This window comes from Pseudomonas sp. AC247, assembly GCF_979258015.1.
This window is the reverse complement of record NZ_OZ409829.1, coordinates 4,387,368-4,443,117: the sequence shown is the minus strand read 5'-3', so window position 1 is coordinate 4,443,117 and position 55,750 is coordinate 4,387,368. Positions and strand designations below refer to the sequence as shown.

The 55,750-nt window shown below is 59.1% G+C and carries 62 protein-coding genes (1 of these 62 running past the window's edge); 58 read left to right on the top strand and 4 right to left on the bottom strand.

Features of this window, described 5'->3' with window-relative positions; translation table 11 throughout:
- From dnaE to ispD, 8 genes are all read left to right on the top strand, one after another.
- Positions 1-1,837: the 3' portion of a DNA polymerase III subunit alpha gene (dnaE, locus tag ACZZ0B_RS20270; protein ID WP_463546095.1), read on the top strand. It extends 1,685 nt beyond the left edge of the window; the window shows 1,837 of its 3,522 coding nt (coding positions 1,686-3,522); the start codon falls outside the window, past its left edge; it ends in the stop codon at positions 1,835-1,837.
- 139 nt (positions 1,838-1,976) lie between these two features.
- Positions 1,977-2,924, top strand: a complete 948-nt coding sequence (locus ACZZ0B_RS20265; protein ID WP_008081717.1) for an acetyl-CoA carboxylase carboxyltransferase subunit alpha — start codon at positions 1,977-1,979, stop codon at positions 2,922-2,924.
- 108 nt (positions 2,925-3,032) lie between these two features.
- On the top strand, positions 3,033-4,361 hold the full coding sequence (gene tilS, locus ACZZ0B_RS20260; protein ID WP_463546094.1) for a tRNA lysidine(34) synthetase TilS: 1,329 nt from the start codon (positions 3,033-3,035) through the stop codon (positions 4,359-4,361).
- 274 nt (positions 4,362-4,635) lie between these two features.
- The gene (locus ACZZ0B_RS20255) at positions 4,636-6,267 is read left to right on the top strand and encodes a CTP synthase (RefSeq protein ID WP_008081719.1); all 1,632 of its coding nucleotides are present in this window, start codon (positions 4,636-4,638) and stop codon (positions 6,265-6,267) included.
- 4 nt (positions 6,268-6,271) lie between these two features.
- On the top strand, positions 6,272-7,117 hold the full coding sequence (kdsA, locus tag ACZZ0B_RS20250; protein WP_463546093.1) for a 3-deoxy-8-phosphooctulonate synthase: 846 nt from the start codon (positions 6,272-6,274) through the stop codon (positions 7,115-7,117).
- 156 nt (positions 7,118-7,273) lie between these two features.
- On the top strand, positions 7,274-8,563 hold the full coding sequence (gene eno / locus ACZZ0B_RS20245; protein ID WP_007908839.1) for a phosphopyruvate hydratase: 1,290 nt from the start codon (positions 7,274-7,276) through the stop codon (positions 8,561-8,563).
- Between the two features lie 172 nt (positions 8,564-8,735).
- On the top strand, positions 8,736-9,014 hold the full coding sequence (gene ftsB, locus ACZZ0B_RS20240; RefSeq protein ID WP_007908838.1) for a cell division protein FtsB: 279 nt from the start codon (positions 8,736-8,738) through the stop codon (positions 9,012-9,014).
- Positions 9,011-9,718, top strand: coding sequence for a 2-C-methyl-D-erythritol 4-phosphate cytidylyltransferase (ispD, locus tag ACZZ0B_RS20235; RefSeq protein WP_463546092.1), 708 nt, complete (start codon positions 9,011-9,013; stop codon positions 9,716-9,718). The genes ftsB and ispD overlap by 4 nt, the downstream gene beginning before the upstream one ends.
- A gap of 87 nt (positions 9,719-9,805) precedes the next feature.
- Here ispD and ACZZ0B_RS20230 read toward each other — a convergent pair whose 3' ends face one another.
- Entirely contained in the window at positions 9,806-10,702 is an 897-nt protein-coding gene (locus tag ACZZ0B_RS20230) for a LysR family transcriptional regulator (protein ID WP_440093481.1), read from the bottom strand.
- A gap of 118 nt (positions 10,703-10,820) precedes the next feature.
- Here ACZZ0B_RS20230 and ACZZ0B_RS20225 point away from each other — a divergent pair, with 118 nt between their 5' ends.
- From ACZZ0B_RS20225 to rpoS, 8 genes are all read left to right on the top strand, one after another.
- Complete coding sequence (locus ACZZ0B_RS20225) at positions 10,821-11,933, top strand: S-(hydroxymethyl)glutathione dehydrogenase/class III alcohol dehydrogenase (protein ID WP_008081726.1); 1,113 nt, start codon at positions 10,821-10,823, stop codon at positions 11,931-11,933.
- A gap of 96 nt (positions 11,934-12,029) precedes the next feature.
- Positions 12,030-12,875 carry an S-formylglutathione hydrolase gene (gene fghA, locus ACZZ0B_RS20220; RefSeq protein WP_463546091.1) on the top strand — a complete coding sequence of 282 codons (846 nt, stop codon included), beginning with the start codon at positions 12,030-12,032 and terminating at the stop codon, positions 12,873-12,875.
- Positions 12,876-12,919: 44 nt separating this feature from the next.
- On the top strand, positions 12,920-13,393 hold the full coding sequence (gene ispF / locus ACZZ0B_RS20215; RefSeq protein WP_034149878.1) for a 2-C-methyl-D-erythritol 2,4-cyclodiphosphate synthase: 474 nt from the start codon (positions 12,920-12,922) through the stop codon (positions 13,391-13,393).
- Positions 13,390-14,448, top strand: a complete 1,059-nt coding sequence (gene truD / locus ACZZ0B_RS20210) for a tRNA pseudouridine(13) synthase TruD (RefSeq protein ID WP_440093485.1) — start codon at positions 13,390-13,392, stop codon at positions 14,446-14,448. Before ispF ends, truD begins: the two co-directional genes overlap by 4 nt.
- Entirely contained in the window at positions 14,436-15,185 is a 750-nt protein-coding gene (gene surE / locus ACZZ0B_RS20205; protein ID WP_008081730.1) for a 5'/3'-nucleotidase SurE, read from the top strand. Before truD ends, surE begins: the two co-directional genes overlap by 13 nt.
- 41 nt (positions 15,186-15,226) lie before the next feature.
- On the top strand, positions 15,227-15,862 hold the full coding sequence (locus tag ACZZ0B_RS20200; RefSeq protein ID WP_177323314.1) for a protein-L-isoaspartate(D-aspartate) O-methyltransferase: 636 nt from the start codon (positions 15,227-15,229) through the stop codon (positions 15,860-15,862).
- 211 nt (positions 15,863-16,073) lie between these two features.
- Positions 16,074-16,943, top strand: coding sequence for a peptidoglycan DD-metalloendopeptidase family protein (locus ACZZ0B_RS20195; RefSeq protein ID WP_008081734.1), 870 nt, complete (start codon positions 16,074-16,076; stop codon positions 16,941-16,943).
- Between the two features lie 106 nt (positions 16,944-17,049).
- Positions 17,050-18,060 carry an RNA polymerase sigma factor RpoS gene (rpoS, locus tag ACZZ0B_RS20190; protein WP_008081736.1) on the top strand — a complete coding sequence of 337 codons (1,011 nt, stop codon included), beginning with the start codon at positions 17,050-17,052 and terminating at the stop codon, positions 18,058-18,060.
- 620 nt (positions 18,061-18,680) lie between these two features.
- Here rpoS and fdxA read toward each other — a convergent pair.
- Complete coding sequence (fdxA, locus tag ACZZ0B_RS20185; RefSeq protein ID WP_008077096.1) at positions 18,681-19,004, bottom strand: ferredoxin FdxA; 324 nt, start codon at positions 19,002-19,004, stop codon at positions 18,681-18,683.
- Between the two features lie 163 nt (positions 19,005-19,167).
- Positions 19,168-21,738: a DNA mismatch repair protein MutS gene (gene mutS / locus ACZZ0B_RS20180; protein ID WP_177323291.1), complete on the bottom strand. Its 2,571-nt coding sequence runs from the start codon at positions 21,736-21,738 to the stop codon at positions 19,168-19,170.
- Between the two features lie 251 nt (positions 21,739-21,989).
- On the opposite strand from mutS, the gene ACZZ0B_RS20175 reads away from it, so the two are divergent.
- From ACZZ0B_RS20175 to ACZZ0B_RS20155, 5 genes are all read left to right on the top strand, one after another.
- A complete protein-coding gene (locus tag ACZZ0B_RS20175) occupies positions 21,990-22,739 on the top strand; it encodes a winged helix-turn-helix domain-containing protein (protein WP_463546090.1) in 750 nt (249 codons plus the stop codon).
- Complete coding sequence (locus ACZZ0B_RS20170) at positions 22,706-23,197, top strand: hypothetical protein (protein WP_463546089.1); 492 nt, start codon at positions 22,706-22,708, stop codon at positions 23,195-23,197. The genes ACZZ0B_RS20175 and ACZZ0B_RS20170 overlap by 34 nt, the downstream gene beginning before the upstream one ends.
- 203 nt (positions 23,198-23,400) lie before the next feature.
- On the top strand, positions 23,401-23,760 hold the full coding sequence (locus ACZZ0B_RS20165) for a hypothetical protein (RefSeq protein ID WP_463546088.1): 360 nt from the start codon (positions 23,401-23,403) through the stop codon (positions 23,758-23,760).
- Positions 23,757-24,137, top strand: coding sequence for a DUF1090 domain-containing protein (locus ACZZ0B_RS20160; RefSeq protein ID WP_463546087.1), 381 nt, complete (start codon positions 23,757-23,759; stop codon positions 24,135-24,137). Before ACZZ0B_RS20165 ends, ACZZ0B_RS20160 begins: the two co-directional genes overlap by 4 nt.
- Positions 24,138-24,179: 42 nt before the next feature.
- The gene (locus tag ACZZ0B_RS20155) at positions 24,180-24,362 is read left to right on the top strand and encodes a hypothetical protein (protein ID WP_463546086.1); all 183 of its coding nucleotides are present in this window, start codon (positions 24,180-24,182) and stop codon (positions 24,360-24,362) included.
- A 105-nt stretch (positions 24,363-24,467) separates the two neighbouring features.
- Here the strand turns inward: ACZZ0B_RS20155 and ACZZ0B_RS20150 are convergent, their stop codons facing one another.
- Positions 24,468-25,628: an acyltransferase family protein gene (locus tag ACZZ0B_RS20150; RefSeq protein WP_463546085.1), complete on the bottom strand. Its 1,161-nt coding sequence runs from the start codon at positions 25,626-25,628 to the stop codon at positions 24,468-24,470.
- A 289-nt stretch (positions 25,629-25,917) separates the two neighbouring features.
- On the opposite strand from ACZZ0B_RS20150, the gene ACZZ0B_RS20145 reads away from it, so the two are divergent.
- The 37 genes from ACZZ0B_RS20145 (at position 25,918) to ACZZ0B_RS19965 (ending at position 55,741) form a co-directional block, all read left to right on the top strand.
- Complete coding sequence (locus ACZZ0B_RS20145; RefSeq protein WP_008077103.1) at positions 25,918-26,652, top strand: LexA family transcriptional regulator; 735 nt, start codon at positions 25,918-25,920, stop codon at positions 26,650-26,652.
- A 551-nt stretch (positions 26,653-27,203) separates the two neighbouring features.
- Positions 27,204-27,626, top strand: a complete 423-nt coding sequence (locus ACZZ0B_RS20140) for a tail fiber assembly protein (protein ID WP_463546084.1) — start codon at positions 27,204-27,206, stop codon at positions 27,624-27,626.
- A 161-nt stretch (positions 27,627-27,787) separates the two neighbouring features.
- Positions 27,788-28,108, top strand: coding sequence for a tail fiber assembly protein (locus ACZZ0B_RS20135; protein ID WP_463546083.1), 321 nt, complete (start codon positions 27,788-27,790; stop codon positions 28,106-28,108).
- A gap of 134 nt (positions 28,109-28,242) precedes the next feature.
- The gene (locus ACZZ0B_RS20130; RefSeq protein ID WP_077571337.1) at positions 28,243-28,581 is read left to right on the top strand and encodes a phage holin family protein; all 339 of its coding nucleotides are present in this window, start codon (positions 28,243-28,245) and stop codon (positions 28,579-28,581) included.
- Between the two features lie 70 nt (positions 28,582-28,651).
- A complete protein-coding gene (locus ACZZ0B_RS20125) occupies positions 28,652-29,173 on the top strand; it encodes a hypothetical protein (protein ID WP_401168291.1) in 522 nt (173 codons plus the stop codon).
- Positions 29,174-29,176: 3 nt separating this feature from the next.
- Positions 29,177-29,785 carry a phage baseplate assembly protein V gene (locus ACZZ0B_RS20120; protein WP_463546082.1) on the top strand — a complete coding sequence of 203 codons (609 nt, stop codon included), beginning with the start codon at positions 29,177-29,179 and terminating at the stop codon, positions 29,783-29,785.
- Between the two features lie 14 nt (positions 29,786-29,799).
- Complete coding sequence (locus tag ACZZ0B_RS20115; RefSeq protein WP_008077111.1) at positions 29,800-30,132, top strand: hypothetical protein; 333 nt, start codon at positions 29,800-29,802, stop codon at positions 30,130-30,132.
- Positions 30,129-31,124, top strand: a complete 996-nt coding sequence (locus tag ACZZ0B_RS20110; protein WP_463546081.1) for a baseplate J/gp47 family protein — start codon at positions 30,129-30,131, stop codon at positions 31,122-31,124. Before ACZZ0B_RS20115 ends, ACZZ0B_RS20110 begins: the two co-directional genes overlap by 4 nt.
- Positions 31,121-31,756 carry a phage tail protein I gene (locus tag ACZZ0B_RS20105; RefSeq protein WP_463546080.1) on the top strand — a complete coding sequence of 212 codons (636 nt, stop codon included), beginning with the start codon at positions 31,121-31,123 and terminating at the stop codon, positions 31,754-31,756. Before ACZZ0B_RS20110 ends, ACZZ0B_RS20105 begins: the two co-directional genes overlap by 4 nt.
- The gene (locus ACZZ0B_RS20100) at positions 31,757-33,664 is read left to right on the top strand and encodes a phage tail-collar fiber domain-containing protein (RefSeq protein ID WP_463546079.1); all 1,908 of its coding nucleotides are present in this window, start codon (positions 31,757-31,759) and stop codon (positions 33,662-33,664) included. It begins immediately after the preceding gene.
- A 9-nt stretch (positions 33,665-33,673) separates the two neighbouring features.
- Positions 33,674-34,219: a DUF4376 domain-containing protein gene (locus tag ACZZ0B_RS20095; RefSeq protein WP_463546078.1), complete on the top strand. Its 546-nt coding sequence runs from the start codon at positions 33,674-33,676 to the stop codon at positions 34,217-34,219.
- Positions 34,220-34,320: 101 nt separating this feature from the next.
- A complete protein-coding gene (locus ACZZ0B_RS20090; protein WP_008077116.1) occupies positions 34,321-34,506 on the top strand; it encodes a hypothetical protein in 186 nt (61 codons plus the stop codon).
- Positions 34,507-34,508: 2 nt separating this feature from the next.
- The gene (locus ACZZ0B_RS20085; RefSeq protein ID WP_463546077.1) at positions 34,509-35,675 is read left to right on the top strand and encodes a phage tail sheath protein; all 1,167 of its coding nucleotides are present in this window, start codon (positions 34,509-34,511) and stop codon (positions 35,673-35,675) included.
- The gene (locus ACZZ0B_RS20080; RefSeq protein WP_008077119.1) at positions 35,675-36,181 is read left to right on the top strand and encodes a phage major tail tube protein; all 507 of its coding nucleotides are present in this window, start codon (positions 35,675-35,677) and stop codon (positions 36,179-36,181) included. The genes ACZZ0B_RS20085 and ACZZ0B_RS20080 overlap by 1 nt, the downstream gene beginning before the upstream one ends.
- Positions 36,182-36,337: 156 nt before the next feature.
- On the top strand, positions 36,338-36,919 hold the full coding sequence (locus ACZZ0B_RS20075) for a phage tail assembly protein (protein ID WP_463546076.1): 582 nt from the start codon (positions 36,338-36,340) through the stop codon (positions 36,917-36,919).
- A 128-nt stretch (positions 36,920-37,047) separates the two neighbouring features.
- Positions 37,048-39,228, top strand: a complete 2,181-nt coding sequence (locus tag ACZZ0B_RS20070) for a phage tail tape measure protein (RefSeq protein WP_463546075.1) — start codon at positions 37,048-37,050, stop codon at positions 39,226-39,228.
- The gene (locus ACZZ0B_RS20065; protein ID WP_440093516.1) at positions 39,228-39,611 is read left to right on the top strand and encodes a phage tail protein; all 384 of its coding nucleotides are present in this window, start codon (positions 39,228-39,230) and stop codon (positions 39,609-39,611) included. Before ACZZ0B_RS20070 ends, ACZZ0B_RS20065 begins: the two co-directional genes overlap by 1 nt.
- Entirely contained in the window at positions 39,604-39,816 is a 213-nt protein-coding gene (locus tag ACZZ0B_RS20060) for a tail protein X (protein ID WP_440093518.1), read from the top strand. The genes ACZZ0B_RS20065 and ACZZ0B_RS20060 overlap by 8 nt, the downstream gene beginning before the upstream one ends.
- Before the next feature lie 9 nt (positions 39,817-39,825).
- Positions 39,826-40,851, top strand: coding sequence for a phage late control D family protein (locus ACZZ0B_RS20055; RefSeq protein ID WP_463546074.1), 1,026 nt, complete (start codon positions 39,826-39,828; stop codon positions 40,849-40,851).
- A gap of 150 nt (positions 40,852-41,001) precedes the next feature.
- A complete protein-coding gene (locus tag ACZZ0B_RS20050) occupies positions 41,002-41,586 on the top strand; it encodes a phage tail terminator protein (RefSeq protein WP_463546073.1) in 585 nt (194 codons plus the stop codon).
- Positions 41,583-41,765 (top strand): DUF2635 domain-containing protein, encoded by a 183-nt coding sequence (locus tag ACZZ0B_RS20045; protein WP_008077130.1) that lies wholly within the window; start codon positions 41,583-41,585, stop codon positions 41,763-41,765. The genes ACZZ0B_RS20050 and ACZZ0B_RS20045 overlap by 4 nt, the downstream gene beginning before the upstream one ends.
- Positions 41,765-43,261, top strand: a complete 1,497-nt coding sequence (locus tag ACZZ0B_RS20040; protein ID WP_158830763.1) for a phage tail sheath subtilisin-like domain-containing protein — start codon at positions 41,765-41,767, stop codon at positions 43,259-43,261. The genes ACZZ0B_RS20045 and ACZZ0B_RS20040 overlap by 1 nt, the downstream gene beginning before the upstream one ends.
- A gap of 67 nt (positions 43,262-43,328) precedes the next feature.
- A complete protein-coding gene (locus ACZZ0B_RS20035) occupies positions 43,329-43,676 on the top strand; it encodes a phage tail tube protein (protein WP_007908779.1) in 348 nt (115 codons plus the stop codon).
- Positions 43,673-43,969 (top strand): phage tail assembly protein, encoded by a 297-nt coding sequence (locus tag ACZZ0B_RS20030; RefSeq protein ID WP_007908778.1) that lies wholly within the window; start codon positions 43,673-43,675, stop codon positions 43,967-43,969. The genes ACZZ0B_RS20035 and ACZZ0B_RS20030 overlap by 4 nt, the downstream gene beginning before the upstream one ends.
- 130 nt (positions 43,970-44,099) lie before the next feature.
- Complete coding sequence (locus tag ACZZ0B_RS20025; protein WP_463546072.1) at positions 44,100-45,875, top strand: phage tail tape measure protein; 1,776 nt, start codon at positions 44,100-44,102, stop codon at positions 45,873-45,875.
- Entirely contained in the window at positions 45,862-47,097 is a 1,236-nt protein-coding gene (locus ACZZ0B_RS20020; protein WP_008077137.1) for a DNA circularization protein, read from the top strand. The genes ACZZ0B_RS20025 and ACZZ0B_RS20020 overlap by 14 nt, the downstream gene beginning before the upstream one ends.
- Before the next feature lie 3 nt (positions 47,098-47,100).
- Positions 47,101-48,147: a phage baseplate assembly protein gene (locus tag ACZZ0B_RS20015; protein WP_008077140.1), complete on the top strand. Its 1,047-nt coding sequence runs from the start codon at positions 47,101-47,103 to the stop codon at positions 48,145-48,147.
- Positions 48,148-48,261: 114 nt separating this feature from the next.
- On the top strand, positions 48,262-48,771 hold the full coding sequence (locus ACZZ0B_RS20010) for a phage baseplate assembly protein V (RefSeq protein WP_008077143.1): 510 nt from the start codon (positions 48,262-48,264) through the stop codon (positions 48,769-48,771).
- Positions 48,771-49,169, top strand: a complete 399-nt coding sequence (locus ACZZ0B_RS20005; RefSeq protein WP_008077144.1) for a phage GP46 family protein — start codon at positions 48,771-48,773, stop codon at positions 49,167-49,169. Before ACZZ0B_RS20010 ends, ACZZ0B_RS20005 begins: the two co-directional genes overlap by 1 nt.
- Positions 49,159-50,202, top strand: coding sequence for a baseplate J/gp47 family protein (locus tag ACZZ0B_RS20000; RefSeq protein ID WP_463546071.1), 1,044 nt, complete (start codon positions 49,159-49,161; stop codon positions 50,200-50,202). The genes ACZZ0B_RS20005 and ACZZ0B_RS20000 overlap by 11 nt, the downstream gene beginning before the upstream one ends.
- Entirely contained in the window at positions 50,190-50,789 is a 600-nt protein-coding gene (locus ACZZ0B_RS19995) for a YmfQ family protein (protein WP_440093531.1), read from the top strand. The genes ACZZ0B_RS20000 and ACZZ0B_RS19995 overlap by 13 nt, the downstream gene beginning before the upstream one ends.
- Positions 50,790-50,803: 14 nt before the next feature.
- Positions 50,804-51,955 carry a phage tail protein gene (locus ACZZ0B_RS19990; protein WP_158830770.1) on the top strand — a complete coding sequence of 384 codons (1,152 nt, stop codon included), beginning with the start codon at positions 50,804-50,806 and terminating at the stop codon, positions 51,953-51,955.
- Positions 51,952-52,467 (top strand): phage tail protein, encoded by a 516-nt coding sequence (locus ACZZ0B_RS19985; RefSeq protein WP_463546070.1) that lies wholly within the window; start codon positions 51,952-51,954, stop codon positions 52,465-52,467. The genes ACZZ0B_RS19990 and ACZZ0B_RS19985 overlap by 4 nt, the downstream gene beginning before the upstream one ends.
- A 136-nt stretch (positions 52,468-52,603) precedes the next feature.
- Positions 52,604-53,641, top strand: a complete 1,038-nt coding sequence (locus tag ACZZ0B_RS19980) for a phage tail protein (protein WP_463546069.1) — start codon at positions 52,604-52,606, stop codon at positions 53,639-53,641.
- A gap of 42 nt (positions 53,642-53,683) precedes the next feature.
- The gene (locus ACZZ0B_RS19975) at positions 53,684-54,268 is read left to right on the top strand and encodes a tail fiber assembly protein (RefSeq protein ID WP_008077152.1); all 585 of its coding nucleotides are present in this window, start codon (positions 53,684-53,686) and stop codon (positions 54,266-54,268) included.
- Positions 54,269-54,350: 82 nt separating this feature from the next.
- A complete protein-coding gene (locus ACZZ0B_RS19970) occupies positions 54,351-55,274 on the top strand; it encodes a glycine-rich domain-containing protein (protein WP_008077154.1) in 924 nt (307 codons plus the stop codon).
- Entirely contained in the window at positions 55,274-55,741 is a 468-nt protein-coding gene (locus ACZZ0B_RS19965; protein WP_008077155.1) for a phage tail assembly chaperone, read from the top strand. The genes ACZZ0B_RS19970 and ACZZ0B_RS19965 overlap by 1 nt, the downstream gene beginning before the upstream one ends.
- Positions 55,742-55,750 lie beyond the last annotated feature (9 nt).

The window sequence follows — 55,750 nt, the reverse complement described above, 5'->3', positions numbered from 1 at the left end:
GACGTTGACGGTGATCGACTGGGCGCTGAAGACCATCAACCGCGACCGCGCCAAGGTCGACGAGCCGCCGCTGGACATCGCGTTCATCCCGCTCGACGACAAACCGACGTACACGCTGCTGCAAAAAGCTGAAACCACCGCGGTATTCCAGCTTGAGTCGCGCGGCATGAAAGAGCTGATCAAAAAGCTCAAGCCCGACTGCCTGGAAGACTTGATCGCACTGGTGGCCCTGTTCCGTCCGGGCCCACTGCAATCGGGCATGGTTGATGACTTTATCAACCGTAAGCACGGTCGCGCCGAGCTGGCGTATCCGCACTCCGACTATCAATACGAAGGCCTCAAGCCAGTATTGGCGCCGACCTACGGCATCATCCTGTATCAGGAACAGGTGATGCAGATTGCTCAGGTCATGGCCGGTTACACCCTCGGCGGTGCGGACATGCTGCGTCGGGCTATGGGTAAGAAAAAACCCGAAGAAATGGCCAAGCAGCGCGGCGGTTTTATTGAGGGTTGCAAGACCAACAATATCGAAGCCGACCTTGCCGGTAACATTTTCGACCTGGTGGAAAAATTCGCCGGTTACGGCTTCAACAAGTCTCACTCGGCTGCTTACGGTCTGGTTTCATACCAGACCGCTTGGCTGAAGACCCACTACCCGGCGCCGTTCATGGCCGCGGTACTGTCGGCGGACATGCACAACACCGACAAGGTCGTGACCTTGATCGAAGAAATTCGCACCATGAAGCTGCGTCTCGACGCGCCGGATGTGAATACCTCGGAGTTCAAGTTCACGGTGAACGACGAAGGCCGCATCATTTATGGCCTCGGCGCGATCAAGGGTGTAGGCGAGGGGCCTGTCGAGGCGATCACTGAGGCGCGCGCGGACGGGCCGTTCAAGGATCTGTTCGATTTCTGCGCCCGCGTCGACCTCAAACGCATCAACAAACGCACCCTCGACGGTTTGATCCGCAGCGGTGCGCTGGATCGTCTCGGCCCGTACTTCCATGAAGAGCAAAAGGCTTATCAGTCCAACATCGACCGCAACCGTGCGGTGCTGCTGGCCGCGATGGAAGAAGCGATCAAATCCGCCGAGCAGACTGCGCGCACTCACGACAGCGGCCACGCCGACCTGTTTGGCGGCTTGTTCGTCGAGGAAGATGCCGACGTTTACGCGGTGCATCGCAAGGCCAAAGAGCTGACCCTCAAGGAACGCCTCAAGGGTGAAAAAGACACCCTGGGCCTGTACCTGACCGGTCACCCGATCGACGAATACGAAGGTGAGATCCGTCGTTTCGCCCGCCAGCGCATCATCGACCTGAAACCGGCCCGCGATACGCAGACTGTCGCCGGGATGATCATTGCGCTGCGGGTGATGAAGAACAAAAAGGGCGACAAGATGGGCTTCATCACCCTCGACGACCGCTCCGGGCGGATCGAGGCGTCGTTGTTTGCCGATGCGTTCCACTCCGCGCAGTCGTTGTTGCAGACCGACGCGATGGTGGTGGTTGAAGGCGAAGTCAGCAACGACGACTTCTCCGGCGGCCTGCGCCTGCGGGTCAAGCGCGTGATGAGCATGGAAGATGCGCGCACCAACCTTGCCGAGAGCCTGCGCCTGAAGCTGCAAACCCAGGACCTGAAGGGCGATCAGCTACGCTGGTTGGGTGATTTGCTCAAGCGTCATCGCGGCGCCTGCCCGGTGACCATGGAGTACACCAGCCCGGATGCGAAGACCTTGCTGCAGTTTGGCGAGACCTGGCGGATCGACCCGGCAGATGCGTTGATTCAAGCACTGCGTGACCAGTTCGGGCGAGACAACGTCTTCCTCCAATACCGTTGACCGGCGAGTGCCATCATTGCGCTCGCCCGCCACCTGAATTTTTAATCTCGACCTCAGCGCGCCTCTCCCTTAAGGTAGGGCGCGAATAGACAACCGGCCGACCCAAGCTCATTTGGGACACGACCCAAGACGGACGCCTATGAACCCGAATTTTCTAGATTTCGAACAGCCGATCGCCGACCTGCAAGCCAAGATCGAAGAGTTGCGCTTGGTCGGTAATGACAATTCGCTGAATATCGGCGATGAGATCTCCCGCCTGCAGGACAAGAGCAAAACGCTGACCGAAGACATCTTCGGCAAGCTGACCAGCTGGCAGATCGCACGCCTGGCGCGTCACCCGAAACGCCCGTACACCCTGGACTACATCCAGCACATCTTCACCGAGTTCGACGAACTGCACGGCGACCGTCACTTCTCTGACGACGCTGCGATCGTTGGCGGTATCGCCCGTCTGGACGACCAGCCGGTGATGATCATCGGTCACCAGAAGGGCCGTGAAGTGCGTGAGAAGGTGCGCCGCAACTTCGGCATGCCGCGTCCGGAAGGCTACCGCAAGGCTTGCCGTCTGATGGAGATGGCCGAGCGTTTCAAAATGCCGATCCTGACCTTCATCGACACCCCGGGTGCTTACCCTGGTATTGACGCTGAAGAGCGCAACCAGAGCGAAGCGATCGCCTGGAACCTGCGTGTGATGTCGCGCCTGAAAACCCCGATCATCGCCACCGTTATCGGTGAAGGTGGTTCCGGCGGTGCGTTGGCGATCGGTGTTTGCGATCAGTTGAACATGCTGCAGTACTCGACCTACGCGGTGATCTCGCCGGAAGGTTGCGCATCTATTCTGTGGAAAACCGCAGAAAAAGCGCCGGATGCTGCTGAAGCGATGGGCATCACCGCTGAACGTCTGAAAGGCCTAGGCATTGTCGACAAGGTGATTGGCGAGCCTCTGGGCGGCGCACACCGTGATCCGGCCACCGCGGCTGCCTCGATTCGTGCCGAGCTGAGCTCGCAACTGGCGATGCTGAAGACGTTCGATAACGAAGCGCTGCTCAAGCGCCGTTATGATCGACTGATGAGCTACGGCCTCTAAGTCGAACGCAGTACCCCTGTAGGAGCTGCCGAAGGCTGCGATCTTTCAAGATCAAAAGATCGCAGCCTTCGGCAGCTCCTACAGGATCTTTGAGAAGCGACCCTCTCTATGAATTCTTCGAAGAGTGATTTGCCGTCGCGGCTTCTGCTGAACCTTGAGCCTTGGCGCAATGCCGCTCATTGGCGTATCGCCTTCTCTGGTGGACTCGATTCCACTGTTCTTCTGCATCTGCTTGCCCATCTCGCAAAAACCGAATCCCTGCCCCCGCTAAGCGCTATTCATATCCATCACGGCCTCCAGGCTGCGGCTGATGCGTGGCCGCAACATTGTCAGTCCGTTTGCGATGCGTTGGGTGTGCCGTTGTTGATCGAGCGCGTGAAGGTGCAACCGGGCGCGAGTCTGGAGCGAGCAGCACGGGATGCGCGTTATGCGGTGTTCAGTTCGCTGACGCAGACCAATAATGTGTTGCTGACCGGTCAGCATCGCGATGATCAGGCGGAAACGCTGTTGTTCCGGTTATTGCGCGGTGCGGGTGTGCGCGGATTGTCCGGGATGCCCGCGCAGCGGCCGGTGGGAAAGGGCACTCTGATTCGTCCGTTGCTGGATATTTCTCGGGCCGAGCTGGAAGAGTATGCGCAGGCTCATCAATTGCGCTGGATCGAAGACCCGTCCAATCAGGATCGGCAATTCTCGCGCAACTATCTGCGCCATCAGGTCATGCCGCTGCTGACCGCTCGCTGGCCGCAAGCGCAGGCAAGCATGGCCCGCAGCGCCGTCCATCTGCGGGAGGCGCAGGGGCTGCTCGATGAATTGGCGCAGATCGATCTGTCGCAAGCGAGCACCTCCCATGTTTTCGAGTGGCTGGGCTTACCGTCGCTGGAACTGGCGCCGCTCGCGGCACTGTCTGCCGCCCGGCAACGAAACGCGATCAGCCATTGGCTCGAACCCTTCACGCAACTGCCCGACAGCGACCATTGGTCGGGTTGGACGGATCTGTGCAAAGCCGCTCCCGATGCATCACCCGTCTGGCGGCTGGCTGAGGGCGAGTTGCACCGTAGCGCCGGTCGTGTGTGGTGGCTGAGCGGTAACTGGTTGCGCGCGCCGGTGATCGGCGCCGACTGGCAAGTGCCATCGTCAGCGCTACGCTTGGCCGATAACGGCCGTGTCATGTTCAGCGGGCAGACGCCTTGCGGGCCATTGCGCATCGCCTATCGTCAGGGTGGCGAAGTGATGCATCTGGCGGATCGCGGTCATCGTGATCTCAAGCGCCTGCTCAACGAGCGCGCGGTACCGGGCTTCGTGCGTGGCAGATTGCCGCTGCTGTTTCGCGGCGACAAACTGCTCGCGGTGGCGAACCTGCCGGGGCTTGATGGCAATGGGCAAGACGGCTGGCAATTGCATTGGCAGCCAACAGACGAAGATCAAGGTTTGAGCTGAAAGGAGCATTCCGGTAGACTACGCTCCCTTCTTGATACAACTTCTGTGGATTCGCCTGAATTGCAGGAGTTGCCGATTACCAAGCAGTCTTTGCTGGGCGATTCCAAAAAATGTGTAGCGAGCAACGTACCGGTGTTTCATCTGCCGGTCTGTCCCAACGCGGCGGTTTTTTTGAAAGGTGCACTGTGATTAATGCAGGTGATCGGGGGCTTCGGCCTTCCTTCGCTTTCCCCGGCGGCTCGGACCGCTTTAACGCAGACTTCTAGGGTTTTTCATGACGCGCTACATATTCGTCACGGGCGGTGTTGTTTCTTCTTTGGGGAAAGGCATTGCATCGGCTTCATTGGCAGCCATCCTGGAGGCGCGGGGACTTAAGGTCACCATGCTCAAGCTGGATCCGTACATCAACGTTGACCCGGGCACCATGAGCCCGTTCCAGCACGGCGAAGTGTTCGTCACCCACGACGGCGCCGAGACCGACCTGGACCTGGGCCACTACGAGCGGTTCATCCGCACGACCATGACCCAGAACAACAACTTCACCACTGGCCGTGTCTACGAACACGTGCTGCGCAAAGAGCGCCGTGGTGACTACCTGGGTGCAACCATCCAGGTGATTCCGCACATCACCGACGAAATCAAGCGCCGCATCATCAAGGGTGCTGGCGACGCTGACGTGGCCATGGTCGAAATCGGTGGCACCGTCGGTGACATCGAGTCGCAACCGTTCCTCGAAGCCATCCGTCAACTGCGTTTCGAAGTCGGCGCCAAGCGCGCGATGTTGATGCACCTGACTCTGGTGCCGTACATCGCCACTGCCGGCGAGACCAAAACCAAGCCAACCCAGCACTCGGTGAAAGAACTGCGTTCGATCGGCCTGCAGCCAGACGTACTGGTGTGCCGTTCCGATCACCCGATCGACATCTCGTCGCGTCGCAAGATCGCTCAGTTCACCAACGTTGAAGAACGTGCGGTGATCGCGCTGGAAGACGCCGACACCATCTACAAGATCCCGGGCATCCTGCACTCGCAGGGTCTGGACGATTTCGTTGTTGAGCGTTTCGGTCTGCAGTGCGGCAGCGCTGATCTGTCCGAGTGGGAAGCGGTGGTTGACGCAAAGCTGAACCCGGAACACGAAGTGACCATCGCCATGGTCGGCAAGTACATGGAATTGCTGGACGCCTACAAGTCGCTGATCGAAGCGATGAGCCATGCCGGCATCAGCAACCGCACCAAGGTCAACCTGCGTTACATCGATTCCGAAGACATCGAAAACCAGGGCACTGCGCTGCTCGAAGGTGTCGACGCGATCCTCGTACCGGGTGGTTTCGGTCTGCGTGGCGTGGAAGGCAAGATCACTGCCGTGCAGTACGCTCGTGAAAACAAGGTTCCATACCTGGGCATCTGCCTGGGCATGCAAGTGGCAGTCATCGAGTTCGCCCGAAACGTGATGGGCTGGAAAGACGCCAACTCCACCGAGTTCGACCGCGCCAGCGGCCACCCGGTTGTCGGTCTGATCACCGAATGGGAAGACGCCACCGGCGCCGTTGAAGTGCGTACCGAAGCGTCCGATCTGGGCGGCACCATGCGCCTCGGCGCTCAGGAGTGCCTGCTCGAAACCGGCTCCAAGGTGCACGATTGCTACGGCAAGGACGTGATCGTTGAACGTCACCGTCACCGTTACGAAGTGAACAACAACCTGCTGCCACAAATCATCGAAGCCGGCCTGAAGATTTCCGGTCGCTCCGCTGACGCAGCCTTGGTTGAAGTGGTTGAAGCAGCGGATCATCCATGGTTCGTCGCTTGCCAGTTCCACCCTGAGTTCACCTCGACACCGCGCGATGGCCACCCGCTGTTCAGCGGTTTCGTCAAAGCTGCGTTGGCTCAACACCAGAAGAAGGCGTAACCCGATGGCACAGAAGATCATCCGCGTCGGCGACATCGAGATTGCCAACGACAAACCCATGGTGCTGTTCGGCGGCATGAACGTGCTGGAAAGCCGTGACATGGCCATGCAGGTTTGCGAAGAGTACGTGAAGGTCACCGAAAAACTCGGTATCCCATACGTGTTCAAGGCCAGTTTCGACAAGGCCAACCGGTCTTCTGTGCATTCGTATCGTGGCCCTGGCCTGGAAGAAGGCATGCGCATCTTCCAGGACATCAAACAAGCCTTCGGCGTACCGGTCATCACCGACGTCCACGAGCCTGATCAGGCCGCGGTCGTCGCTGAGGTCTGCGACATCATTCAGCTGCCGGCCTTCCTGTCGCGCCAGACCGATCTGGTCGTCGCGATGGCCAAGACCAACGCAGTGATCAACATCAAGAAAGCCCAGTTCCTCGCGCCTCAGGAAATGAAACACATCCTGAGCAAGTGCGTGGAAGCGGGTAACGACCAACTGATCCTCTGCGAGCGTGGTTCGAGCTTCGGCTACAACAACCTCGTGGTCGACATGCTCGGCTTCGGCATCATGAAGCAGTTCGAGTACCCGGTTTTCTTCGACGTGACCCACGCGCTGCAAATGCCTGGCGGTCGTTCCGACTCCGCTGGCGGTCGCCGTGCGCAGGTTCTGGATTTGGCCAAGGCGGGCATGAGCCAGTCGCTGGCGGGTCTGTTCCTCGAAGCGCATCCGGATCCGGACAACGCCAAATGCGACGGCCCTTGCGCCTTGCGTCTGGACAAACTGGAGCCATTTCTGGCCCAGCTCAAAGCTTTGGACGAACTGGTGAAGAGTTTTCCGACGGTAGAAACCGCGTAACACTCAATTCTCCGGTAAAGTACCGCACGATTTGTCGCACATGCCCTCGGGCATGTGCGTTGTCGTCTGCAAGCTGCCCGCTGCACACCACTTGCCGACGGTAAAAAGATTTCCTCTAGCTGCGTCGTTTTCGTCAACTTTGGAGTGTTTACAACAATGGCAAAAATCGTCGACATCAAAGGTCGTGAAGTTCTCGACTCCCGTGGCAATCCCACCGTGGAAGCGGACGTGCTTCTCGACAACGGCATCATCGGCAGCGCTTGCGCGCCGTCCGGTGCATCCACTGGCTCGCGTGAAGCGCTCGAGCTGCGTGATGGCGACAAGAGCCGTTATCTGGGCAAAGGCGTACTGAAAGCAGTCGCCAACATCAACGGCCCGATCCGCGATCTGCTGCTGGGCACCGACCCAAGCGACCAGAAAGCGCTGGATCACGCGATGATCAAGCTCGACGGTACCGAAAACAAAGCGACCCTGGGCGCCAACGCCATCCTCGCCGTATCCCTGGCTGCGGCCAAGGCTGCTGCACAGGATCAGGACCTGCCGCTGTACGCACACATCGCCAACCTCAACGGCACGCCGGGTGTTTACTCGATGCCGGTACCGATGATGAACATCATCAACGGTGGCGAGCACGCCGATAACAACGTCGACATCCAGGAATTCATGGTGCAGCCGGTTGGCGCCAAGTCTTTCTCGGAAGGTCTGCGCATGGGCACCGAGATTTTCCATCACTTGAAAGCTGTGCTGAAGGCCCGTGGCCTGAGCACTGCCGTTGGCGACGAAGGCGGTTTTGCACCGAACCTGGCCTCCAACGAAGACGCTCTGAAAGTGATCTCCGAAGCTGTTGCCAACGCTGGTTACAAGCTGGGCACCGACGTGACCCTGGCGCTGGACTGCGCGGCGAGCGAATTCTACGAAGACGGCAAGTACAACCTGTCCGGCGAAGGCCAGGTGTTCACCGCTGAAGGTTTCGCCGACTACCTGAAAGGTCTGACCGAGCGTTACCCGATCATCTCGATCGAAGACGGTCTGGACGAGTCCGACTGGGCTGGCTGGAAGATCCTCACCGACAAGATCGGCGAGAAGGTGCAACTGGTAGGCGACGACCTGTTCGTCACCAACACCAAGATCCTGAAAGAGGGCATCGATAAAAACATCGCCAACTCGATCCTGATCAAGTTCAACCAGATCGGCACCCTGACCGAAACCCTTGAAGCCATCCAGATGGCCAAGGCTGCCGGTTACACCGCAGTGATCTCGCACCGTTCCGGCGAAACCGAAGATTCGACCATTGCCGACCTGGCTGTGGGCACCTCGGCTGGCCAGATCAAGACCGGTTCGCTGTGCCGTTCCGACCGCGTTTCCAAGTACAACCAACTGCTGCGTATCGAAGAGCAGCTGAATGGCAAAGCCAAGTACAACGGTCGCAGCGAGTTCCGCGGCTGAGTACCAACTGATAAAAGGACAGCGGATTGTGTCGAAAAAGTCGTGACAGCGATGGATTTGCCACTAATCTGATGCCTTGACAGCACAAGCCTGGATCTTTCCAGGCTTCGTGCTATCAGATGCTTCAAAGTTTTGGCGTGGCTGTCTTTTTTCACTGGATACCTGATATTCGATGCGCAGTCCTTACTGGTTGTTTCTCGTTCTGCTCTTGCTGCTGGCCGGTCTGCAGTACCGCCTGTGGGTGGGCAATGGCAGTCTGGCGCAGGTCGCCGAGCTGAATCAGCAGATTGCTGATCAACATGCCGAGAACGAGGGTTTGCTGGAGCGCAACCGAGTGATGGACGCTGAAGTCAGCGAGTTGAAAAAGGGCATGGAGACCGTTGAAGAACGGGCTCGTCACGAGCTGGGCATGGTCAAGGACGGCGAAACCCTTTACCAGTTGGCCCAATGATCAATTCCCTGCCGGCCTTCTGGGCCGTGATTCCTGCCGCGGGCGTCGGTGCCCGAATGGCCGCGGACCGTCCCAAGCAATACCTGCAACTGGGCGGGCGCACAATTCTCGAACACAGCCTCGGCTGTTTCCTCGATCACCCAAGCCTCAAGGGTTTGGTGGTCAGTCTTGCTGTTGATGATCCTTATTGGCCGAATCTGGCGTGCGCTGGCAACTCGCGAATTCAGCGCGTCGAGGGTGGCACCGAGCGTTCTGGCTCGGTGCTCAATGCCTTGCTGCATTTGCATGCGCAAGGTGCCGATGATGAGGATTGGGTGCTGGTGCACGATGCGGCACGGCCCAACCTGAGCCGCGAAGATCTCGACAAGTTACTCGATGAACTGGCGGACGATCCGGTAGGCGGATTGCTTGCGGTGCCTGCGCGCGACACCTTGAAACGGGTCGACAAGCATGGCCGTGTAGTGGAAACCGTCGATCGAAGTGTGATCTGGCAGGCGTATACACCGCAGATGTTTCGCCTCGGCGCGTTGCATCGGGCATTGGCGGACAGTCTGGTTGCGGATGCCGTGATTACTGACGAAGCGTCGGCGATGGAGTGGGCGGGGCTGAAGCCGCGACTGATCGAAGGGCGCGCGGATAACCTCAAGGTTACCCGGCCGGAAGATCTCGAATGGTTGCGCCAGCGTTGGGCTAACCGTCGCTAAAAGATCAAAAGATCGCAGCCTTCGGCAGCTCCTACATGGGTTCGCATGCCTTTGTAGGAGCTGCCGAAGGCTGCGATCTTTTGCTTTTCAACCTCGATATTCCGGCCGCTCAGCCAATCCCTCCTTCAAAAAATCCACCAACTTGCGCACCTTCGGCGACAAATGCCGTTGCTGCGGATACAGCGCCCACACTGCCGTATTCGGCGGCTGATGCGTCTCCAGCAACGAAATCAACGCGCCACTGTGCAGATGCTCCAGCACGTAATAATCCGGCAACTGACACAGCCCGACCCCCTGCAACGCTGCATCCAGCACTGCTTGCCCACTGTTGCAGCGCCAGTTTCCCTGCACTCGCTGAGAAAATTCCCGACCGTTCTGTTCGAGTTGCCAGATATCCGAGCTGCCGATCAGGCAATTATGCCGACTCAGTTCCGACAAACTGTGTGGGCGACCGTACCGCTCAAGGTAGGACGGTGACGCACACAGGTACATGCGCCGGGGTGCCAGTCGTGCTGCGACCAATCGCGAATCCTGTAACCGACCCAACCGAATCGCCAGATCCAGCCCTTCATGCACCAGATCAAGTTGGCGATTGCTCAGCTCGATATCAATACGCAACTGCGGATACAGCCCCATAAACCGCGTCACCAGCGGCACGATAAAGCGTTCGCCGTATGCCACCGCGCAGGTCATGCGCAGCATGCCTTTCGGTTCACTGGTCAAATCGCCGACCGCACGCAACGCCTCCTCGCGACCATCCTGCAAACGTTGGCAATGTTGCAGAAAAGTCTGCCCGGCCTCGGTCAGCGTCACCCGCCGAGTACTGCGATAGAGCAGGCGCGTCTGCAAGCGCTCTTCCAGTCGTACGATTTGTCGACTGACGTGCGAGGAAGAAACCCCAAGGCGTTCAGCGGCTGCGGTGAACTGGCTGCATTCAGCCACGGCAACAAATTCGTCGATGCCTTCCCAGCGGTTTTCGGACATTGGATTATCCCTGTACGGCAATAATATTTTGCATTTGTCCGGATTATTCATCAGTCAGCGCTGAACTACACTGGCTGTCTGGTTTTTTTTTATTCAATGGATTCACTGGAGAGTCAGCATGATCAAGTCGCGCGCCGCCGTTGCCTTCGAGGCCAAGAAGCCGCTGGAAATCGTAGAAGTCGATGTCGCCATGCCCAAGGCCGGTGAAGTATTGCTGCGCGTCGTCGCTTCCGGTGTTTGCCACACTGACGCCTACACCCTGTCCGGCGCTGATCCGGAAGGTATCTTTCCGTCGATCCTCGGTCACGAAGGCGGCGCTATCGTTGAAGCCATCGGTGAAGGCGTAACCTCGGTTGCCGTTGGCGACCACGTCATTCCGCTGTACACCCCGGAATGTGGCCAGTGCAAATTCTGTAAGTCGGGCAAGACCAACCTGTGTCAGGCGATTCGCGCGACTCAGGGCAAAGGCTTGATGCCGGACGGCACTTCGCGTTTTTCCTACAAGGGCGAAACGATTTTCCACTACATGGGTACGTCGACATTCTCGGAATACACCGTGTTGCCGGAAATCTCCGTAGCGAAGATCTCCAAAGATGCGCCGCTCGAGAAGGTTTGCCTGCTGGGTTGCGGCGTGACCACCGGTATCGGTGCTGTGCTCAACACCGCCAAGGTCAAACCGGGTGACACCGTGGCCATCTTCGGTCTGGGTGGCATCGGTCTTTCTGCGGTGATCGGCGCTGTTAAAGCCAAGGCTGCGCGCATCATTGCCATCGACATCAACCCGGCCAAGTTCGAAATCGCCAAGCAACTCGGTGCCACCGATTGCGTGAACCCGAAAGATTTCGATCGTCCGATCCAGGAAGTGATCGTCGACATGACCGATGGCGGCGTCGACTTCTCCTTCGAATGCATCGGCAATGTGCAACTGATGCGCGCCGCCCTTGAGTGCTGCCACAAGGGCTGGGGCGAGTCGGTGATCATCGGTGTCGCCGGTGCCGGTCAGGAAATCTCTACCCGTCCGTTCCAGTTGGTCACCGGTCGCGTCTGGCGCGGTTCGGCATTCGGCGGCGTTCGTGGTCGCACCGAGTTGCCAAGCTACGTCGACATGGCTCAGAGCGGCGAGATTCCGCTGGATACTTTCATCACCCACACCATGGGCCTGGAAGACATCAACAAGGCGTTCGACCTGATGCACGAAGGCAAAAGCATCCGTACTGTCATTCATTTCTAAAAGCAGCGGCAAGTTACAAGCTTCAAGCTGCAAGTAACTGCGCTTTTGCCTGTCCTTGACGCTCGAAGCTTGCCACTTGCGGCTGGGAGAATCCCCATGAATCTGGAAAACATCTCCTGTCAGAAAAGTTTTGGCGGCTGGCACAAGCGCTATCGCCATCGCTCCGACGTGCTCGGTTGCGACATGGTGTTTGCTGTGTACCTGCCACCGCAGGCGGAGCAGGGCGGAAAACTGCCGGTGCTGTACTGGCTGTCGGGCCTGACCTGCACCGATGAAAATTTCATGCAGAAGGCTGGCGCGATGCGCATGGCCGCCGAACTGGGTTTGATCATCGTCGCCCCGGACACTAGCCCGCGTGGGCCGGATGTACCGGGCGATCCGGATGGCGCATGGGATTTCGGCCTTGGCGCCGGCTTCTATCTGAATGCCACGCAGGAACCTTGGTCGCGTCACTATCGGATGCATGACTATGTTGTGCAGGAATTGCCCTCACTGGTTGAAGCGCATTTCCCCGCATCCGACAAACGCAGCATCAGCGGCCACTCCATGGGCGGCCACGGCGCATTGGTCTGCGCATTGCGCAACCCGGGTCGCTATCAATCGGTGTCGGCGTTCTCACCCATCAACAACCCGATGGATTGCCCGTGGGGGCAAAAAGCCTTTTCCCGCTTCCTGGGCGAAGACCGTTCCAAGTGGAAGGAGTGGGATGCCTGCGCGCTGATCGCAGAGGCGGATGAAAAACTCCCGCTGTTGGTCGATCAAGGTGACCGCGATGACTTCCTCGCCACCCAGCTCAAACCCGAAGCCCTGCAACAAGCAGCAAAACAGGCGGGCCATCCGCTGACGTTGCGCCTGCAACCGGGCTACGACCACAGCTATTTCTTCATCGCAAGCTTCATAGACGACCACTTGCAGCATCACGCACGCGCCCTTAAGGCCTAATGCAGGTAGAATCACGCCCTGACAAAAATCGGGGCGTTTTTTTTATGCGTATTGGCCACGGCTATGATGTGCATCGTTTCGCTGAAGGCGATTTCATTACTCTGGGCGGCGTGCGCATTGCACACAGCTTCGGGCTGCTCGCTCATTCCGACGGTGACGTCCTGCTGCACGCCTTGAGCGATGCCTTGCTCGGTGCCGCGGCGCTGGGTGATATCGGCAAACACTTCCCGGACACCGACCCGCAATTCAAGGGCGCCGACAGCCGTGCGCTGCTGCGGCATGTGGTCGCGCTGATCCACGCCAAAGGCTGGAAAGTCGGCAACGTCGACAACACCATCGTTGCCCAGGCGCCGAAAATGGCCCCGCATATCGAATCGATGCGCGCGCTGATCGCGGCGGATCTTCAAGTTGAGTTGGATCAAGTGAACGTGAAAGCTACCACCACCGAAAAGCTTGGCTTTGTCGGTCGCGAAGAAGGCATCGCCGTGCACTCCGTTGCCTTGTTGCTGCGCGCATGAACGAACTGCAATTGCTCGGCCCGCGCGCCTATGGCGACGCCCTCGGCAGCGCGGTGCTGAAAGCCATCGCTGAAGATTTTCAGGTCGATGAAGTGCTCGACATCCCGTTCAGCGGCGATGGCGAACACCTGTGGATCTGGGTCGAGAAACGCGGCCTCAACACTGAAGAAGCCGCACGGCGTATCGCCAAGGCTGCCGGCGTGCCGCTGCGTACCGTCAGCTATGCCGGTCTCAAGGATCGTCAGGCGCTGACCCGCCAGTGGTTCAGCGTGCAACTGCCGGGCAAGGCCGATCCGGATCTGTCGGCGGCGGAAAACGATACGCTGAAGATCCTCAAGACCACTCGCCACAAACGCAAGCTGCAACGCGGTGCGCATTCGGCCAATGGTTTCACCTTGCGCCTGACTCAGTTCACTGGTGATAAAGACGCGATTGAACAACGTCTGCAACTGATCGCCCAGCAAGGCATCCCCAATTATTTCGGCGCCCAGCGTTTCGGCCATGACGGCGGCAACGTCGTTGATGCGCGTGCGTGGGCGGCGCGCAAGGCCTTGCCGGAGCAGCGCAATGTGCGTTCGCGTCTGCTGTCGACGGCGCGCAGCTTTCTGTTCAACAAAGTGCTGGCGGCGCGTGTGGCTGATGGCACTTGGCAAAAAGCTCAGATTGGCGATCTGCTGGCGTTCACCGACAGCCGCAGCTTTTTCCCGGCCGGTGAAGCTGAATGCAGCGACCCGCGCCTGGCGATTCTCGATCTGCACCCGACCGGCCCGCAGTGGGGCGAAGGTGACTCGCCGACCGCAGGCGTTGTCCATGAACTGGAGCAGGGGATCGCTGCCGATGAAGCAGAGCTGCGCGATTGGTTGGTTCATGCCGGCATGAGCCACGAACGTCGCATCCTGCGGCTGCCCATTGGCGGGTTGACGTGGCATTATCCCCAGCCTGACATTCTGCAACTGGAATTCGTCCTCCCGGCCGGATGCTTCGCCACCGTATTGGTGCGCGAACTCGTTGATCTGGTGCCGGTGGGGCAGACGGACAGCCCATGCGTATTCTGATTTCTAACGATGATGGGGTAACCGCACCCGGTCTCGCCGCGCTTTATGCTGCGCTGGCGGATTACACCGAATGCGTGGTTATCGCCCCGGAGCAGGACAAAAGCGGCGCCAGCAGTTCGCTGACGCTCGACCGTCCGCTGCACCCGCAATACCTGGCCAACGGCTTTATCAGCCTCAACGGCACCCCGACCGACTGCGTGCACCTGGGCCTTAATGGCTTGCTGGAGCGCCAGCCAGACATGGTGGTGTCGGGCATCAATCTCGGCGCCAATCTGGGTGACGACGTTTTGTATTCCGGGACAGTGGCGGCAGCTCTTGAAGGACGCTTCCTGGAGCGTCCGTCGTTTGCCTTCTCGCTGGTCTCGCGCCAGGTGGATAATCTGCCGACAGCGGCCTACTTTGCGCGCAAACTGGTCGAGGCCCATGCCGGGCTCGACCTGCCGCCGCGCACGGTGCTCAACGTGAACATTCCGAACCTGCCGATCGACCATATTCGCGGTATCCAGCTGACCCGCCTCGGTCATCGCGCCCGGGCGGCGGCACCGATGAAAGTGGTCGATCCACGTGGCAAGGCCGGCTACTGGATTGCCGCTGCTGGCGACGCCGAAGACGGCGGCCCGGGCACGGACTTCCATGCGGTGATGCAGGGTTACGTTTCCATCACCCCGTTGCAGCTCGATCGCACCTTCAACGATGCTTTCCGAAGCCTCGACGGCTGGCTCGAGGGACTGCGCTGATGGCTCGCGAACACGAAGACCGACTGCGCAGCGGCATCGGCATGACCTCCCAGCGTACCCGCGAGCGCCTGATCCAGCGGCTGTACGAAGAGGGTGTGTCCAACGCCAAGGTGCTGGAAGTGATCCGGCGGACTCCGCGCCACTTGTTCGTCGACGAAGCGCTGGCGCACCGTGCCTATGAAGACACGGCGCTGCCGATCGGCCATAACCAGACGATTTCCCAGCCTTATATGGTGGCGCGCATGAGCGAGCTGCTGCTGGAGGCGGGGCCGCTGGATAAGGTGATGGAGATCGGCACCGGTTCCGGTTACCAGACAGCGGTGTTGTCACAGCTGGTCGAGCGGGTGTTTTCGGTCGAGCGCATCAAGGTCCTGCAGGATCGCGCCAAGGAGCGTCTGGTCGAACTGAACCTGCGCAACGTGGTGTTCCGCTGGGGCGATGGCTGGGAAGGCTGGCCGGCGCTGGCGCCTTACAACGGCATTATTGTCACCGCCGTGGCCACCGACGTACCGCAAGCCCTGCTCGATCAACTGGCACCTGGCGGCCGACTGGTCATACCGGTCGGCTCCGGAGAAGTGCAACAACTGATGCTGATCGTGCGTGAAGAAAACGGCTTTTCCCGACACGTTCTCGGCGCTGTTCGATTCGTGCCTTTGCTCAACGGGCCACTGGCCTGAGCATTTATATAAAGGTGCTGAATTCCTTTCGTTCGCTCGGGTCTTACTCCGGCAGCGATTGTTTAAACGCAGCAGAGTGGCAACTTGCAAACGTGTGCGCGAAGCGATTTCGCTTCATTAAAGGTAAAGCTGTTTCGGCCCGTTATACTTGCGACACCTCATGCCGACATCCGGCATTCCAATTTTTCAGCCACCACAAAGGGAGCGGCGGGTGAGTCTCACAGTCATTGCGCAGCGTATGGGTAACACGAGCTTTCAGCGCCTGGTGACTGGCCTTGTCTTGAGCACCTTGCTGGTGGGTTGCTCCAGCACCAAATCGAACAATGTTCGTGTGGTCGATCGCAACAATGCGGTGGCGCAGCGTCCTACCGTGACGACCGGACAGTACGTAGTCCGTCCGGGCGATACGATGTTTTCGATCGCTTTCCGCTACGGCTGGGACTACAAAGCCCTCGCGGCCCGGAACAATATTCCTACGCCGTATACGATCCATCCGGGTCAGACAATTCGCTTCGATGGTCGCACCGGTTCAACATCGACCGCTGTGGTGAGCAACGCCAGTTCCTCGCCTTCTTCGTCGAGTAAAACCACGGTAATCCGGCGCCAGGCGAATGGCACGACGACCACTACAACCACCGGTTCTACTGGGGCTGCACCGTCCGTCGCCAACAAGTCGGCCCCCGCGCCACTGCCTCCTGCCGGCCCAGCCCCGACCGGCTGGGGATGGCCATCTAATGGCATTCTGATTGGTAAATTCTCTTCAAACGGTAGTTTGAATAAAGGAATTGATATCGCCGGGGATTTGGGACAGCCTGTTTTAGCTGCGTCTGATGGGACGGTGGTTTACGCCGGGAGTGGCTTAAGGGGCTACGGCGAATTAGTCATCATCAAACACAGCGAAACCTACGTCAGTGCCTACGGCCATAACCGCAGGCTGTTGGTTCGGGAGGGACAGCAGGTCAAGGTCGGACAGACAATTGCCGAAATGGGGTCAACGGGTACAGACCGGGTGAAACTGCATTTTGAGATTCGCCGCCAAGGTAAACCTGTAGATCCACTGCAGTTCCTGCCAAGACGTTGATTTGTAAGCCAGCCTGTTCCGTCACGTAGAGGGGACAGGCTCCAGCGCTGCCAAGGATAAAGGCGTCGCTTGAGCTTGGGGTCGAACTCACCAAAGGACTATAACAATGGCTCTCAGTAAAGAAGTGCCGGAGTTTGACATCGACGATGAGGTTCTCCTTATGGAGGCCGGCATCGATTCGGAATCTTCGATGTCGAATGATGAAGGGGCTGCTCCACCTTCCGTTCGTTCCAAATCCAAACACTCCGCTTCACTTAAACAACACAAGTACATCGATTACACGCGTGCACTTGATGCCACGCAGTTGTATCTCAACGAAATCGGCTTTTCCCCACTGCTCTCCCCGGAGGAAGAAGTTCATTTTGCGCGCTTGTCGCAAAGTGGCGACCCCGCCGGGCGCAAGCGCATGATTGAAAGTAACCTGCGGCTGGTGGTGAAAATCGCCCGGCGTTACGTCAATCGGGGGCTGTCGCTGCTGGATCTGATCGAAGAGGGCAACCTCGGACTGATCCGCGCGGTGGAAAAGTTCGACCCTGAACGCGGCTTCCGCTTCTCGACCTACGCGACCTGGTGGATTCGTCAGACCATCGAGCGCGCGATCATGAATCAGACCCGGACCATCCGGTTGCCGATTCATGTGGTCAAGGAACTCAACGTGTACCTGCGGGCTGCACGGGAGCTGACGCAAAAGCTCGACCACGAACCTTCACCCGAAGAAATCGCCAACCTGCTGGAAAAACCGGTGGGCGAGGTCAAGCGCATGCTGGGCCTGAATGAACGGGTTTCTTCGGTCGACGTCTCGCTGGGTCCGGATTCGGATAAAACCCTGCTGGACACCCTCACTGACGATCGTCCTACCGATCCGTGCGAACTGCTGCAGGATGACGATCTGTCGCAGAGCATCGATCAATGGCTCTCCGAGCTGACCGACAAGCAGCGCGAGGTGGTGATTCGCCGCTTCGGCCTGCGCGGGCACGAGAGCAGTACGCTGGAAGATGTAGGCCTGGAAATCGGCTTGACCCGGGAACGGGTGCGGCAGATCCAGGTGGAAGGCCTCAAGCGCCTTCGTGAGATCCTTGAAAAGAATGGCCTGTCGAGCGAGTCGCTGTTTCAGTAAGCACCTCACACGACCGCCCGCAAGAAGCCCCGACTGGTTCGGGGCTTTTTGTTGCCTGCTGTTTTTGATGTCGGTGCTGTTGCTCGTGTAGGAGCTGTCGAAGGCTGCGATTTTTTGATCCTGTTTAAGATCAAGATCAAAAGATCGCAGCCTTCGGCAGCTCCTACAGGAGGATCGTGTTCGAGATGTAGGCTCGCGGTGTAAGCCTTGGCTTACTGTTTCGTAAGTGTTCGTTATTTTTACACTGTGGCAGACGGCGATCGTGCTCACGCTAATTATTTAACCTGTTGAATTATATGTATATTTTTTAATGTGAAGGGCTTATTACGCTCAGTTTCAGCCGGGAAGGGCGATTGCTCTCGCCAGGGATCTCTCTAATATCGGGGTTGTGTCGACGGACAGACACGCCCTTCAAGGAAGAGGGGAACGGACATCGCAGGACGCGATTCATCAGGACGATGAAAAGGAATACAGGGAATAGGGAAAAAATGTGGGCGGGTCAAACCGCCCCTTTTTTTGCCCGCAGAAAAGTCAGCGTAGGCGGGTTGGCGACTCTGTCGAAGGCATTGCACAAAAACAAAAAAGGCCCCTAAGGGCCTTTTTTTCGGACGCGGGACAAATCAGCGTTCGAGGTCTTTGATCTTGCCTTTGACGCCATCCCACTCTTCGGCATCTGGCAGCGATTCTTTCTTCTCGGTGATGTTTGGCCAGATTTCAGCCAGATCAACGTTCAACTGAATGAATTCCTGCATCTCTTCCGGAACTTCGTCCTCGGAGAAAATCGCTACGGCCGGGCATTCTGGTTCGCACAGGGCGCAGTCGATGCACTCGTCCGGGTGAATCACCAGGAAGTTCGGGCCTTCGTAAAAGCAGTCCACCGGACAGACTTCTACGCAGTCGGTGTACTTGCACTTGATGCAGTTGTCGGTGACGACGAAGGTCATTTCTAATTTTCTCCTCAGGCGGCGGCAGCGTTGCCCCTTCACGGTTGGGGTCGCCAGGTTCGGGAGCGATACCTGCTGGCCAGGCTATTAGCCAGCAGCATCCCAAACCGCGCGAGATTCTAACAGCTTGAAGCGGTTTGCGTTATATCCGCTTCTTCAGTGCTTATATCCGGTTCTTCAGTGCATAGAGCATTTCGAGCGCACGACGCGGCGTCAGGTCATCCACATCCAGCTTAGCCAGTTCATCCAGCACCGGGTGCGGCAGGCTGGCGAACATGTCGCTTTGCTGCGGCGTCGCCGGTTTGCCCTTGGCAGCGGGTTTCGGCGCCTCGTGCGGCAATGCGGTGTCTTCCAGGCGACTGAGGTGCTCGCGGGCACGCACGATCACTTCGCTTGGCACGCCGGCCAGTTGCGCCACCGCCAGGCCATAGCTCTGGCTGGCAGGGCCGGGCAGCACGTGATGCAGGAATACGATACGTTCGTTGTGCTCGGTGGCATTGAGGTGGACGTTGGCCACCAATGGCTCGGCTTCCGGCAACACGGTCAGTTCGAAGTAGTGGGTGGCGAACAGCGTATAGGCGCGCAATTGCGCCAGACGCTCGGCCGCCGCCCATGCCAGCGACAGACCGTCGAAGGTGCTGGTGCCACGACCGACTTCATCCATCAGCACCAGGCTGCGTTCAGTGGCGTTGTGCAGAATATTGGCGGTTTCGCTCATTTCCACCATGAATGTCGAACGGCCACCGGCCAAGTCATCGCTGGAACCGATTCGGGTGAAAATGCGGTCGACCAGCGACAGTTCACAACTGGCGGCCGGCACGAAGCTGCCGATGTGCGCCAGCAGCACGATCAATGCAGTCTGGCGCATGTAGGTGGATTTACCGCCCATGTTCGGGCCGGTGATCACCAGCATGCGCGTGTTGTCATCCAGGCTCAGGTCGTTGGCCACGAACGGCGTGGTGAGGACTTGTTCAACCACCGGGTGACGACCTTGGCTGATACGCATGCACGGCTCGCTGACGAAGCGCGGGCAGTTCAGGTCGAGGTTCAGTGCGCGTTCGGCAAGGTTGCTCAGCACATCGAGTTCGGCCAGCGCCGCAGCGGTGTCCTGCAGCGGTGGCAACTGGCTGATCAAGTCTTCCAGCAGCGCTTCGTAAAGCATCTTCTCGCGCGCGAGGGCGCGGCTCTTGGCCGACAGTGCCTTGTCTTCGAACTCTTTCAACTCGGGCGTGATGAAACGCTCGGCGCCTTTCAGGGTTTGCCGACGGATGTAATCCGCTGGCGCCGACTCGGCCTGTTTGCTCGGCAACTCGATGAAGTAGCCGTGAATGCGGTTGTAGCCGACTTTCAAATGGCTCAGGCCGGTACGGGCCTTCTCGCGGGCTTCCAGGTCGATGAGGAACTGGCCGGCGTTTTCGCTCAGCGACTGCAACTCGTCGAGTTCACTGTCGTAACCGGTTTTCAGCACGCCGCCGTCACGGATCACCGCTGGCGGGTTGTCGATGATGGCTTTTTCCAGCAGCGCCGCCAGTTCCGGGTAAGTGCTGGTGGTGGTCGCCAGACCTTGCAGGTGCGGTGCTTCCAGATCGGTCATCGCCACTTGCAGCTCAGGCAGGGCACCGAGGGCGTCACGCAGACGCGCGAGGTCGCGAGGACGGGCATTGCGCAGGCCGATCCGCGCAAGAATCCGCTCGATGTCGCCGATTTCCTTGAGCTGCGGTTGCAGCTTTTCAAAACGGTAGCGATCGAGCAGGCAAGTGATCGAGGTCTGGCGTGCCAGCAACACGGTCAGGTCGCGCAACGGACGGTTCAGCCAGCGGGTCAGCAAACGGCTGCCCATGGCCGTCTGGCAGCGATCGACCACCGATTGCAGGGTGTTGTCGCGGCCACCGGCCAGGTTGGTGTCGAGTTCCAGGTTGCGCCGGCTCGCACCGTCGAGCACCACGGTGTCGTCGAGACGTTCGTGGCGCAGGCTGCGCAAGTGCGGCAGGGCGGTGCGCTGGGTCTCCTTGGCGTAGGCCAGCAGGCAACCGGCGGCGCCGATGGCCAGGGTCAGGTTCTCGCAGCCGAAGCCTTTCAGGTCCTGGGTGGAAAATTGTTGGCAGAGACTTTTCAGCGCCGAGTCGCGCTCGAAATCCCACGGTGCGCGACGACTGACGCCACGGCGTTTTTCCGCTGGCAGGTCTCTTGGCCAGTCATCCGGGATCAGCAACTCAACCGGATTGATCCGCTCCAGTTCCGCCAACAGGTTTTCCCAGCCCTTGATTTCCGACACGCTGAAACTGCCGCTGGTGATGTCCAGCACAGCCAGGCCGAACAGACGCTCGTCACCCAGCAGGGCTGCAATCAGGTTGTCGCGGCGCTCATCGAGCAGCGCCTCATCACTCACTGTACCCGGCGTGAGAATGCGCACCACCTGACGTTCGACCGGGCCTTTGCTGGTCGCCGGGTCGCCAACCTGTTCGCAAATCACCACCGATTCGCCGAGCTTGACCAGTTTCGCCAGGTAACCTTCCGCCGCGTGATAAGGAATCCCACACATCGGAATCGCCTGCCCCGCCGACTGCCCGCGCGCGGTCAGGGTGATGTCGAGCAACTTGGCAGCCTTCTTCGCGTCTTCGTAGAAGATCTCGTAGAAGTCGCCCATGCGGTAGAACATCAGCTGATCCGGGTGCTGGTTCTTCAGGCGCCAGTACTGCTGCATCATCGGGGTGTGGGAGGACAGGTCTGAAATAGCTTTATTCATCAGGGGTTTAGCTTTACCGGTAAAAGTGACGAGGCAAAAACGGGTTGGTTTGCATCTTCAAAATGGCGAGTGTTTGCCAGCGATGCGGCCCGTGGGTCGATTCAGTGGGGCTGAGTATGAAGTTTTTTTGAGGTGGATGCAGCAACGCGCCGCCGCTTGGCCCAGCATTGTGTCCTATAGTGCCGAAAAGCTATCGAATCATCAGAATGCGTGGGTTGTAGGTCAGTCGAGGAAGCAGCGTGGAACAGTCTGAAGGCATCGGCTCTGGATGGACATCGAGCGATTGCCATTACGATGCGGAAAAAATGACCCTCACTCGGGCAGGGCAATCAGCCTGTCTGGGCAGCAATGAAAGTGACTTGTTGCTTGCGCTGATTACTGGCGTTACCGATAAGGAACAACTGATCTCGCGGGTCTGGGGCGAGCGTGGGCTGGTGATTTCCGACAGCAGTTATTACAAGACACTGCACATGCTTCGCACGCACTTCGCTGAAGTCGGTTTGCCAAGGGATAGCCTCAAAACCCTGCCGCGCCGTGGCGTGGTGTTGTTGTCTGAGATTCGATTGGTCAGCGTCGAGCTGGCGGAGCCTGAATCCGAGAGTGCGGCACCAGCGCCTGACGAGCCGGTGTTTAACATAGTGACGCAGCCGTCGCGCCGCTACTGGCGCTTTCTGTTGCCAGCGCTCGTTGTGCCAGCGATTGCACTCCCGCTATTTTACGCCTGGTTGAATTTTAAGAAACCCGCCGATCTGGAAGAGTGGAAACTTATCTGGCAAGAGGGCGAGGCGAAGTTATATGTGGAAGAAAGTGAAAAGATGTCCAAGGACGAAATTGTGAAAGCACTCGGCGAATTCGAGCCGCCGATTGTGTTGTCCGATACCAATTACTATGTACGAAAGCCACTCTCCCAGTTACTGATCAAGTGCATCAAGCCGGAAAGCAAAGGGGAGGCCATATGCGTGAATTACCAGCTCGTTGGCAAAAAATAATCGCGCTTTCGGCCTTCGCTTCGGTATTGATTTTCGCTGTGTTGCTGATCCGTTATTTCTATCTGAGTAATCGCGATATTCCCCGTGCACCGTGTTTTGCCTCCATCGATTTTGTCCACACCCATGACCACAAAGTTCGCTGGCATGGCGTCGGTGACATGACGATCGATCCGAAAGAAGGCGCCCTCTATGTGTATTACGTGGTGAAAACCCCCGAAGGCAAAGTTTTTACCTATGATCGCAAGTTCGACATAGCCCTAACGCATCTGGACACTTCCAGATTCCTGTTCAAGACGCGATCGATTGTGAAGTTCGATTCAGACAGCGCCGGAGATGAACTGCCATTTATGGAACGAGGATTCCAAGGCGGTATGGTGACCTTCAATTACTTCTCCGATGCCGAGTATTACTACAACATCAACAATCTCATCAATGGCGTCTGCCACGTCCCGCGCTAGCGATCACCTTCGGGCGCAAGGCCCCGGAATGACTAAGTAAGACTGAGTAAGATGCCAGTAAGGCCTTTTGGGGCCTGCGTTGTTACTGTGATTCGAGTCAATACAACAGCCTTTGCGACTGTCCCTAAGAGTCAGCGCAGCACGGCTGTTTTCCTTGTCTTGAAGAATACGACGACATTTAGGGTATTAAGAGGTTATTACAAATGCTCTGGTTTTGCGTGCGCAGTGCTCATGGCGTCCAGGCTCCGGCCTGGAAACGTTCCATTGCAATCAATAGAGACGGTACTGTCTTTGTCGCAGCAGCGATTGGTGGCAAGGAGAAACAAGTCAGTATTTCCACGTTAACGGACAAAACACCTGTGCTGTTATGTTTTGATCATGTTTATGTGCCGATGGCGTGGATGATTGAGCACTTTCCACTGTGCAAGGCACGCTGTCGCGATATGGTTTCAGCGGCGCTGTCCGGTGTCCAGAAAACCTTGAATAGTCGAGATGCCTGGAATCGCATCAGTTATTTTTGCGGGCGCTCTGGCGAGAAGTGTTACTTGGGGTTGGTTTCATGAGATTGAATCTGTTCTGGGGTCTGTCTCTGGCTGTGGGCTGCGTCTTAATGATTGATCGTTCATTTGCCGATTCCCGGGAAAGTTGCGCCCAGCGCCGCGCTGAACTTCTTCGGCAAATAGATCTCGCAGAGGCAACGGATAATGTTTATCGCAAGACCGGCTTGGAACAGGCGCTGGCCAATGTTGAGCGTTACTGTCTCGAGCCCTCTGCAGAGGATGACCACGAAAGGGCTATTCAGAAGGCCGAGGCCGAAGTTCGGCGCAGACAAAACCATCTGAAAGCTGCGCGTCAGTACGGCGATGTGAAAGTCATCAAGAAGCATGAGGCCAAACTCGAACGGGCCGAAGCCAAGCTGAAAAGGCTGGTGAATGAGTAAGGGATTGGTCGGTTATTTATCGTTTAACGTTGGAAACTTAATATGAAAAGCGTACTTGTCTTTGCTTCAGTCTTTACAACTGCCGTGCTGCTTTCCGGCTGCACCGCCACCGACTGGGTGCACGCCGCAGGCGGCATCATGGGCGCCAAGGACGATTATCAGAAAAAAGCCAGGAACGATCGGCTCAAGCGCGCCAACGCGGCGGCACGTCGAGTCAAAGGCTGAACTGGTGAGGCGCGTAGTGGACAGTTGATCCGCACAAGCGCGGTTCACTCGCCGGCGAGGGCAAAAGTGCGTCGTACCACAACGCTTTTTACCCTTTCGCGACTTTCAAGCCACGGCAAATCGGGATTTGAGGTTGCGCGACAATTTCTCGCCGTGCCTTCTCATCGGGTTTTCGATGTAGCGGTAGTTGAATTCGGAAAACAACAAAGTGACTGCGACAAAAACACCGATATACAACGCCGTGTATCCACCGTCGAAAGGCGTTGGCTGAGTGTCGCCAGGTGCGGCAAAGAACCAGTGCCTGACCAGCGACAGCGCAATGACGTGCGTCAGGTAGATGGCGTAGGAGCGCGAGCCGATGTAGTTGCACAAGGCAGCCAAGGCGCGGTTGGGCGTCAGATAATCCTTGTTGTAGCTCGCGATCCAGACCAGCAAACCTGAGCCGACAGCGGTCAGTCCCATGGCGAAGGGCAGGGGCGGGTTAGGAGCAGTCAACGCGGCAAGGAGCCAGATCATCGCCGCCAGTAACAGCACAACCACTGCCTTGTTTTTCAGGAAGGTTGGTTCCAGGCGCTGATAACTTTCGCTGCCGTGCCACAGGGCCAACAGCACGCCCAGGGAAATGGCGTCGGTACGGAGCGCCCACAACTCGGGCGTAGGGCGAATCAGTTGCCGGGTCAGAAAGAACTGCGCCAGGAATACCGCAATGAATACTGCAGGCATCCAGCGCCGACCGGCCAGCACCGCAATGATCGGCAGCACCAGATAAAACTGGTTTTCCAGGGAAAGGCTCCAGTAAATCCCGGCATCACCCAGCGTACCGGTGTCTCGGCTGACGGCGTACACCACATTCATGTACTGCAAGGCAGCGGCGAGGGCGGAGTGGACGAAAATCTCCAACTGCAAAAACACCCCTTTGCCGCCATACAGATAAGACAGCAACAGCGATACCGCAATCCAGAACAGGGCCGATGGCATCAGTCGCCAGAACCGCCTGACCCAGAACGGCACGCACAACTCCAGCAAGTCACGAAAGCTGCGGCTGGCCGGAATCTCACTGGCAATCGATTTGGTAATGATGAACCCGGAAACGCAGAAGAAAATATCCACGCCGTAGCCGAATCGGTAGTCCGCCAGCACGTTCCAGTAGAGCGATTGCGGGGACAGGATCAAGGCAATGTGGGCGAAGATGACAAGGACAATCGCCAGCGCACGCAACGCTTCAATGTCGCTGTTCTTGCGCTGTTTTACATGGGGTGTGGTCATGGTTGGCTCAGTATTGATCGATCGCTCGACTGTCCAGTCCTGCTGGCTGGGCCACAGGCGACAGTTGCTTGTTCCGGGCTGAAATCGTTTCAGCGTCGAATCTGAAGGAGGCTGGATTTAAATAAGATTGTTCTGATGGACTTGTAGGAAGTTTCCTAGTTGGCGCTAGGTTACCACGGCTTATTGGGACGTCGCAGCCGTGAAACGATTGGGTGCCGATGAGTCTTTATGCGTTATTTATGCAAATCAGCATTTGTGTTCGCAAAAGAGTTCAAGCACTATGCGCGTTATGCAAAAACGCAACGTATCCTCCGTCTTAAGAGCACTGCTCGACCAGCACGGGATCTCCCCTACGGAGCTCCACCGTCGCACCGGCGTGCCTCAATCCACTCTCTCGCGGATTCTCAGCGGGAAGATCGTCGATCCTTCGGATAAACACATTTCGAAGATCGCCGAGTACTTCGCCGTGAGCACCGATCAATTGCGCGGGCGCGCGGATGTCGCGCCGTCGGCCGGTGCCGTACGTGATGACGTACACGCGGAACTCAAGGACATAATGCTGTGGGACGACGACACCCCTGTCGATGACGACGAGGTGTCGGTGCCGTTTCTTCGCGAGGTTGAATTGGCTGCTGGATCAGGAAGATTCGTCATTGAAGAGAGCGAGCGCTCCAGCCTGCGCTTTGGCAAGCGCAGCCTGCGCCATAACGGTGTGCAGTTCGACCAGGCCAAATGCGTGACGGTGCGCGGCAACAGTATGTTGCCGGTGTTGCGTGATGGCGCCACTGTCGGTGTGAATGCGGGCAAGTGCGGCATCGGCGACATCATCGATGGCGACCTGTATGCGATCAATCACAATGGCCAGCTGCGCGTTAAGCAGCTTTATCGCCTGCCTACCGGCATCCGCCTGCGCAGCTTCAATCGCGATGAGCACCCGGATGAGGACTACAGCTTCCAGGAAATCCAGGAAGAGCAGATCGTCATCCTCGGTCACGTCTTCTGGTGGGGCATGTACGCCCGTTAACCCAACCGTTTTCAGATAAGCCCGCCCCTCGGCGGGTTTTTTTTCGCCTGGACGAAACCGGCAAACCCTTCAGTGGCGGGGCTTTCATGCATTCGCGCATTTATTGTGCATAAATAAATGCATTTACGCATTGACTGTATATGCATCCATGCATATCCTTGTCACCAAGCCGCTCGACAAAGTGGCTGGCAAGACAAGCTCTTTAGTTCCACAAGAACAGGCAGCGATGAACCGGCCTCAACGGTTCAGAGGGTTGGCAACTGACCCGGGTGTGCAGCGTAAAGCACCAGAAGCAGTTATCCGGCGGGCAGGGACCGCGGTCGGAAAAACAATTTGAATGGACTCGTACCGCGCCAGTAGCGCCGAAAAGTCAGCTTCCTTCTTGAGCACAGGATTTGAAGGAAGGCGAAGGAGCGCATTACTGAAAAGCCCGGTGCATCGTCGCCGGGCTTTTTGGAATGCCTGCCTGAGGCTCAAATATCGCCATCCATTGCCACGGGCATTGCATGTCGACAAGTCGTTCAACCAGCCACTCTGAAAAGGAAAACACCATGCGCCGATATGGACGTGTTGATCAGGATCGAATCGTCGAGTTCTTCGAAACGGACGGTGACATCACGCAAATGTTTCACCCCAGCATCATCTGGGCAGAAGTGACCGACCACCCCGAAGTGCAACTGGGTTGGGTCGCAACCAAAACCGACGGTGTCTGGACATTCGCCGCCTACGTGCCGCCACCACCGACCGAGCAAGAGCTGATCGATCAAGCGCAATTGCAGAAATGGCAATTGTTGAACGGCGCGGCCAACTGGCTGCTGCTCAACTCCTTGCAGTTCAAGGCTGACATCAACGTCGCCACGCCTGAAGAGCAGTCAAAGTTGTTGGCTCACAAGCTCTATTCGATTGCCGTCAGCGACATCGACAAACAACCGGGCTACCCGGCGACGATCGTCTGGCCAGTTGCCCCTTACTGAAGAGTGCAGCGCATCGGTTGATCCCGATGCGCACGCAACCCGAGGAGAAACGCATGAATCGATACGCTTTTATCTCAATGAGCAGTTTCAAGGTTTACTAGGTCATTGAGACCAATGACGGGATGCCGGTCAGTCCTCCCGATGGTTTGTGGGGGGGATGGGTGGATATCACCGGTAACCCTGACGTCGCGGTCGGATGGAATGCCACATTGGTCAACAACCAGTGGGATTTGCATGCACCTACCTATGAGGAGGTGGCGGCTGAAGTCAAATTCGTTGCGACTCAACGGCTGTCCGATGCCAAAGGCTGGCTGACCTTCAACCCGTTCGATTACAAGAAAGATCTGGGTATCGCAACGCCAGACGAAGAGGCGGCGTTACTGGCTTACAAGCAATACGTCGTTGCCGTGTGCGGTTTCAAGAATCAGGCGGGTTATCCATACACCGTCGTTTGGCCAACCGTACCTTTTTCTCTGGCCTGAGTCGTCGGTCTGATTGTTCTGGTCTGCATTACTGAAAAGCCCGGCCCTGCGCCGGGCTTTTTGGAATGCCTACCTCAAGAGAAAACGATTGAACCCAACACACACCACTCATCCAACACTCCCGGAGGCGTGACATGACAAACGAGCAACAAGCGTTGGCGGACATGCCGATCTGGCTGGTCATCCTGCTCGCCGTCGTAGGCGGGGTGTCCGGCGAAATGTGGCGCGCCGACAAGGAGGGTGCTCGTGGCTGGCCGCTGTTACGGCGTCTGGCCCTGCGCTCCGGTGCCTGCATGATCTGCGGCGTGTCGGCAATCATGCTGCTGTATGCCGCTGGCATGTCGATTTGGGCCGCTGGCGCCTTCGGCTGCCTCACCGCAATGGCCGGGGCTGATGTGGCCATCGGACTGTACGAACGCTGGGCCGCCAAACGCATCGGCGTCTGCGAAGTGCCACCCCGCGACCAGCCTTAACCTCAAATGTGATTCGTGCCGCCCTTTGGGCGGCAGGGTTGCGCGTGGACGATTGAAAAGGAGGTCATGTATGCCCACACCGATCCAGCAGCCGTCGCAACTGTTCACAGCCATCGCGACGACGCTGCGCAACACTGCCGGGCTCAACATCAATGTCGGCAATCACGATGATTTCACTGCACCGGGCGATCAGGCTTGGGTGTTGATCGACTTCGACCGAAATGCATCAGGACAGCGTGCCGCAGATGGGCGTATCGCTCATGTTCTGACGTTGTCGCTGCAAGTTGTACCGGCGCTATCGGCCAGTGCCTTTGCCGCCTGCGATCTGATCGCTGTACTGAAGACTCTGATCACCGACAATCGCTGGAGCCTGCCGGGCGATCAATGCGATCTGCCGATGAACATGGATGGTTTGCCGTCCATGCTCATTCGCGCCGACCAGCAATTCAAGGCCTGGACACTGACGTTCAACCAGACCCTCTACCTCGGCCCGACCTTGCTCGACGATCCCCTCGGCACACCGAAATTCGCCCGCACCTGGGAAGTCAGCAACATCGACGATCCAGACCAATACACCGCGCTGGAGGCCTGACCGATGTTCGACGCATTACTGCGCATGCAACTGGGCCCGATCATCGAACGCCTGGCCGAAATGGAAGCGGAAATCGACGACCTGCACCGCCGCGCCGAAAGCTTCTGTCGCATTGGCATTTGCCAGTCGGTCGATGCCGCGAGCAACACCTGCCAGGTCAGCCACGGTGGCTTGCTGACGCCGGCCATCAAATTCTTCAACCCGAGTGCCGGCGCGCAGAGCGAGTCGCGGATTCCGACAGTGGGCGAGCAGTGTCTGCTGTTCAACTACGGCAGCGGCGAAAGCGGCGCGCAGAGCGTGGCGTTGTTCGGCTTGAACAGTGAGCGCTTTCCGCCAGCGTCAACAGTGCCGACGCTGACCCGTCGAGTGCATGTCGACGGCAGCGAAAGCGGCTACGACGACGCCACCCACACTCTGCACTGGCAGAACGGCCCGGCGGCCTTCAGCGGTTCTCGCGAGTCGCTGGAACTGAGCATCGGCCCGGCGCGGCTGGCGCTGACTCCTCAACTGATCACCCTGCAACTGGGTGCCGTCGGCCTGACCATTGACGGCTCGGGCGTGCACTTCAGCGGCCCGTTGGTCGATCACCAGGGCCGCGTCATCAGCCCCTGATTCAAGAGCCTTCCATGATCGGAATCGATAGAGACAGCGGGGCTACGGTCGACGATTGGCTGCAGTTTGTGCAGCGCGCGACCCGGGCCTTGACCACGCCGCTGGGCACCCGGCAAAAACGGCCCCTGTACGGATCGCTGATCCCCACGCTGCTGGGGCACAACCTCGGTGATGACGTTCTGCTTCTGGCCCAGAGCCACGCGGCGCAAGCGTTCTACAACAAGCAAAACGGCATCGATGATTTTCAGCCGCAAGTGATCGTTGCCAGTCGTCAGGGCGCCGGTCTGCTGCTGCGATTCGCCGGCACCTGGAAAAACCGTCAACAAACCTTCGAGGTCGTGACATGAGCATGTTGATCCCCGGTCAGAACCAATTGGCCGAACCCGCGCTGATCACCGTCGAAGCGTTCGAAGACTTGCTCGCCGAGTTCAAGACTTTCGTCATCGAATACGTCGGTGCGCGATCTCCGGACAGTGCGGCGAAACTCAAGACCAGCCTGGACAACGAAAGCGAATTGCTGACCCTGGCGCTTGAGGCTTTCTGTGTCCGGTTGCAAACCCACGAACGCAAATACAACGCACGCATCAAGCAGATGCTGGCGTGGTGGGCGACCGGCAGCAACCTCGATGCACGACTGGCGGACATGGGCCTTGAGCGGCAACTGCTCGATCCTGGCGACCCGGCGGCATTCCCGCCAGTGCCGGCGATTTATGAAAGTGATGACGACGCTCGGCTGCGTTATTACCTGGCGCCGCACGCTCCTGCGGCGGGCTCGCGGATGCAGTATCGACGTGAGGTCTTTACGCTCGGCGAACGGCCGACGGTGCAAGTCGAGTCCACCGATGCCGGCGTGGTCAACGTCACCTACACCTTCAACCCGGACGGCCTCGCCGCACAGGTCAAGGATGGCAATGGTCGGCGCACGGCCCCCGGCGAAGTGCAGGTCACTGTGCTTTCGCGTGAAGGTGACGGCACGCCGTCCGAAGTGTTGCTTGACGGCGTTCGCCAGCACTTCGCCCGACCTGACGTGCGACCTGAAACCGACCTCGTGACCGTGCAAGGCGCCGACATCCAGCGCTACAAGATCCGCGTCGTCGCCAAGATCAATTCCGGCCCCGATTCGGGCCTGACCAAAGTTGCTGCGCAAGCGCAGTTGCAGGCTTACGCCGACAGCTGTCATCGCCTCGAAGGCCGCGTTGATCCGAGCTGGATCGACTACACGCTGCACAGCGCCGGCGCTGTGCAATTACAGATTCTCGAACCGCTGGCGCCAATCGTGACCACTGCGTTTCAGGCTCCGTTTTGCACGGCGGTCGAGGTCGAGGTGCTGACGCTATGAGTGACAAAACTCAGCGTGCAACGCTGCTGCCAGCCAACAGTTCGGCCCTCGAACGAGGCCTGGATCTGGGCTTTGGTGCCTTGCTTGATCGCATTGCACCGCCGTTTCCCGAGCTGATGAATCCTGCAGAAACACCCGCCGATTTTCTGCCGTATCTGGCGGCGGATCGCGGTGTTGCTGAATGGAGCACCGACGCGCCGCAAGCCGAAAAACGCCTGACCGTCGAACTCGCCTGGCCCACCGCGCGCCAGGCCGGCACTCGCAAGGCGCTGGAAAACGCCGCCAAGGGTTTGCAACTACGCCCGGAAATCCGCGCATGGTACGAACAGACGCCGCCCGGTGCGCCTTACAGTTTTTCCGTACGAGCCTTCAGCGAGCAACCCTACAGCGAAGAAATCGATGCCCGTCTCGATCGACGTCTGGCCGATGCTAAAAGCGAACGGGATGTGCTGACGGTCTCGGTTGGCCTCAGCGCGTTTGGCAATCACGTCATCGGCGCCGCGACCTTCTGCGGCGAACTGACCACGATTTATCCGGTGTTCATCGAAGGGCTGGAAACCTCGGGAGAGGCGTTCATGGCTGCCGGTATGTACACCGTCGAAACATCCACTATTTATCCTCAGGGGGCCTGAATGGCTGACTATTACACCCTGCTCACCAACGCAGGGATTGCCTACGAAACGGCGTGCAAGGCGGCGGGCACGCCGATCAAGTTGACGCAGATTTCCGTCGGTGACGGCGGCGGCTCGGTCTACAACCCGGCCGCGACCGCCACCGCGCTGAAACGCGAAGTCTGGCGCGGCCCGCTCAATGCGTTGTTCCAGGACGAGAAGAATCCGAGCTGGTTGCTTGCCGAAGTGACCATTCCGCCGGATGTTGGCGGTTGGTATGTGCGGGAAGCAGGGCTGTGGACTGACACTGGGATTCTTTACGCCATCGTCAAATATCCGGAGTCGTTCAAACCGGTGCTGGCGACGTCGGGTTCGGGTAAAGAGTTCTACATTCGTTCGATTTTCGAGACGAGCAATGCGTCGCTGGTGACGTTGTTGATCGATGACACCGTGGTCAAAGCCACGCGTGCCTGGGTCATGAGTTATCTCGCCGAAGAACTCGGCAAACTTGATGGCAAGCAATCGGTACGTGTCGCTGCGACGGGCAATGTCGTGTTGAACGGCGCGCAGCAGATCGACGGTGTCGCGGTGATTGCCGGTGACCGTGTGCTGTTGCCGAACCAGACGCTGGCCAAGGACAACGGCCTGTGGATCGTTGCCAATGGCGACTGGGTACGGGCGAGCGATGCCAACAGTAACGCCAAGGTTACGCCGGGTCTGACGGTCATGGTCGAGGAGGGCACGGCGAACGGAGATTCGTTGTGGCACCTGACCACCAATGCGCCGATTACCCTCGGCACGACCGCGCTGACGTTCAAGATGCTGGCTGGGCGTACCGGGATTGCGGCTGGGACTTACAAGAGCCTGACCGTTGATGAATATGGCCGGGCGACGGCGGGTGAAAACCCTGCAACGCTGGCTGGGTTTGGTATCAAGGATACCTACACCAAAACTGAAATCGAGGGGATGATTGCCAATGCTTCGATGCTACCGGTAGGTACCATCGTTGCGTTCCCGGGGGCTATCCCGCCGGTTGGGTTTCTTGAGCTGGATAGCAGCGTGAAGAGTGCCGCTCTTTATCCTGATCTGAATACTTATCTAGCAGGCAAGTACAACAAAGGCGATGAGGGGGCTGGTAATTTTCGTTTGCCGGATGGGCGCGGTGAGTTCTTGCGTGGCTGGGATCATGGTCGAGGTGTTGATGCTGGAAGGGGAATTGGCACCTATCAGGCAGAGGCATTTGCTGCGCACAACCATCGCTACTTTGATGGCACTGCTGCGACTTTCGATCCTGCAGGTAATTGGCAGGCAGGAAATATTAATGGTGCGGCAGCCAGTATCTCAGTAGGTGCATTTCTTTCCGCAGTAGATAGCGGTTCCACTATGCAGATGGTGAATGCCCAGAATACGGTGAACACTGGCGGCACTGAAACCCGTCCCCGCAACCTTGCGGTCATGTGGTGCATCAAAGCCTGGAATGCCCCGGTCAATCAGGGAAATATCGATATCGCCGCGCTGGCCGTTCTTGCACTGCAAGCAAACGAAATCAAACAAGGGACCGCCAAAGTTGCAACCCAAGAGCAGACCGATGCCGGTGTCGACGACAACACAATCGTGACGCCGAAAAAGCTCCGTTGGGGATTCCAGATTTCCAAAAATATAAACGGTTATATCGTTTTCCCGTCGTGGTTGGGTGGCTTGATCATTCAGTGGGGCAGGGTTTCTGGAAATGGTGGTACGGATATCGCCACGGCCTACCCGATCGCCTTTCCAAATGCCATGTACAGCCTGAATGCAACGTTGAACTACACGCCGGGATCGGCAGTGAACGGCTATGTCGACGTTGGCGTATCAAGCCTCACTGCTTTCTACGGAAAACACACGTTTCCTGGAGTCACCGTCTTCCATTGGGTCGCGGTGGGCAGTTAAGGAGAGATCATGAAATACGCACTGTTTGACGAAAATTCGTACTTGCAGACCTGTCTGATTGAAGGGGTCCATCCGATCCCCGCCTCAGCAGTCAAAATCGATCAAAACCTCTTTGTCAGATTGACGCAAGAAACCGATGGTCACTGGCGAAAAGTGGGCGACGAGATTATCAAGGAACCTTTTGCACCAATGGCTCCTGACTATGCGCAGAGGATCGCTGCGCAGCGTTACGAACGTGAAGATTCTGTTGTGTCAGTGGACGGTCTATCGATTGCAACCTCGCGCGAAAGCGCAGGGCTAATCTACGGTGCCGGACTTTCGGCGATGCTTGATCCTGACTATCGCTGCAATTTCAAAACACTCGATGGCTTCGTAGAAATTGGAGCGCAACAGATTCTCGCCATTGCCAAAGCCGTCAGGGCGCACGTTCAGGCTTGCTTCGACCGTGAGTCGGAGCTGCTCGAAGCTGTCGAGGCTGGCACTTATTCGGACGAAATGCTCGAGGAAGGCTGGCCTGGCTCTTCAGTGGCCACCCCAATCCCAGCGCCGCAATAAACGCCCCGAACCCCGGGGCGTTTTATTGTCCGCCCAACAACATTCAACACCCGCCAAGCCCCTCCCCAAGAGGGGCTTTCCCGTTTATGGAGAAACGAAAAATGGCAACCCGCCAAACCTACACCGTGCTCGTCCCATTCCCCACCGGTGGTGGGCACTGGTCGAGCATCGGCCAGGAACTCGATCTGCTCGACGTCGAGGCCAGTGCCTTGCACTTCGCCGGTCGACTGGAACTGAAAACCCAATCCACCCAGGCCAAAAAGGCCGCCGCCAAGAAGGCTGACTGAACATGGCTGAGGTTTTGAACTTCGAGCACAACGGCATTACCGTCAATGCCACCGAATCCCCCGAGGCCATGGGTGGCCTGGGTGACAACGTCATCGGTCTGGTCGGCACCGCGCCGAACGCCGATCCGCTGATTCCGCGTAACGCACCGTTCCGCATCAACAGCTTCACTACCCACGCGCTGCTCGATCCGACCGGTTCGGAAGAAGGCACGCTGTACCACGCGGTTTACCAGATCCTCAAAGTGGTCAAGGTGCCGGTCTACGTGGTGATCGTCGAGGCAGGCGCAACCCCGGCCGACACCGTCAACGCAGTAATCGGCGGCGTCGAGCCGCTGACTGGCCGCAAGCTCGGTCTGGCCGCGCTGGGCAGTGTCCCGGAAGACCTGACCATCATCGGTGCGCCGGGCTTCACCGGCACCAAAGCGGTGGCCAGCGAGTTCGCCTCGTTAGGGAAGCGCATCAAGGCCCGTGTGGTGCTGGACGGCAAGGACGCCTCGGTCGCCGATCAAGTGCTGTACAGCCAGGAATTGGGCGGCGCCGATCTTGGTTTCGACCGTTGCCTGGTGGTGCACAACATGCCTGCGGTGTACTCGAAAGCGGCGAAGAAAAACGTCTTCCTGTCGCCTTCCAGCCTGGCGATTGCCGCACTGGCCAAGGTCAAGCAGTGGGAGAGCCCGGGCAATCAGGTGACCTACGCCGAGGACGTTTCGCGGGTCGTTGAATACAACATCCTCGACACCTCCACCGAAGGCGATCTGCTCAACCGCTACGGCGTCAGCTATTACGCCCGCACCGTGCTCGGCGGCTTCTCGCTGCTGGGTAACCGCTCGATCACCGGCAAGTTCATCAGCTACGTCGGCCTCGAAGATGCGATCAGCCGCAAGCTGGTCAAGGCCGGCCAGAAAGCCATGGCCAAGAACCTCACCAAATCCTTCATGGATCAAGAGGTCAAGCGCATCAACGACTGGCTGCAAACCCTGGTCGCCGACGAAACCATTCCTGGCGGCAGCGTCTATCTGCACCCGGAACTCAACAGCGTCGAGAAGTACAAGAACGGCACCTGGTACGTGGTCATCGACTACGGCCGCTACGCGCCGAACGAACACATGGTTTATCAACTCAACGCCCGCGATGAAATCATCGAGCAGTTCCTGGAGGACGTTCTCTAATGTTTACCAACCGCGTAAGACAGGCCATCGCGGCCACCCTGCAAGGCCTGCCGCTGTCGGCGACAGTAGAAGAATTTACTCCGCCGAAGATTGATTTCGAGATGGAGAACATGACCGGTGGCCGTTTCATCATTGAAGAAATGGCCAAGAGTGCCAAGGCGCTCAATGCTCAGATCAAGCTGCAAGGTACGGGCGCAGAAGTGTTGCTCGCCATGGGCGTGAAGCTGGGCGACGACATCCTGCTGAACGTACGTGAAGCCGGTCAGGATCAGGACGGCAACACCTGGTTCACCTACCACACCATCGGCGGCAAGCTCAAAACCATGGGTGAAGACGCAATCAAAATGGGTGGCAAAGCCCTGACGACCCTGGATTTCTCCTGCCGCACCTACAACCGTCTGGAAAACGGCATTCCAGTGATCGACATCGACGTACGCACCCAGAAGTTCGTGCTCAACGGCGTCGACATCCTCGGCGATGCCCGCCGCGCGGTATTGATGCCGTAACCCGGCGCACCGCAAAAAACCTGTAGGAGTGAGCCTGCTCGCGATGAGGCCATCACAGTCAACGTTCATGTTGGCTGGTCGGACGCTATCGCGAGCAGGCTCACTCCTACACGGTGCTGCAACAACTCTCAAAACGAATCACCAAGGAATTCATACATGTCGTGGATGCCACCCCAACATGATCTGCTGTCGCCCATCACCGGTGACGACGGTTCGCAGATCAATCAGATCCAGCTCAAGCCACTGTTCTACGCCGCACAGAAAGAAGCGCTGGAGCGCGCCGGCGATGATGAGGATGATCAGTTCTTCGAACTGGCGCTGCTCGCCACCGGCCTGTCGGTCAAGGAACTCGACCAGCTCAAACGCCCGGACTATGTGAGCATCGCGCAGTACGTACACGAGATGTCGACCCGTCCGACAGCGTACTTTCTCGACCAGGTCGAAGACGCGGAAAAATCCGCCGATCCCGATCAGATCCAGCTGTTGCAACCGCTCGCCGTGACCGGGCGCACCGTGACCTCGCTGAGCCTGGAAATGCCGGTGCTGCGCGCCACCAAAGTGATGAAGAAACTGAAAACGGCCAAGGAACGCGCCGAGTTCATCACCGCTCATTGTGCCGGCCTGATGATCCCCGATCTGGCCCAGTTGACCGTCCCTGACTGGACGCAATTGCAGGTGCGCATAGACGATTTTTTAAACCAGCCGGCGGCCTACTTTCGGAACGCGACATCGAAGTAATCCTCGATATCGTCCCGCTCATTTACCCGGTAAGTGAGGCGGAGATTCTGGAATGGGACGCCGAAAAGGCGTTGCGCCGCTACGACATAGCGATCACTCGCCTTGGCGTGAAACAGGAGTAGAGCGGCATGGCAGACGATAACTATGGGTTGACGTTCGCGACGGTCAATCATGAGGTGCAAGTACCCGGCACCACGGCCACCATGAGGTCTCCAGCGCTGTCTGCGCGAGGCGCCGATGTGGCAGGTTCAGAGCCGACGTCGAAACCGGATGATGTATTTGCCGGGCTTGGTCTGGCGCTGGCAGATGCCACCGCCGAACTACGTCAGTTGACGGCCGAACAGGTTCAGCTCAGGGATGTGCTGGGGTCGATACACACGGTGTTGATGTCACAGCAATCGTTGCAACAGGCACTGAACGACCGACAAGCACAAATGGGCGGTACGGTCCTTGGCGCCGAGCAAAAAACTCCGAGTGCCAGGACCGCCACGCCTCCTTATGAACCTTTGCAGCCGGCCATCAATCTCGACGCCGCGATGGCGAGGCTGGATCTGGTCGTCGGGCTTGAAGGCGACCAACGCAAAACGTTGCAGGTCGCGCTGGAGAAGATGGCCACCGAGGCAAAGGTGGCTGCCGGCGGTACAACCGCGGTTGAGCTGGCAAGCATCAGCTACGCTGGCGCCAAGGGCGGGGTCGGCAATGATCGGTTGGATGCCGAAGGCAATATCGATCAAGCCGCCAGGCAAAACGACCTGATGGATTTCACCAGAGACACGGCGGTCACGGCGACTGCGTTCGAGATGAAACCACAGGATGCCGCGGATCTGTTGATCGGCTGGCGTACCTCGATGAGTCTCGATCGCGCGCAAACCCTGGATCTCGCCGACGCGACCAGTTTGCTCGACAGTCGATTGGCCGCTTCCGCCGCTGATATCGGTTCGATTCTGGGCACTTACGGCACCTCGGCAAAAGGCGCCGGAATGGCGCCCGAACAAGCCGCGGCGTTTTCTGCGGCGTTGCTTAACGCCGGGGTAAACAAGGCCGATGCGGGTGTAGCGTTCGAGAAAATCACGACGACACTGGCACTTGGCGATAAAGCTTCTGCAAGCCAGAAAGAGGCGTTCGCTCAGTTGCAGCTCGACCCCAAAGCCATGGCCGAGAAAATGCAGGGCGATGCTCCGGGCGCGATAATGGAGTTGCTCGAGGCCCTGAAGAAGCGCTCCCCCGATGAACAATCCGCGTTGTCGACAACGTTGTTTACGGTCAACCAACCGCTTCGGCAAATGCTCGAGAATACCGCTGAGGTGCAACGCGCCTTTGCACTCGTGGCGGATAAGAAACAGTACACAGGGGCGGTTGATCAGACTGCCCTGACACTTGCGGATACTTCGCAGGCACGCTGGAATATCTTCAGTGCGCAGAAGGATCGACTCTATTCATCCGCCGGCGATACCGTGCTGCCAGTGTTTGACTGCCTTGTGGAAAAAGTCGGAGGGGCAGCCGATGGTTTGAGTGAGGTGGCGGAAAAGGCCCCGGCACTCGCTGGCGCGCTGATCCTGATGGCAGCAGGATTGAAGGGTGGCAAGCCGCTGGGCACATTGGCGTCCCAAGCCGCCACGTGGACAGGCCCGGTAATGGCCAGCATCAGATCCGGGCTGGGCAGTCTCTCGGCCACTGCCGGATCCCTCGGTACGGCCGCCGTGAATCGTGCCAAATATCTGACCTCCGCTCCAGGCCGCAGCCTGATCAGTCAAGGTGCCCGGTTCGGCAGGGTGGCAGGGCCATTGAGCATGCCGTTGACGATGGTCGAAGCCGGTATGAAAGTCGTTGACGGCGTGGCCGAAGGTGATTCCAAAAAAGTCGCCGGCGGGGTGGGCATGGCAGCAGGTGGCTTGGCCGGTGGATATGCTGGCGCGAGCATTGGCGCCACGATCGGTACATTCATTTTGCCCGGCATCGGTACGTTAATCGGTGGTGCATTGGGCGGCGCCATCGGAAGTTTTTACGGCAGTCAGGAAGGGGGCGCTCTGGGTGAAAAGCTTGCAACACCAGCGCCCGATCAGCTTGCTCCACCGTCAGAAGTCAGCGCAGGCCTGAGCAGTGTGCAAGCGCAAAATCAGCAGAATCAGAATGTCACCTACGCGCCCGCCTTTCACTTCAGTGGCGGAGACCTGGTGAGCGCTGAAAAAGTGACCGCCATGGTCGCGCAGGTCATGCAGTCACATTTCATGTCTGACTTTACGCCTTTGATGAGCACCAACCCCCTCGCCACCCGCCGTGACGCAGCCCTGACCGATGGAGTCGCCTGATGAAACAACAAATGGCATTGGGCAGTTTCATCTTCGGCCTGTCCCGCAACTTCGCCTACAGCACGCTGGCGCGGAAGTCGGACGGTGGCTGGACGCAGTTGCCCATTCTCACCAGTAAACCCAAGTCCAGTCAGATTGGACAAAATCCGGAAACCCTGACCATCAGCGGCACCGCGATGTACGCCGTGGCCATGGAACGGCTCGATGAATTGCGCGCTCTTCAGGCACTGCGTGTGCCGTTGCCGTTGATTGACGGTATCGGTCGCAACTGGGGGTTGTGGCGGATCAACAGCGTTCAGGAAAACCAGAGCGAGGTCATCGATGACGGCACCGCGATGGTGATCAAGTGGGTACTCGAATTGGCGGAGTTCAACAATGCGTAAGGTCCGAAGCGTGGCCGGTGATTCGGTGAATCTGCTGCTCTACCGCGAAACCGGGCGCAGCGATGACGCTGCTGAAGAGGCCCTGTGGAAGCTCAACCCGACTCTGGCCGAGTACGGCCCTGTGCTGCCCGCTGGCATCTGGCTCGTGCTGCCTGAACTCGACAGCAAACCCGCCGCGAGCAAAGCGCTGACGGCTTGGGATTAAGGAGGTTGTATGGCACTGGGTTTTACCCCGGTCGTGCAGATTTATGGCGAAAACGCGGATCTGCTCAACCAGCGTCTGATCAGTTGGGAACACATTGATGCCGCCGGTATCGAGTCCGATCAGCTGACCCTGACCATTGATCTGGAAGGCCTGGAAGGGCTGCCGAAACTCGGCGGGAAAATCGGCCTGCTGGTGGGTTACCTGGAAATGGAAGAAATGGTCGACAAGGGCCAGTTCAAAGTCACTCGCCTGACGCCCACGCTGTTTCCGCTTCGCCTGACCCTGGTGGCCACTGCAGCGCCTTTTACCAAGGATGATGAAACCGGCTTCAAGCAGCGCCGCACCGCCAGTCATGGACCGACGACGCTCGGTCAATTGTTTAGCAAACTGGTGTCGCAGCATGGCTTTTCATCGCGTGTCGCAGCGGATGTGTCGTTGATCAAGATCGCCCACGTCGACCAGTCCAATGAAACCGATATGGGCTTTCTGACGCGGCTGGCGAAGAAGTACAACCTGGTCGCCAAACCTTATGGCGATGCGTATGTGCTGGCGCGGCCCGGTCAGATCAAATCAATCTCGGGCCAGAAACTGCAGGATGTGACGCTGTCGGTCACCCACGACAATCGTCCCGGCGACCAGGCTTTCATCAGCGCCACGCTGGAAGAGGCCGCCCGCGAGCAGGCCAAGGGCTGCAAGACCTGTTTTGTCGATGCTGTTACAGGCGTTTTGCATTGGGTCGAAACGGGACTTGCGCCGTTCAAGACCATCCGCCAGAAGCAACCCAATGAAGCCGACGCCATTGCCGTGGGAGAAGGCGAAGTGCGCAAAATGCTGCGGCAGAAGTTCAAGGTGAAGATCACCTGCCCGGGCGATCCGCGACTGGCCGCTGAAGGCCTGGTGCTGCTCGATGATACCTGGCCGGATTTCATGCGCGGGCGCTGGTCGATCGACAAGGTCACCGCCAGCGGTAATCGCGAGAACAGCTATCGCTGCCTGATCGATGCCAGCGGCCTCGATCCAAAGGCTGAAGACTGATCTCTCAACACCACAAATCCCTTGTAGGAGTGAGCCTGCTCGCGATTGCGGTGTGTCAGTCACCATCGACGCTGACTGCAAGTCCGCTATCGCGAGCAGGCTCACTCCTACATGAGTCCTGCGCAATTCTCATCATTCTGGAACATCCCCATGAAGATCACCCCGATCCTCACGCAGCTGCGTGGGCAGTGCCCTGGGCTTGCCAATCACATTTCGGTGGGCGTCGATCTGGCGTTGCTGCAAGGCAATCCCGATCTGCCAATGCCTTCGGCGCATGTTCTGCCGCTGGCGGATCTGGCCAGCACCAGCACTGCACAAAACCTCACCGCGCAACCGATTCGCGAGCGCTTCGAAATCGTCCTCGTGCTTGACGCCAGCGACGCTACAAAAGCGCTGGATCTGTTGCACGACCTGCGCGCTGAACTGTGGCGCGCGTTGGTGGGGTTCAAGCCGGACAAAGACTACAGCGCCATCGCCTATGACGGCGGTGAACTGGTCTCGATCAACAGCAGCCGCGTGTTCTATCGGCTGCGCTTTTTTGCCGAGTTCCAGCTCGGCCGCAATCTGCCGAGTCAGCCTGCGGAGAGTTGGCACGAACGCGAACTGGACGGTTTGTCGTCCTTTACCGGGGCCACCGTGCGGGTCGATGCGATCGACCCCGCCGACCCCAACCTGCAACGCCCGGGCCCCGATGGGCGCGTGGAACTGACTTTCTCTGGAGACGTAACCCCATGAGCAATCGCATCACCGTACTGCCGGCCGCCGGCCGTGTCGTACCTGACCCGGAGGCCGGCGATCTGCTGCCGCTCGAAGGCCGTGAAGTGCTGGACAGCGCCTGGTGGCGCCGGCGTCTGGCCGACGGCGATATCACAATCAAAACCGCAAAAGCGGCTAAACCACAGGGAGCCAAATAATGGCGATCGGATTCAGCAACATCCCCGCGGACATTCGTGTACCGCTGTTCTATGCCGAAATGGACAATTCGGCTGCCAATAGCGCGAGTTCGACTCTGCGTCGGTTGATCGTCGCTCAGGTCAACGACAACATTGCCCCGACCGAGGTCGGCAAACTGGTACTGGTCTCCAGCGTTGCACTGGCTAAAAGCATCGGTGGCCAAGGCTCGATGCTTGCCTCGATGTACGAGACTTTCCGCAAGGCTGACCCGATCGGCGAGATCTGGTGCCTGCCGCTGCACAACACCGAAGGCGCCATCGCCAAAGGCGTGTTGACCCTCACCGGCACCGCGACCCAGGCCGGTCTGCTCAATCTCTACGTCGGCGGCGTGCGGGTGCAGGCTACCGTAGTCAACGGCGCAACCGCTGCTCAGGCAGCCACGGCGCTGGCGCAGAAAATCAACGCCACGGCCGACCTGCCGGTGAGCGCTGCCGTTGCCGAAGGCGTAGTCACCCTGAACGCCAAATGGACTGGCGACAGCGGCAACGACATCAGCCTGCAATTCAATCGCCTGGGCAAGAGCAACGGCGAAGAAACCCCGGCCGGCCTGACCAGCGCCATCACCGCCATGACCGGCGGCGCCGGTGTGCCGGATCAGGTTGAAGCGATCGCCGCACTGGGTGATGAGCCATTCGAATTCATCGCGTTGCCATGGTCCGATCTGTCGACGCTCAATACCTGGCAAGCCGTCATGGATGACAGCACCGGTCGCTGGTCGTGGGCCAAGCAATTGTTCGGTCACGTCTACAGCGCCAAGCGCGGCACCGTCGGCACTCTGGTTGCTGCCGGCCAGGCACGCAACGACCAGCACATGACCATTCAGGCGCTGGAGCCGGGCGTTCCGCAACCGTTCTGGGTACAAGCTGCCGCACTGGCTGCACGCACCGCCGTGTTCATCTCCGCCGACGCCAGCCGTCCGACGCAAAGCGGCAGCCTGCCGGGTGTTGATCCGGCACCGGCCAGCGAACGCTTCACCCTGACCGAGCGTCAGTCGCTGCTCAACTACGGCATCGCCACCGCTTACTACGAAGGCGGCTACGTGCGCATCCAGCGCTCGATCACCACCTACCAGAAAAACGCTTACGGCCAGGCCGACAACTCCTATCTGGACAGCGAAACCATGCACCAGTCGGCGTTCATCGTCCGTCGTCTGCAAAGCGTGATCACCAGCAAATACGGCCGGCACAAACTGGCCTCCGACGGCACGCGTTTCGGCGCCGGCCAGCCGATCGTCACCCCGAGCACCATTCGCGGCGAGTTGATTGCGCAGTACGCCAAGCTTGAACTGGAAGGCCATGTCGAGAACGCCGAGCTGTTCGCCGAGCACCTGATCGTCGAGCGCGACGTGCAGGACCCGAGCCGCGTGAACGTGCTGTTCCCGCCGGATTACATCAACGGTCTGCGCGTGTTCGCACTGCTCAACCAATTCCGTCTGCAGTACGACGACGCGGCTTGATCAGCGCGTTTGACGACAAGCATTCAGCCCACCTCGCGTGGGCTTTTTTATTCAAGGGAGTAACACCATGGGTCAACTGATTGCAGGCACCTGCTACGTCAAGGTCGACGGCGCGCAACTGACTATCAATGGCGGCTGCGAAGCCCCGCTGATGGCCGTTAAACGCGAAACCGTCGTCCCCGGCTTCTACAAGGAAACCGACATCGCGCCGTCGTTCAAAGTGACCGCGCTGCACACCGCCGACTTCCCGCTGAAGAAGCTGATCGAAGGCACCGACATTACCGTCACCTGCGAATTCAGCAACGGCAAAGTCTACGTGCTGGCCGGTGCGTATCTGGTCGAAGAGCCAGTCTCCAAAGGCGATGACGCCACCATCGAACTGAAATTCGAAGGCATCAAGGGGACCTGGCAATGAGCGGCGCCGTGAAGCTTCAGGTTGCGATCGAAGCTCACGGCGAGCCCCTGACCGAACTCGTCCTGCGCCGTCCGACGGTGCAGGAAGTGCGAGCGATCAAGGCGCTGCCGTACAAGATCGACAAGAGCGAAGAAGTCAGCCTCGACATGGACGTGGCGGCCAAATACATCGCCGTGTGCGCCGGCATTCCGCCGTCGTCGGTCAACCAGTTGGATCTGGCTGACCTCAATGCGCTGAGCTGGGCCGTTGCGAGTTTTTTCATGAGTGCGGCGTCGGCGCCATCACCGACCTGATCGCCGTCGCCTATGACCTGGCCTGGTTCTGGAAGGTTGACCCCGAACAGATGATGGCCAGGCCACTGGATGTGCTCCGCGAATCGCTGGAGCACGCGCAACGGATCAACGCGATGCAGCAGGTGCAGTGATGGCAGACGAAGAAACCAAAGTGAAAACGCCGGTGCTGATCACCGGCATCGACGAACTGTCGCCCAAGCTCGGCGCCCTTCAGGCCAAGGTCGAGAGCTTCAAGAAAAATCTCGAACAGGCCGGCCTCGGCAAACTGGACATCAGCGGTCTGTTCAAGGGCGGCAGCGTGATCACGCCGTTCGTGGACGGGATCAAATCGGCGGCGGCGTTTCAGGGCAAATTGACCGAAGTCAGCGACACGGCAAAAACCGTCGACCTGCCCGCCACGCCGAAAGTCGCTGCACAGAACATGAACGTGTTCAGTGCCTCGATGGAGAAGGTTTCGGCGGCCGTCGACGCCGCGCTGGTGCCGGCGGTAGGGGCGTTGGTGGTCGGGCTGGAACCGATGCTGACGCAGGTCGGCAGCCTGCTCGCCGACAACCCGAAACTGGTCGAAGGTCTGGCGGCGGGGGCGATTGCCTTCTCCGCCATGCAAACCGCCGTCACCGGTATGACCCAGGTGATGGACGTCATGAGCATGGTGCTCAAGACCAATCCGATCATGCTGATCGCCATGGGCATCGCGGTAGCGGCCGGTTTGATTTATGCCAACTGGACGCCGATCAGCGCGTTCTTCAAGGGCCTGTGGGAGGGCGTGAAAAACCTCGGTGCGAGTGCGATGGCAACGTTGCGCTCGATCCTCGATTGGCGACCGCTGGATGCACTGGCGGCATTGTGGTCACCGATCGCGGGATTCTTCTCCGGGATCTGGGACAAGGTCAAAGCCGTCACTGCGCCGGTGATCGACTTCTTCAAGTCGGTGTTCTCCTGGACACCCGCCGGCATGATCATGGACAACTGGGCGCCGCTGACCGGGCTGTTTTCGGCGATCTGGGAATTGCTCAAGGCCTTGAGTGTGCCGGTGATGGCGTTCCTCAAAGGCCTGTTCGACTGGACGCCGTTGGGCATGATCATCAACAACTGGGGGGCGATCACCGGGTTCTTCGGCTCGATCTGGACGGCGCTGCAACCGGCGGCACAAGCGATCAAGGATTTCTTCGGCACGTTGTTCGACTTCTCCCCGCTCGGGATGATCGTCAATAACTGGGGCAGCATCGTCACGTTCTTCGAACCGATCTGGACCGCGTTGCAAACGTCGGCGCAGCAGATCAAAAGCTTCTTCCAGAGCTTGTTCGAATGGTCGCCGCTGGAACAGATCGCCATGTACTGGCAACCGATCAGCGAAGTGTTTTCGGCACTGTGGGGCGTGGTGCAAGCGCTGGCTGCGCCGGTGTTGGAGTTTCTGCACAACATGTTCGAATGGACACCGTTGGGGCAGATCATCAAGAACTGGGGGCCGATCACCGAATGGTTCGGCGAGTTGTGGCAAAAGCTGCAAACCGTCATCGCACCGATCAAAGAGCTGTTCGACGGTGGTTTTGCCGGACTGATCGCCAAGGTCACCGGCAAGGTGGAAACCTTCACCGAGGCACAACGCCAGACCAATGCCGAAGGCAAAGGCGAACTGGCCCCAGCGTTCTTCGGCGCGAACCCTCAGGCATCGAGCAACGGCACGCTACAGGGTGGATCGTTGCCACAGAGTTCCGGTGCCCTGATCCAGCAAAGCGCCGCCAACAACCGTACGCAACTCGAGGGCGGCCTGACCGTGCGCTTCGAAAATGCGCCGGCGGGGCTGCGCACTGATCAACCGCAAACCAATCAACCGGGCCTGGCGCTGTCGTCGCGCATCGGCTATCGCTCGCTGTCGGCAGGAGGTTCCAATGAATTGGCGTGACCGTTTGTTGCCGGCATCCTTTCGCGGTGTCGGTTTCTGGATCGATCAGGCGAAAACCCCGGTCGGTCGCAAAGGTCAGCTGCACGAATATCCGCAGCGTGACCTGCCGTATTTCGAGGACCTCGGCCAGCAGGCCAAGACCCACGACATCACCGCATTCATCATCGGCGCTGATTGCCTGGAGCAGCGCGACAAGCTGCTCAAGGCGTTGGAAGCGGGCAGCGGTGAGCTGGTGCATCCGTGGCTGGGACGGCTGCAAGTCAAGGTCGGCGAGTGCGACATGACCCACACCCGCCAGGACGGCGGGCTGGTGACTTTTGCGCTGAAGTTCTATCCCGACCAACCATTGCCGTTCCCGACCGCTACCGTCAGCACGCAGAAAGTCTTGTTGGTCAAGGCCGACTCCTTGCTGGGTTCGGCGGTGGCGCGCTTCGAACAGGCGATGACACTGATCAAGGCTGCGCGGATCGGCATCGCCAATCTGCGCAACAGCCTGACCGGGGTTTATGAGGTGATCAAAGAGCAGCTCAAACCGCTGATCGAGCAGTACAGGCAGATCACTGAACTGGTCAAGGCCGTCAAGGAATTGCCCAAGGAAGTGGCTGCGGAGTTCAAAGGTTTGCTCGGTGATATCAAGGAACTCAAGGCGTTCGCGAAGGAGGGCTACCGTGGCGTGATTGCCGACGTGTCGCAACAACTCGAAGCGATCCGCAAGGCCGATGCGCCGAAGATCACCACCGGCAAGGACACCAACGCAGCGGCGCAGGCCATGGCCGATCTGGTGCAAGACACGATGCTGGTCAAGGTCGCGCAATGGGTGGCGTCGATGCCAGTGGCGACAACCCCGGTGAAGCTGCAATCGACACCCTCGGTGGGGCAACAGGCGACAACGCCGGTGAGCCGCCAGGAAGTACCGGTCAGTGACGATATGAAAGCGCTGCGCGCGGCGGTGTCGGCGGCCATCGATCCGATGTTGGCGAAGGCCGGTCCGGCGCACTTTCAGGCGATCAACGATGTGAAAGAGGCCCTGGTGGCTCACCTCAAAGCGGTGGCTTCGTCCGGCGTGCGCCAGGTCAGCAAGGCGTTTCAGGAAAGCTTTCCGGCACTGGTCGTTGCCTACAAGCAATTTGGCGATGCCACGCGGGTCGATGAAATCACTCAGCGCAACGGGATTACCCATCCGGGATTCTCGCCCAACGAAGTCAAAGTGTCCGGGGAGTGAACCATGAGCGAGATGGATAACCGCGTCACGCTGACGGTCAACAACATGGAATACGGCGGCTGGAAAAGCGTGGAAATCACCGCTGACCTGGAGCGCCAGTTTCGCACCTTCAAACTCGACATCACTTGGCAATGGCCGGGGCAGGCCGTCGATCAGCGGATCAGCCCCGGCGATCCCTGTGAGGTGAGGATCGGCAAGGATCTGCTGCTCACCGGTTACGTGTTCAAGGCGCCGATCCGCTATGACGGCCGGCAGATCAGCCTGACCCTGGAGGGCAGCTCCAAGACTCAGGATCTGGTCGATTGCGCCGCCAGAAACCAGCCGAATCAATGGCAGGAGCAACCGCTGCTGAGCATCGTTCAGGCGCTGGCGATGGAGTACGGTCTGATGGTGGTCAATGAGATTCCCGAGACTGCACGGCTGACCAAACACACGATCGTGCCGGGTGAAACCGTGTTTCAGTCGATCGACCGTTTGCTCTCGCTGCTACGGGTGTTTTCTACCGATGACGAGCAGGGCCGACTGGTGCTGGCCAAGCCTGGCAGCGGCGGGCGCGCGAGCGATGCGCTGGAGCTGGGCAAGAATATTCTGTCGGCCAATGCGCCGATGGATCAGAGCCAGGTGTTTTCCGAGTACCGGGTGATCGGCCAGCAAAAGGGTTCGGACAAGAAGAGCGGGGCGGCGGTCAGCGAAGTTGAATCGACGGCCGCCGACCTGACCTTCAAACGTCGGCGCACCACGGTGATCAACGAAGGCACGCAACTGACCTTTGAGTTGGCGCAGCAGCGTGCCCAATGGGAAAGCGCCACCCGCATGGGCCGGGCTCAGACCACTACGTATCAAGTGCAGGGCTGGCGCCAGGCCAACGGCGATCTGTGGCGCCACAACACGCTGGTGCGGGTGAAAGATCCGGTGCTGGGGTTTGACGGCGACATGCTGATTTCCAAAGTCACCTATTCGTTGTCGGCCCAGGGTTCGGTGACCACGCTGCAAGTAGCGCCACCGCATACCTTCGATGCCAATCCCAGCCCTCCGAAAAAAACCTCATAGGCCCTGAAAAGATCGCAGCCTTCGGCAGCTCCTACCGGTGTACGCCGATCCTATGTAGGAGCTGCCGAAGGCTGCGATCTTTTGACGTCGGCCCGTTTCATACAGGAACCAAGCATGAGCCTACTGACACGCCTGCTGGCGCGCGGCACTGTCGTGCTCGCCAATTCGGCATCCAAGCTGCAATCGTTGCAAATGCGCCTCACCGCCGGCGAGGTCAATGACGACCTCGAACACTTCGAACCCTACGGTTTCACCAGCCATCCGCTGGCCGGTGCCGAAGGCGTCGTCACGTTCATCGGCGGCGACCGTTCCCACGCCATCGCCCTGGTCATCGCCGATCGCCGCTATCGCCTGCAATCGCTGGCCGCCGGTGAAGTGGCGATCTACACCGACGAGGGCGACAAAATTCACTTCAAGCGCGGACGGATCATCGACATCGACACCGCCACGCTGAACATCCGCGCCAGCAGCGCGGTGAACTTCGACACGCCGGTGATCAATCAGACCGGAAAAATCGTCTCCACCGGCGACCAGTTGGCCGCTGGCATCAGCCAGATCAAACATGTGCACGTCGGCGTCCAGGCCGGCAGCGGCCAGACCGGCGCGCCGGCAGGAGGCAAGTAATGTTGATCAGCCCGAACCTCCACGCCGCGCTGACCCGCGCCGTGCTCATCAGCCTGTTCACCTGGCGCCGTGCCGCCGATGACGACGCCCTCGACGACGAAGAGCGCTTCGGCTGGTGGGGCGACACGTTTCCCACCGTCGCCGACGATCGCATCGGCTCGCGGCTGTGGCTGCTGCGCCGGGTCAAGTTGACCCGACAGACCCAGATGGACGCCGAGTTCTATGCCCGCGAAGCCTTGCAATGGCTGATCGACGACGGTCATTGCAGCGCCATCGACATTCTCAGCGAACGCCTCGACGCCCAGCGCCTGAACCTGCGCACGGTCCTGACCCTGGCCGATGGCGAACGTCTGGACATCAACCCCGATAACAGTTGGCAGGTGATCTATGCCGTTTGAAACCCCTTCGCTGCCGGTGCTGATCAAGCGCACCCAAAGCGACCTGGCCGGCGATTCGCTGCGCCAGTCCGATGCGCAAGTGCTGGCCCGAACCCTCGGTGGCGCCGCTTATGGTCTGTACGGTTATCTCGACTGGATTGCCGAGCAGATCCTTCCCGACAAAGCCGATGAATCGACTCTGGAGCGCATCGCTGCGCTGCGCCTGAACCAGCCGCGCAAAGCCGCGCAGGTGGCCACTGGCAGTGTCAGCTTTACCGCCACTGCCGGTGCGGTGCTCGACGTCGATACGTTGCTGCAAACCAATGACGGGCGTACCTACAAAGTCACGGCGGCGCGCACCACGATCAACGGCAGCAACAGCACCACCATCGCCGCGCTTGACGCCGGCAGCCTGGGCAATGCCGACGCCGGTCTGGTGCTGACCCCGGTGCAGCCGATCACCGGCATCGTCAGCAGCAGTTTTGTCCTGCTGGCGCCGGGGCTCAACGGGGGTGTGGCGCGCGAAAGCCTGGAGTCGTTGCGCTCGCGAGTGATCCGTTCGTATCGGGTCATTCCTCACGGTGGCTCGGCCAGCGACTACGAAACCTGGGCACTGGAAGTGCCGGGCGTGACGCGGGCCTGGTGCCGCGGCGGCTTTCTCGGGCCGGGCACTGTCGGCGTGTACATCATGCGTGACGATGACCCGCAACCAGTGCCGAACGACGAGCAACTGGCCGAGGTGCAGGCCTACATCGAGCCGTTGCGCCCGGTCACGGCAGAAGTACACGTGCGTCCGCCGATTCAGGTGCCGGTGGTTTATCGCCTGAAGCTGACCCCCGACACCAGCGCCGTGCGCGCGGCCGTCGAAACCCAATTGCGCGACTTGCACAACCGCGAGGCTGACCTCGGCGAGGATCTGTTGATCAGCCACATCCGCGAAGCCATCAGCAGCGCGGCGGGTGAAACCGACCATGTGCTGAGCGCCCCGATTGCCAACGTTTCGGCCAACGACAGCGAACTGCTCACCTTCGGAGGTTGCGTATGGGGGGCATAAGAACTGCCGCGCAATATCAGGCGCAACTGCGCGCCTTGCTGCCCAGTGGCCCGGCCTGGGACCCGGAGCGTGTGCCGGAGCTGGAAGAAGTGCTGCAAGGCGTCGCGGTCGAACTGGCGCGCCTCGACGCCCGCGCCGCCGACCTGCTCAACGAGATGGACCCGGCCGGCGTCAGTGAACTGGTGCCCGACTGGGAACGGGTGATGAACCTGCCCGACCCGTGCCTGGGCGCCACCCCGTTGTACGACGATCGTCGCCTGGCCGTACGCCGGCGCTTGCTCGCGGTCGGCAGCCAGGCCGTCGGCTATTACCTCGAAATCGCCAAAAGCCAGGGCTATCCCAACGCCACCATCACCGAACTCGAAGCACCGCGCATGGGCCGTTCGCGTTTCGGCTCGGCACATTGGGGCACGTGGGAAGCGCAGTTCATGTGGACGCTCAACACCGGCGGGCGCCTGCTGCTCGGCCGGCGTTTCGGTGCGAGTTATTGGGGCGAGCGTTTCGGCGTCAACCCGGGCTCGGCGCTGGAATGCCTGATCCACCGCAGTGCGCCGGCGCATACCAAGGTGCACATCAATTATGACTAGGGAGGAATGACGGGATGGATTATCCGAACAGTGTGCCCAGCGCCGGTTTGGTGAATGGGAAATTTGTTGATGAAAACCCGATGACCGGAACCCCGGGATCGCTGATTCCGGCGGAGTGGGGCAACGGGGTGACGTTGGAGATTCTCAACGTGATCAATGCGGCTGGGTTGACCCCGGACGAGAAGAAGTACGATCAGCTGTTGCAGGCGATTCAGAGCGTTTCGGCCAAGGGCTGGAATCTGGATTCGGCGTTGCCGATCGGCTCGTTGCCAACCGCTACCGTGGCTACGGCAGACGGGCGATTGCCGATCACGCCGACGGCGTTTGCCACCAGTGGCGGGCGCTTATCAATTCTGCCGGGTGTGCTGGTCAGCCTCGGCCAGGAGGTGTTGGCCGGTCAGTTGGGACGGCCGCGCACTTTTACCACGCAAGCCTGGAGCAGCGGCGATCTGTTGCCCAACTCCGGTTACTTTCTGCGAGCGCAAGTGGTCGCCGGTGTGCTGACCTTCTACACGCAGCGCGGCATCATCTATGACGCCACGCCCGAGGGATTGAAGGGCACGATCAATGGTGCGGCGGGCGGTGGTTTTCAGTCGACGCCTTTGGATCTCTGTCTGGCGTGGGTGGTGACAGCCGGCCCCGGCTCAGTACCGATTGTCCGGCCGATGTATAACCGTAGCCGCTTGTCGTGGACGCAAACAATCAGCGGCAATGGCGTGGTGTACCTGCCACTGGACCCGCATGCCCGTGCCGCGCGTCTGGTTGTGGGCAATGCGACGCCGCATCCGACGCAAGTCACCGCTATGAATTTTGCTACACCCGGTTGGCTGGGCGCCAACTACTGTTTTCTCAACCCGAAGGCTGCCGCGTCGAGCAACTGGGATGGCTGGGCCATTGCGGGTGAGACGGTGCGGATTATCACCAACAACGAGGTGAATGACACAACCGTTTCGACATTGACCGCAAGCTTCGACCACAGCATGTTGCGTTCCCTGTGGCAGACCTATCAAGCCGAACACGCCTTGGGTGCCGATAACGGCACAAGTGACGAATTGCTGTTCAGCATGGGCATCAAAAACATTCTCCCGAGCGACTACGCCAACGGTATTGCGATCAACTTTGCAGCGGCGGTGAATATCAATCTTTCCTGGGAGTTGATCCGATGATCATCATTCAAGAACTGCATCAGTTCGAGGACGGCTTGCGCGCTGCACAACCTTCCCCGGCCCATGACTGGGATGGTGAAGCCTGGCACCTCAATGTTGGCAGAGTGGCCGAACTGGAGCTGCAAGACGCCGAACGCCTCTGCGACAAAATCGACGGCGTCGCGGACAGCGTCCGCACGGTGCTGGCGGGCGATCCGCTCAAAGCCATGGAATACGCCCAGGCAGCCGCTGACGCGCAGGCTTATCAAGACGCCGGTTACCCGAAAAAGGAAGTGCCGTTGTCGGTCGCTGCCTGGGTGGTCAAAGGTCGTACGGCCAAACAGGCTGCCGAGCAGATTCTGAGTAAGGCCGATCAATTGACCGACCATTTGCTGACGCTGCGTACGTTGCGCCTGAAGGCCAAGGCGCAGATTCGCGCGCAGGCGGGCAAGGGCAAGATGGCGCTGGCACGCAGTACCAGCGACGAAGCACTGGTGGCGATTCGCGAGCTGCTCGGCAATCAACTCAGCTAGTCGCAACGCTGCGAACCTGTTCCCCCAAGCCCACTTCACCGTGGGCTTTTTATTTTCAGAAAAAACATCGTAGCCGGCGCTCGGCAGCGACCGCTGCGTCATGGCTCATTTGTCATTTCAGAGAAACGAACACTCTATGGATTATCCAAAAAGCGTCCCCAGCGTCGGCCTGGTCGATGGCCGCTTCGTTGATGAAAACCCTGTGGCGGGCACGCCGGGCTCATTGATTCCGGCGGTCTGGGGCAATGCCGTCACAGAGGAAATACTCAGTGTGGTTTCCAGCGCCGGACTGGTGCCCACCGAAGGCGACAATCGCCAACTGCTCAAGGCCTTGCAGGCGCTGTTGGCTCTGGCCAGTCCGATGGGCTCCTCAGTGATCAATGTATCGACCTCCAAGGGGCTGACGGCCAGTGAACTCGGCCTTGTGTTGGTCAATGCCAGCAGTGGCGTGACGACCATCAGTCTGCCGGCCGCCGACGCTGCACTGGGTACTCGCGACGTCATCGTGCGCCGGGTCGACAACGCGTCTACCCGGTTGGTGGTCCGCGCCTCCGGCACCGACAAAATCAGATTCCACACGCACTTGGCCGCTGCCGGCTACCCGTTTTTCGTGCTGATGGGCTCGGGGGACTGGTGGCATCTGCGCAGCGATGGCGCAGGCAATTGGTGGCCGCTTGGACGGTTCGACAGCACGCCATTGGGCCGGACTGTGTTCGAGACCACGACGCAGCTCAACCCCGGCGGATATGGGCCGCTTAACGGGGCGGTATTCAGTCGCAGCGACTGGCCGTGGTTGTGGGATCACGCGCAGCAGTCCGGCGGACTGACCACCGAGGCCGCAAGGGGCGGGGCCGAAGGCGGCTGGACGAGCGGAGACGGCACCTTGACCTTTCGCGGGCCGGAAAGCCGGGGTGAGTTCATCCGGTTGAGCGACGAGGGCCGAGGAATCGACGTAGGGCGCTCGGTCGGCAGTTGGCAGGTCGACATGTTCCGCTCCCATCGCCATGAACTTAAAAGCGACATGCTGGGCGTGCCTTTGGTGGCGGCCCAGAACGCAGCACCGGATGCATTATTCAACCAAGCCAATATCAGTCTCGGATTTACCGAAAGCACCGGCGGTGTTGAAACGCGTCCGCGCAACATGGCCTATCCAGGCCGGATAAAACTTATCTGAGGCCCACTTCGGGCTTCTTTCATCAGCAAAAGGAAGTGAACAATGGATTACTACTACGTCGTAGACGAAACCAATCAGATCATCACCGGCCCGATCGACTTGCCAGTGACGCCGGGCCTCGGTATTCAAATACCCGGTAATGTGATTGTACTGACGGAGCTGCTGCCGGATCCCGAGGCGGGTTATGTCTGGGTTTGGCGCAATGCACAGGCCTCGCAGTTGATCGATCTGCGCAACCGCTTCTTCTATCGCAAGGACAACGGCAGCTATGTCTACTGGACCGAACTGGGTCCTGTGCCTGATTACCTGACGGCCAAGGTACGGCCAAACAGCTATTACTTCTGGAAGGATGATGACTGGGTACTGGACGTCGAAGCCGAACGTGCAGGCTTGGCCGCGCAGGCCGATGTCGAACGCGATAACCGCCTGCGTGAGGTGATCATTCGCGTCGCGCCGCTGCAATACGCTTATGACGTGGGCGAGGCCACCAGCGAGCAGTTGGCCTCGCTGCAAGCCTGGAAACGCCATGCCCTGAACCTGGCGCGTATCGAGCTGCAAGCGGGTTATCCGTCGGTCATCGAGTGGCCCACCGCACCGGCCAAATTCGTGATTTCACCCACCGTTTAACCTTCGATTCACTTACTGAAAAACTACAGGCGGCCCTGTGCTGCCGGCATTCGGCTGCCTGTAACACTGAAAAGGTTCTGACGTGGACTATCCAAAAACCATCCCCGGCGTTGGCCTGGTCAACGGCGGATTTATCGATGAAAACCCTGTGGCCGGAACGCCGGGGTCGTTGATTCCTGCTGCCTGGGGCAACAGCGTCACGCAAGAAATTCTCAACGCGATCAAGGCCGCGGGATTGACCCCTGATGAAGCCAGAACCGATCAGTTGGCCACGGCCATTGGCGCATTGGTCGACTTCACCAAGCTGAAAAATACCCCGACCACGCTCAGTGGTTATGGCATCACCGATGCAGTGGGGCGGCTGCTGGCTGTCAGGCAGATTGAAACAGTCGGGATCACCGTTTACATGCCCAACCCGAAAACCAAACGCATTCGTGTGCGCCTGGTTGGCGCGGGTGGTTCCGGTGGTGGGTGCGCACCGGTGCCGGCCAATAATCAAATCCTTGGCGGTGGAGGTGGCTCGGGCGCCTACGCCGAAAGCCTGTATGAGGTGACGCCACAAATGTTCGCCGGCGTACCGGTTTCCCTGGGCGCAGGTGGCGCAGTGAGTAACACCACAGGTCTGTCGGGTGGCGGCGCATCCTTCGGTTCTTACATGAGTGTTTCGGGAGGCGGTGGCGGTCAGAAACTGGCGATCGTCGTCACGGGCACCTCATCCGGATTCATTCAGGGCGGCGTGGGTGGTGCGGTGACTGGCGGCAATCTCTGCAGTGCCCGGGGCATCACCGGCGGATTTGGCATGAGTAATGCCAATTGGGGCCTGCTCTCCGGTTGCGGTGCGGCGAGTGCGTTCGATGGCGGCGGCCCGTTCACTGGATCAAACACGGTGGGCAATGCCGGCGTGCGGGGTTCGGGTGGCAGTGGCGCGTGCTCGGTCAACCCTTCTGCTTCAGTCGTCAGCGGCGCTGGCGGCAACGCCTTTTGCGAAATCTGGGAGTACGAGTAATGGCCGTTTATGCACGGATCGAAAATGGCGTGATCGTCGAACGGATCGACACCGGTGATTACGCAATCAGCGAGCTGTTTGCACCGTCGTTTGTCGAGTCGATGGTCCGCGTGCCAGACGACATGGCGGTCGACATCGGCGCACCGATGAGCGCGCTCACGCCAGCCATCGAGCCGCAGCCTGTCTTGCCGCTTGCCACTGTCGCGCCGGCGGCTGTTGTCTTGGAACAAGCGCCTGTGGCGCCAGAGCGTACTTGGCGCGAAGCGTCTCTTTCAGCGACCGAATGGTGTGTGACGCGTCATCGCGATGAGCAGGCATTGGGGCGTGGAACGACGCTCAAGGCCGCGCAGTATCTGGAGTTGCTGGAATACCGCCAGGCGCTGCGTGACTGGCCTGAGGCCAGCGGTTTCCCTGCAGTGGTTTCTCGGCCGACAGCACCGCAATGGTGGGTCGCCAATGCGGGTTGACGTCCGCGG

Bases quoted from the DNA above. Each gene is read 5' to 3' on its own strand.
- ACZZ0B_RS20090 (WP_008077116.1), top strand. From the start codon at position 34,321: ATGGCAACCCGCCAAACCTACACCGTGCTCGTCCCATTCCCCACCGGT.
- ACZZ0B_RS19975 (WP_008077152.1), top strand. From the start codon at position 53,684: ATGGATTACTACTACGTCGTAGACGAAACCAATCAGATCATCACCGGC.
- truD (WP_440093485.1), top strand. From the start codon at position 13,390: ATGAACGAACTGCAATTGCTCGGCCCGCGCGCCTATGGCGACGCCCTC.
- fghA (WP_463546091.1), top strand. From the start codon at position 12,030: ATGAATCTGGAAAACATCTCCTGTCAGAAAAGTTTTGGCGGCTGGCAC.
- ACZZ0B_RS20100 (WP_463546079.1), top strand. From the start codon at position 31,757: ATGGCTGACTATTACACCCTGCTCACCAACGCAGGGATTGCCTACGAA.
- rpoS (WP_008081736.1), top strand. From the start codon at position 17,050: ATGGCTCTCAGTAAAGAAGTGCCGGAGTTTGACATCGACGATGAGGTT.
- ACZZ0B_RS20070 (WP_463546075.1), top strand. From the start codon at position 37,048: ATGGCAGACGATAACTATGGGTTGACGTTCGCGACGGTCAATCATGAG.
- ftsB (WP_007908838.1), top strand. From the start codon at position 8,736: ATGCGCAGTCCTTACTGGTTGTTTCTCGTTCTGCTCTTGCTGCTGGCC.
- ACZZ0B_RS20105 (WP_463546080.1), top strand. From the start codon at position 31,121: ATGAGTGACAAAACTCAGCGTGCAACGCTGCTGCCAGCCAACAGTTCG.
- ACZZ0B_RS20140 (WP_463546084.1), top strand. From the start codon at position 27,204: ATGCGCCGATATGGACGTGTTGATCAGGATCGAATCGTCGAGTTCTTC.
- ACZZ0B_RS19965 (WP_008077155.1), top strand. From the start codon at position 55,274: ATGGCCGTTTATGCACGGATCGAAAATGGCGTGATCGTCGAACGGATC.
- ACZZ0B_RS19990 (WP_158830770.1), top strand. From the start codon at position 50,804: ATGGATTATCCGAACAGTGTGCCCAGCGCCGGTTTGGTGAATGGGAAA.
- ACZZ0B_RS19995 (WP_440093531.1), top strand. From the start codon at position 50,190: ATGGGGGGCATAAGAACTGCCGCGCAATATCAGGCGCAACTGCGCGCC.
- ACZZ0B_RS20040 (WP_158830763.1), top strand. From the start codon at position 41,765: ATGGCGATCGGATTCAGCAACATCCCCGCGGACATTCGTGTACCGCTG.
- ACZZ0B_RS20080 (WP_008077119.1), top strand. From the start codon at position 35,675: ATGTTTACCAACCGCGTAAGACAGGCCATCGCGGCCACCCTGCAAGGC.
- eno (WP_007908839.1), top strand. From the start codon at position 7,274: ATGGCAAAAATCGTCGACATCAAAGGTCGTGAAGTTCTCGACTCCCGT.
- ACZZ0B_RS20055 (WP_463546074.1), top strand. From the start codon at position 39,826: ATGGCACTGGGTTTTACCCCGGTCGTGCAGATTTATGGCGAAAACGCG.
- tilS (WP_463546094.1), top strand. From the start codon at position 3,033: ATGAATTCTTCGAAGAGTGATTTGCCGTCGCGGCTTCTGCTGAACCTT.
- ACZZ0B_RS20065 (WP_440093516.1), top strand. From the start codon at position 39,228: ATGAAACAACAAATGGCATTGGGCAGTTTCATCTTCGGCCTGTCCCGC.
- ACZZ0B_RS20095 (WP_463546078.1), top strand. From the start codon at position 33,674: ATGAAATACGCACTGTTTGACGAAAATTCGTACTTGCAGACCTGTCTG.
- ACZZ0B_RS20035 (WP_007908779.1), top strand. From the start codon at position 43,329: ATGGGTCAACTGATTGCAGGCACCTGCTACGTCAAGGTCGACGGCGCG.
- ACZZ0B_RS20005 (WP_008077144.1), top strand. From the start codon at position 48,771: ATGTTGATCAGCCCGAACCTCCACGCCGCGCTGACCCGCGCCGTGCTC.
- ACZZ0B_RS20030 (WP_007908778.1), top strand. From the start codon at position 43,673: ATGAGCGGCGCCGTGAAGCTTCAGGTTGCGATCGAAGCTCACGGCGAG.
- surE (WP_008081730.1), top strand. From the start codon at position 14,436: ATGCGTATTCTGATTTCTAACGATGATGGGGTAACCGCACCCGGTCTC.
- fdxA (WP_008077096.1), bottom strand. From the start codon at position 19,004: ATGACCTTCGTCGTCACCGACAACTGCATCAAGTGCAAGTACACCGAC.
- ispF (WP_034149878.1), top strand. From the start codon at position 12,920: ATGCGTATTGGCCACGGCTATGATGTGCATCGTTTCGCTGAAGGCGAT.
- ACZZ0B_RS19980 (WP_463546069.1), top strand. From the start codon at position 52,604: ATGGATTATCCAAAAAGCGTCCCCAGCGTCGGCCTGGTCGATGGCCGC.
- kdsA (WP_463546093.1), top strand. From the start codon at position 6,272: ATGGCACAGAAGATCATCCGCGTCGGCGACATCGAGATTGCCAACGAC.
- ACZZ0B_RS20230 (WP_440093481.1), bottom strand. From the start codon at position 10,702: ATGTCCGAAAACCGCTGGGAAGGCATCGACGAATTTGTTGCCGTGGCT.
- ACZZ0B_RS20045 (WP_008077130.1), top strand. From the start codon at position 41,583: ATGAGCAATCGCATCACCGTACTGCCGGCCGCCGGCCGTGTCGTACCT.
- ACZZ0B_RS20120 (WP_463546082.1), top strand. From the start codon at position 29,177: ATGTTCGACGCATTACTGCGCATGCAACTGGGCCCGATCATCGAACGC.
- ACZZ0B_RS20020 (WP_008077137.1), top strand. From the start codon at position 45,862: ATGAATTGGCGTGACCGTTTGTTGCCGGCATCCTTTCGCGGTGTCGGT.
- ACZZ0B_RS20265 (WP_008081717.1), top strand. From the start codon at position 1,977: ATGAACCCGAATTTTCTAGATTTCGAACAGCCGATCGCCGACCTGCAA.
- ACZZ0B_RS20110 (WP_463546081.1), top strand. From the start codon at position 30,129: ATGAGCATGTTGATCCCCGGTCAGAACCAATTGGCCGAACCCGCGCTG.
- ACZZ0B_RS20200 (WP_177323314.1), top strand. From the start codon at position 15,227: ATGACCTCCCAGCGTACCCGCGAGCGCCTGATCCAGCGGCTGTACGAA.
- ACZZ0B_RS20130 (WP_077571337.1), top strand. From the start codon at position 28,243: ATGACAAACGAGCAACAAGCGTTGGCGGACATGCCGATCTGGCTGGTC.
- ACZZ0B_RS20000 (WP_463546071.1), top strand. From the start codon at position 49,159: ATGCCGTTTGAAACCCCTTCGCTGCCGGTGCTGATCAAGCGCACCCAA.
- ACZZ0B_RS20115 (WP_008077111.1), top strand. From the start codon at position 29,800: ATGATCGGAATCGATAGAGACAGCGGGGCTACGGTCGACGATTGGCTG.
- ACZZ0B_RS20015 (WP_008077140.1), top strand. From the start codon at position 47,101: ATGAGCGAGATGGATAACCGCGTCACGCTGACGGTCAACAACATGGAA.
- ACZZ0B_RS20170 (WP_463546089.1), top strand. From the start codon at position 22,706: ATGCGTGAATTACCAGCTCGTTGGCAAAAAATAATCGCGCTTTCGGCC.
- ACZZ0B_RS20010 (WP_008077143.1), top strand. From the start codon at position 48,262: ATGAGCCTACTGACACGCCTGCTGGCGCGCGGCACTGTCGTGCTCGCC.
- ACZZ0B_RS20085 (WP_463546077.1), top strand. From the start codon at position 34,509: ATGGCTGAGGTTTTGAACTTCGAGCACAACGGCATTACCGTCAATGCC.
- ACZZ0B_RS20060 (WP_440093518.1), top strand. From the start codon at position 39,604: ATGCGTAAGGTCCGAAGCGTGGCCGGTGATTCGGTGAATCTGCTGCTC.
- ACZZ0B_RS20165 (WP_463546088.1), top strand. From the start codon at position 23,401: ATGCTCTGGTTTTGCGTGCGCAGTGCTCATGGCGTCCAGGCTCCGGCC.
- ispD (WP_463546092.1), top strand. From the start codon at position 9,011: ATGATCAATTCCCTGCCGGCCTTCTGGGCCGTGATTCCTGCCGCGGGC.
- ACZZ0B_RS19985 (WP_463546070.1), top strand. From the start codon at position 51,952: ATGATCATCATTCAAGAACTGCATCAGTTCGAGGACGGCTTGCGCGCT.
- ACZZ0B_RS20225 (WP_008081726.1), top strand. From the start codon at position 10,821: ATGATCAAGTCGCGCGCCGCCGTTGCCTTCGAGGCCAAGAAGCCGCTG.
- ACZZ0B_RS20075 (WP_463546076.1), top strand. From the start codon at position 36,338: ATGTCGTGGATGCCACCCCAACATGATCTGCTGTCGCCCATCACCGGT.
- ACZZ0B_RS20160 (WP_463546087.1), top strand. From the start codon at position 23,757: ATGAGATTGAATCTGTTCTGGGGTCTGTCTCTGGCTGTGGGCTGCGTC.
- ACZZ0B_RS20050 (WP_463546073.1), top strand. From the start codon at position 41,002: ATGAAGATCACCCCGATCCTCACGCAGCTGCGTGGGCAGTGCCCTGGG.
- ACZZ0B_RS20155 (WP_463546086.1), top strand. From the start codon at position 24,180: ATGAAAAGCGTACTTGTCTTTGCTTCAGTCTTTACAACTGCCGTGCTG.
- ACZZ0B_RS20125 (WP_401168291.1), top strand. From the start codon at position 28,652: ATGCCCACACCGATCCAGCAGCCGTCGCAACTGTTCACAGCCATCGCG.
- ACZZ0B_RS20255 (WP_008081719.1), top strand. From the start codon at position 4,636: ATGACGCGCTACATATTCGTCACGGGCGGTGTTGTTTCTTCTTTGGGG.
- ACZZ0B_RS20150 (WP_463546085.1), bottom strand. From the start codon at position 25,628: ATGACCACACCCCATGTAAAACAGCGCAAGAACAGCGACATTGAAGCG.
- ACZZ0B_RS20145 (WP_008077103.1), top strand. From the start codon at position 25,918: ATGCAAAAACGCAACGTATCCTCCGTCTTAAGAGCACTGCTCGACCAG.
- ACZZ0B_RS20025 (WP_463546072.1), top strand. From the start codon at position 44,100: ATGGCAGACGAAGAAACCAAAGTGAAAACGCCGGTGCTGATCACCGGC.